This window comes from Streptomyces sp. NRRL F-5123 (assembly GCF_000721495.1).
GTDB lineage: Bacteria > Actinomycetota > Actinomycetes > Streptomycetales > Streptomycetaceae > Actinacidiphila.
Genome location: NZ_JOHY01000058.1, coordinates 1 through 57,671 on the forward strand (window position 1 = coordinate 1; position 57,671 = coordinate 57,671).

Genomic DNA, 57,671 nt, shown 5'->3' on the forward strand with positions numbered 1-57,671 from the left:
AGCGGGGGGCGGGGGAGGGCTGGGGGCGGTCGGCGACGTCGACGAAGGTCGTACGGTCGCGCAGCGCAGGGTGCTCCGCGGCCTCGCGCGGGTCGAGTACGGGGACTACGCAGGCGTCGTGCTCGGTGAACACCTTGGCCCAGTAGTCGCGGGGGCGGGTGCGGAAGGCCTCGGCGAGTCGCGTCCGCAGCGCCGGCCAGGCGGACCGGTCGTCGCGGTCGGGCAGGCCGGCGGGGTCCAGGCCCAGCTGGGTGACCAGGACCTCGTAGAAGCGGGGCTCGATCGCGGCCACCGCCACGCTCCGGCCGTCCTGGCAGGCGTAGGTGGTGTAGTACGGGGCGTCGGTCACGGTGACGTTGCCGGGGTTGTCCCGCCACTGCCGGACCATGACCTCAAGCAGCGCCGCCCCGTCCACCATGGCCGCGTCGACGACCTGGCCGCGCCCGCTGCGGGAGCGCTCGTGCAGCGCGGCGAGCACGCCGAGGACCTGGAGCAGACCGCCGCCCGCGAAGGTGGAGAGATACGTGGACGGCGGCCGCAGGCTCCCGGACGGGGCCGCGTCGGTGTCGAGCAGCCCGGCCATGGCGAGGAAGCTGATGTCGTGTCCCGGGCGCCGGGACCAGGGACCGGCCTGCCCCCAGCCGGAAACGCGGGCGTAGACGAGGCCGGGATTGGAATCGGCGAAGGATTCCGGTCCTATTCCGAGGCGTTCGGCGGCACCCGGCCGGAGGCCTTCGAGCAGCACGTCGGCGCGGTCGACGAGGTCGCGCAGCGCGCGTATTCCGTCCGGGCTCTTCAGGTCGGCCGCGACGGAGCGGCGGGAGCGGCCGAGCGGGTCGGCCGCTCCGAACGAGCCCGCGCCCGGGCGGTCGACGCGGACGACGTCGGCGCCGAGGTCGGCGAGGAGTGTGGCGGCGAAGGCGCAGGGGGCGCCGCTCGCCACCTCGACCACGCGTACGCCTTTCAGTGGGCCCATGGGTCCATCCCCTTTCCGGGAGTTCCAGCGAAAAGACGAAATCGGTTCGGAGGGCTGCTTCGGGGTCCGTCAGCGCCATGAGCGACGGCTTGGCGCACTGCGCGCTTCGGGCTTCCGTATGGCTTGCTCCGGAATTCCTTGCTTTCCTTCCGAGTGTTTTCCCCACCCCCTACGAAAGGGCAGGAATCGTGTCGGTTCTCTACACCGCCGAGGTCACGTCGTCCGGAGACGGCCGGCAGGGCTGGGTCCGGTCTTCCGACGGCCTTCTGGAGCTGGGCCTTGACGCGCCGAAGGAAGTGGGCGGCGCGGGCGAACGGACGAATCCGGAGCAGCTGTTCGCCGCCGGCTACGCCGCGTGCTTCCACAGCGCGCTGCGCCTGTCGGCCCGCGAGGCGCGGGTGGCCCTCGATCAGGAGCCCACCGTGACGGCCCGCGTGCATCTGGAGCGGGACGCGTCCGGCTTCGGCATCAGCGCGGACCTGACGGTGCGGTTACCGGGGATCGCCCCGCAGACGGCTCAGGAACTGGTCGACCGGGCCCACACCCGCTGCCCGTACTCCCGTGCCGTGCGCGGGAACATCCGGGTCGGGATCGTGCTGGAGTCCTGACCCGCCGCCCCGGAGCGTGCCGCCGGCATCCGGCCCGACCGGATGCCGGCGGCACGCGTGCGTCCGGCCGGATCAGGCGGCCGGCGGCAGGGCCGCTGCCGCCGCCTTCGCCGCCCGGGGCAGGGCCGCGACGACCCGGTCGATCGCGCGGTCGTCGTGCGCTGCGGACACGAACCAGGCCTCGAACGGGGACGGGGGCAGGTACACGCCCTGGTGCAGCATCTCGTGGAAGAAGGCCCGGTAGCGGAACGCCTCCGACGCCCTGACCTGGTCGTAGTCGATGACCGTCCGCTCGCTGAAGAACACCGAGAACATGGTCCCGGAGTACTGGAGGCTGTGGGCGACGCCCTCCGCGTACAGCGCCTTGGAGACCTCGGTGCCGATGGTCGCGGACACGGTGTCCAGCCGCTCGTACACCTCGTCGGTGCAGTGCCGCAGGGTGGCCAGGCCGGCGGCGGTGGCCACCGGGTTCCCGGCCAGGGTGCCGGCCTGGTAGACCGGCCCGGCCGGGGCGAGGTGACCCATGACGTCGGCGCGGCCGCCGAACGCCGCGGCCGGGAAGCCGCCGCCCATGACCTTGCCGAAGGTGAACAGGTCCGCCGCCACGCCGTCCCGGCCGTACCAGCCGGCCCGGCTCGCCCGGAAGCCGGTCATGACCTCGTCGGAGATGAACAGCGCGCCGTGGCGCCGGCACAGCTCCTTCAGGCCCGCGTTGAAGCCGGGCAGCGGTGGGACGGCGCCCATGTTGCCCGGAGCCGCCTCGGTGATGACGCAGGCGATCTCGGAGCCCTGCTCGGCGAAGGCCCGCTCCACCGCCGCCAGGTCGTTGTACGGCAGCACGACGGTGTCGGCGGCCTGGGCGCCGGTGACGCCGGGGCTGTCCGGCAGGGCGAAGGTGGCCAGGCCGGAGCCTGCGGCGGCCAGCAGGGCGTCCACGTGGCCGTGGTAGCAGCCCGCGAACTTGACGATCTTCGGGCGACCCGTGAAGCCGCGGGCGAGCCGGATCGCCGACATGGTCGCCTCCGTCCCGGAGGTGACGAGGCGGACCCTCTCCACCGGGGCGACCCGGGCGGTGATCTCCTCGGCGAGGTCGACCTCGCCCTCGGTCGCGGTGCCGAAGGAGGTCCCGGAGCCGAGCGCGGCGGTGACCGCTTCCAGGACCGCCGGGTGGCGGTGGCCGAGGATCATCGGGCCCCAGGAGCAGATGAGATCGACGTATTCGCGGCCGTCGACGTCCACGAGCCAGGGGCCGTGCGCCGAGGACATGAACACGGGGGTGCCACCGACGGAACCGAAGGCGCGCACCGGCGAGTTGACCCCGCCGGGGATGACGCCGGCGGACCGCTCGAAGAGCGCCCCCGAGAGGGGGCCGCCGCCGGTGGCGGGGGTGGTCGGAGCATCGGGTGAGGACATCGGTCGGTGCCTTTCGCGGTCGCTGAGCGGTCTGGGTGGGGATCTTCGGGCCGGGTTTCCGGGTGCCGCCACGGGACCCGGGCCCACGGGCCCCGCCGGGCGCGGGCCGGACCCGCGCCCGGGGAGCCGGGAGGGGAGCCGTGTGGGGGGATGTGCCGGCTCCCCTCCCCGGAAGGGGGGTTCAGGTGGCGTCGGGCGAGCCCGTGAACGCCGCGTCGAGGACGACGGCGCCGCTCGGCAGCACCCGCACCGGGTTGAGGTCCAGTTCGAAGTCGCCGGGCCAGTCGGCGACCGCGTCGGAGAGCCGGTACAGCAGCTCCGCCAGCGCGCCGGTGTCGAGCTCCCGGGTGCCTCGCGCGCCCCGCAGGAGGGCGGCGCCGCGCAGCTCGCCGATCATGGTCTCGGCGTCGCCCTCGGCGAGCGGCGCGGTCCGGTGCGCCACGTCGTCGAGGAGTTCGGTGAAGATGCCGCCGAGCCCGACGGTCAGGACGTTGCCGAGCGGGCTGGTGCGGACGCCGACGAGCACCTCCACGCCGTCCCCGGCCAGCTCCTCCACGAGGACGTCGCCGCCCAGCGCCGCCAGTTCGCGGAAGGCCGCGCGGGCGTCCTGCTCGCGCACGCCGACGCGTACACCGCCCGCCTCCGACTTGTGCAGCAGTCCGGGTACGACGGCCTTGAGCACGGCCGTGCCGTCCAGCTCCCGCACCAGCGCCGCGGCGTCGTCGGCGTCCCGGGCGACACGCCCCCGGGGCACGGCTATGCCGGCGGTGGCCAGGAGCTCCTTCAGCCGGGGTTCCGTGGCGTCGGCCCCGGGCGCGGGGAGCGGCGCTGCCGTGGCGGCCCGTGTGCCCTGCGGTCGCGGCCGGCTGACCTGCCACAGGGCTGCGGCGGCCTTCAGCGCCCGCTCCGGGGTGGGGTAGTCCGGGAGCTGGGCCGCGCGGAGCATGGCGGGGGCGTCGGGAGCCAGGAAGTCGGCGCCGGTGCGGGCCACCAGGATCGGTTTGCCGCCCTTGCGGGCCGCCTTCGACAGCGCGGTGACGGCCTTCTCCACGTCCGGCCCCGCCATGACGCAGAAGCAGGCGATGATGACGTCGACGGAGTCGTCCGCGATCAGCACGTCCAGCGACCGGTCGAAGAGCGAGGGGTCGCTGAGCACCGTGGCGGTGATGTCCACCGGGTTCTGCACGGCGCCGAACGGCGGGACGATCTCGGTGAGTGCGGCGATGCTGTCCTCGGACAGCTCGCTCAGCTCAAGTCCCGCTTTCTCGACGGCGTCGGCGGCGAGGATGCCGGAGCCGCCGGAGGTGGTGACGACGGCGACCCGCGGCCCCTTCGGCCGCAACGGGGACTCGAACGCAGCAGCCGCGTCGAGCAGTTCGTCGATGTCGTCGACGCGGGCGATGCCGAGCTGGCGCAACGCCGCGTCGAGCACCCGGTCGTCGGTGGTGAGGGCGCCGGTGTGGGAGGCGGCGGCCCGCCCGCCCGCCTCGGTGCGCCCGGACTTCAGGAGGGCGACCGGCTTGCCGGAAGCACCGAGCGCGCGCAGCGTCTCCAGGTCGGGCGCGTCCTCCAGGTAGCCCAGCAGGCCGTGGCACCCGGGCTCCTCGGCCAGCTCGCGCAGCACCTCCAGCGCGGTGACGTCGGCGTCGTTGCCGGTGCTCACCACCCATCCGGGGCGCAGGCCGCGCTGCAGGCCGAGGCTCGCGGCGCCGAATCCCAGGGCGCCGCTCTGGCTGACGAAGCCGAGGGTGCCGGGCTCGAAGGGGACGCTCTCGGCGCCGAACAGGGGGCTGAACGTGGCGAGGACGCGGTTGTTGAAGCTGACGGCCCCGATGCAGTTCGGCCCGATCAGGCGCAGCCCCCCGGCCCGGGCGCGGGCGACGACGTCCTCCTGGAGGGCGGCCCCCTCGGGCCCGGTCTCCGCGAAACCGGAGGAGGCGATGATGGCGAGGGGCACCCCGGCGGCCACGCAGTCGTCGACGGCCCCGGCCACCCGGCCGGCGCCCACCATGATGAGCGCCAGGTCGACCGGGCCGGGCGCCTCCTTGACGGAGGTGTACGCCGGGACGCCGAGGATGTCGCCGCCGCGCGGGTTGATCGGCAGGACGCGGCCCTTGTAACCGTGCCGCAGCAGGAAGTCCATCGGCTTGCGGCCGAGCGCGCCGGGGCGCTCGGTGGCGCCGATGACGGCGATGGAGTCGGCGTTCCACAGGGCGGAGATCGCGCTCATGCCATGGCCTCCTGGGCGACTGCGGGCTGTGGGGTGAACAGGGCGTGCAGGGCGTCGACGTAGACCTCGCCGTCGGGGCGCCCGGCCAGTTCGCGGGCGCGGACCGTGGGCTGGTGGAGCATCTTGTCGACGATGCGCTGCACGGTGCGGGAGACCTCCTGCAGCGCGTCGCTGTCCATGCCGTCCAGCCGCTTGCTGAGCCGGTCGAGCTCGGCGTCCGCGGCCTCGGTGGCGCTGGCCCGCATCGCCGCGAGGATCGGGGTGGCCCGGGCGGCGCGGCGGGCGGCCTTGAGGCTCTCGACCTCGGCGTCGATGATGCGGTGGGCGGCCTCCACACTGGCCACGGACAGTTCGTCGTCGCCGCCTTCCGCCGCGATGCGCTGGAGGTCGACGAGGGTGGCGCCGGGTATCCGGCCGGCCTCCGGTTCGATGTTGCGGGGAAGTGACAGGTCGAGCAGGTACAGGTCGCGCCCGCCGCGCCGGGCCATCGCGCCTGCGACGGAGTCGGCCCGCAGCAGCGGTTCGGTGGCGGCGGTGCAGCTGACGACGACGTCCACCTCGGTGAGCAGCTCGGGAACGGCCTCCAGCGGGTAGCCGCGGCCGGCGGCGGTCTCGGCGAGGCGCTGGGCCTTCTCGGGGGTGCGGTTGGCCATGTGCACGGTGCTCAGGCCGGAGCGGCGCAGCGCCGCGAGGACGACGCCGCCGAACGAGCCGGCGCCGATGACCAGGGCGGTCTTGCCGTCCAGGGAGCCGACCAGCCGCTCGAAGAAGGAGATCCCGGCGGTGGCGAGGGAGCGGCCGGCCTCGTTCAGGCCGGTCTCGTTGCGGGCCCGCTTGCCGGCCCGGATCGCGGCCTGAACGGCCTGGTTGAGGGTCTTGCTGGTGGACCCGGTGCGCTGCGCGCGGTCCAGGGCCTCCTTCACCTGGCCGAGGATCTGGTCCTCGCCGAGGACGACCGAGTCGAGGCCGGAGGCGACCTGGAAGAGGTGGCGCAGCGCGTCGTCGGCCCGGCGCACGTACCGGTAAGGAGCCAGCTCCTGGGGGCCGACCCGGGTGTGGTCGGCGAGCAGGTCGTCGAGGAGGGGCACGGGGTCGGTGTCCGGGGCGGACTCGACGTACACCTCCATGCGGTTGCAGGTGGACAGGATCAGGGAGGAGGCCAGACCCTCGGTGTCGGCGATGCGCCGGGCCAGGTCGTCGAGCGGTCCGGAGTTCTCGTAGATCTGTTCCAGCAGGTCGAGCGGGGCGGTGGCATGGCTGATGCCCACCGCCAGGAACCGGTTGGCGTCCGGTGTCGTTCGTCGCACAGTCCTCAACACCTCAGTGATAGGCGGGTGGAAGGGTGATGGCGCCCGGTGACCGTCACCGGGGTGCGGGGCTCAGCGGCCCAGACGCGGGGCGAACTCGGTGGCCCAGTAGGTGATGATCTGGGAGGCGCCCGCCCGGTGGATGGAGGTGAGGCTCTCCACGATCGACTCGTCGCGGTCCAGCCAGCCGCGCGCGGCGGCGGCCTCGATCATCGAGTACTCGCCCGACACCTGGTACGCGGAGACGGGCACGTCGACGCGCTCGGCGATGAGGCGGACGATGTCGAGGTAGGCGAGGGCCGGCTTGACCATCACCATGTCCGCGCCCTCGGCGAGGTCGAGAGCGACCTCGCGCAGCGACTCCCGGATGTTGCCGGGGTCCTGCTGGTAGGAGCGGCGGTTGCCCTGGAGGGAGGACTCGACGGCGTCGCGGAACGGCCCGTAGAAGTGCGAGGCGTACTTGGCCGAGTAGCCGAGGATCGCCACGGTGTGGTGGCCCGCCTCGTCCAGTGCGGCGCGGATGTGCCGTACCTGGCCGTCCATCATGCCGCTGGGCGCGACGATCTGGGCGCCGGCCTCGGCCTGCAGGACGGCGGCCCGCGCGTACAGCAGCACGCTGGCGTCGTTGTCCACGTCGCCGTCGGGGCCGAGGACACCGGTGTGGCCGTGGGTGGTGTACTCGTCGAGGTTGATGTCGCCGATGACGACGGTGGAGTCGCCGACCTCGGCGGCGACGTCGCGCAGCGCCACCTGGAGGATGCCGTCGGGATCGACCGCGCCCGACCCCTGCGGGTCCTTGCTCTCCGGGATGCCGAACAGCATCAGCCCGCCCACGCCGACGGCGACGGCCTCGGCGGCGGCCTTGCGCAGCGAGTCCCGGGTGTGCTGGAACACACCGGGCATGGAGGGGATCTCCCGGGCCTCGGTCAGGCCCTCGCGCAGGAACAGAGGCTGGATCAGGTTGGCGGCGTTGACCTGCGTCTCGGAGGTGAGCCGGCGCAGCTGCGGGGTGCGGCGCAGGCGGCGCGGGCGGTGCAGCGGGGCGGCGGCGGGGGTGCTGAAGGGGGCGGCGCCGATGGAGGACTGGATGGTCATGGGGATCACGCTCCTTGGAGGGTCGAACCGAGGAAGACCTTTTCGAGGTGGCGGGAGATCTCGGCGGGCGGACGCTGGAACCAGTAGCCGGCGGCGGAGCGCGAGAAGATGCCCAGTTCGCCCAGGTTCACGCTGAGCTCGGCGAACTTCACGGCCAGGCCTGCCGGGTCGACCACGGGCATGCCGGCCAGTTCCCGGATGCCCAGGTGCCAGAAGATCTCGTTGGGGATGCCCTCGGCCGGGACGATGATCTCGGCCCCGGCCTTGCGGGCGCGTTCGGCGGCTTCGGTGTAGACGGTGACGAACTGGTCGTAGTCGTCGGCGAGGGCGCGGTGGACGCCGTCCCAGCCGCCGGGGACGATCTCGTACGCGGACAGCCACCGCTCCAGGCCGTAGCGGCAGATGTTCGCCCGGATGGGCTCTTCGAGGGCCGGCATGAAGCCGAGCAGGCCGAAGCGGTGCCCGGCCAGGGCCGACAGGAAGAAGGCGGTCTCGCCGTATCCGAGGGTGGGGATCGCGGCGAGGTGCCGGGCGTCGCGCAGGCCGGGGTCCTGGCCGGCGGCGGTGATCCAGGCGTCGTAGCCCTGGCGCTCGGCGGCCAGCGCCGCGTGGGCGAAGTGCTCGCTGAAGAGCACCTGGGCCGCGTGGTGGCCGACGAGCCCGAAGGGGGTGTTGTCGGGGTACGTGTCGGCCGGGAGCGTCTTGATGTCGATGTCGGTGCCGGGCGCGGTGATCGCGTCCAGGTGCTCGCGATACCACTGGTCGAGCAGCGGCAGCCGACCTTCCACGGTGTGTTTGTGGAACCAGAGGCGCATGGCGCTTTCCGTCCTCTCAGCGGGAAGGGGCAGAGTGGTGCGGACGAGCGGTGTGCGGGTGGGGCGGAGTGGTGCGGACGGCCCGTGTCCGGGACGGCGGGCCGCCGGGCGGGCGCGCGGGCCCGCGGGCGGTGCTCAGCGGGCCTGTTGCCGGGGGAGCGGGGCGCAGTCCAGCAGCGAGGCCGCGTGGAGGTAGTCCGTGACGCGGCCGGGATCTGCGGCGATCCGGCCGATGCCGTCCAGGGCGCGGTGCAGCCCGTCCGCGTCGTCGATGCCCGCGGTGCGGGCCTCGCTGCGCGGGATCACCTTGTGCTTCACCACGGCCCGCCGTTCGGCGGCCACGCGGTCGAGGAGCCCCGGGTCGGCCTCGCCGTGGTGGACCTGCGTCAGAGCCCGTCCCCAGGCGACCGCGTCGTGCAGCCCGCAGTTCATGTTCATGCCGCCCGCGGTCGAGGTCAGGTGGGCGGCGTCGCCGGCGAAGAGGACCCGGCCCACCTGGTAGTCCGGCAGGACGTACGACGCCAGCCGGTACGTGTGGGCGTCCGTGACGTCCAGCTGCCCGGCACAGGACGGCAGGGCGCGCTCCAGCAGGGCGCCCACGGCGCGCCGCTCGGTGACCTGGCCACGCGGGACGTCCGCCGGGAGCCGGAAGATGAGCCGCCAGTGGTCGGGCATGCCCAGGACGCTGAAGGACTGCCGCGGGTCGCGGACGTACGCCAGCGGTCCCAGATCGGGCAGAAGGCCGTCCAGGGCCGTCGCCGTCACCACCCGCAGGGCGTACCAGGGGTATTCGGTGGCCCGGGACGGCAGCCGTAACGCGGTCCTGACGGTGCTCCGGCTGCCGTCGGCGGCCACCACGTATCCGGCGTCCAGCGGGGCGCGCAGCCCGGCCGGTCCGTCGATCCACAGGCGCACCGCGTCGTTGCCCCAGGGGCGGACGTCGAAGACGGTGCTGGAGAAGCACACCTCGGCGTGCGGGTGCGCCTCCAGCGCCGCCAGCAGCAGCGGGGTGAGGCGGGACTGCTCGACGTGCACCCGGTAGGGGTGGGCGGTGCGTCCGGTCAGCGCGTCGTAGCTCATACGGTGCAGCAGCCGCTGCTCCAGGTCGCGCCACTGGATCTCGTGCACCGTCCGCCCCTCGGCGCGCAGTGCGGCCGCCACGCCGAGTTCGTCCAGCAGGTCCAGGGTGGCGGGGTGGAAGGTGGAGGCGCGGGAGGCGGTGGACAGCGCCGGGTCGGACTCCAGCACCGTCACCGGCACCCCGCCCTGGGCCAGCACCAGGGCTGCGGTGAGACCGACAGGACCGGCTCCCACCACGACCACCGGGCGGCGGGGAACGCTCACTTCGGCCCGCCCGCGCGCCGGGCGAGCCGGCGCAGCAGCCCGGTCTCCTCCGCGGGGTCGGCCGGCAGCCCGGTCCGGCGCAGCGCCCACCGGGCCGAGCAGATGTTGGAGGTGAGCAGGGCCCGGTCGTTGCCCTCGCCGATCCGGGCCAGGGCGTCGAAGGTGAACATACCGGTGCCGGTGAGCAGGAGGGCGTCGTCGTCGCCGAGGCCGGCGTCCGCGACCTGGCGGACGAGGTCGTCGGTGGTGACGTCGTAGGGCGAGAAGCGGTCGCCGGCCCGGATGGGGACGACCTTCGAGACCGTCAGGCCGGCGTCCTCCCAGAACGCGCGGGACAGGTCGGTCAGCCAGGGCTCGTACGGCGAGACCAGGACCACGTCCTGGATGCCCAGGTCCGCGCAGGTGTCCAGGGTGGCCAGGGTGGAGGAGGCCACCGGCTGGCCGCCGGCCTCGGCGAGCTTGTCGCACAGGGCCCGGTCGCCGTCGGGGCCGAGAAGGTAGTGCGAGCCGCTGCACGCCACCACCACCGCGCCGAGGCGCAGGCCGCCGAACCCGGCGACCACCTCGCCGAGGCGGTCGTTGTAGACGTCCAGCCGCTCGCGCAGGCTCAGTCCCGGCAGGACCGGGAAGCGGGAGGTGTGCACGTTCATGGCGGGCCGGACGAGAGCGCCGATCTCCGGCTCGGCGGCGGCGTTCCCGGAAGGAACGACCACCCCGATACGTTCCGCCGATTGCAAGGACATCTGAATTCCCCTCTTCCGGGACGTTTCCCGGAATGTGCCAGGACGACTTCTTGACGGCCGGGACCGGACGGCGACCAGGTGGCGGGCGTGTGGGAACACGGCCCGCACTCGAATACCCGAGTCCTCGAATATCCGCATGCGTGGTGCGTCGCTTTCCGGGTGGGTTCTTCCGAGCCGAAGGAGTGCAATGCCGCGTGCCGGGGGTCCGCTGCCCGGCGACGCAGGAAACGCTAGAACCCGGCATGGGGAGGGGCACTACGGAATCACGCAGTGAGTCGCGCCTTCTGCGGAATTCCGTACCGGGGGGCGGGGGTGCCCAGCGCGGTGGCGAGCTGCGCCCTGCGGTGGATCGACAGCTTCCGGTACATCCGCGTGAGGTGCTGTTCGACGGCACGGCACGAGACGTTCAGCTGTTCGGCGATCTTCTGGTTGGTCATCCCGGAGACCACCAGGCGGGCGATGCGCGACTCGTGCGGGGTGAGCGCCGCGGCGGGCCCCGCCGCGGGGGCCTCCGGCTCCCGTCCGGTGAGTGCGTTGTGCCCGTACTCGACCGTCCAGGTGTGGATCCTGGTCCGGGCGACGAGTCCCTGCCGGGCCAGCGGATCGCCACGCAGGACGCGGTGCAGGGACACGTCGTCGGAGACGGCGAGCACGAGGATGTCCCCGTTGCCCGTGCCGGCGGGGCCGCCGCCCAGCAGGATGCCGCGGGCGGCCAGTGTGCGCAGGTGGGCGAGGTAGTCGGACCAGGCCTGGTGCAGGCGGGACTCGGCGGGATGGAATGCGCGTTCGACGACGTACGGCATGGGTGTTCACCTCAGCAGGTCGGGGGCCGTGGGCGGGGAGGGGGCTGTTTCAACGGCGGGGCCCGGCGGGCCGTGGTGGTACCGGCCTGCCGGGCCCCGTCCGCGTGTCGTGTCCGGGCCTCACTTGGCGCCGGCGACCGGCCTCGCCGCGCCGGCCGCCGGGGGGACCTGCGCAGATGCCCCGGTGCGGGATTCCGCGGCGGGCTCGCCGGCTGCCGCCTCGGCCGCCGGCGCGGGGGCCGGCTTGCGGCGCAGCAGTGCGATCGCGACGAGCACCGCGGCGGTGCCGAGCAGCACCGTCCAGCCCAGCGACTCGTCGAGGAAGACGGCGCCGAGGACCACGGACACGACGGTCATCAGGTAGATGACGGTGGCGGCCGCCGCGGGGCCGTCCTTGGTGATGATGACCGTGTTGAGCAGCACCGCGAAGCCGGTGCACACCACGCCGAGGATGATCAGGGAGACGGTGGAGTCGGTGCGCCACTCCACCGCGTCCAGGCCGAGGAACGGCACGGCCAGCAGGGTGAGCACGGCGGCGATGGTCAGCTGCCCGCCGGCCAGCATGAGGACCGGGATGCCGCGCCCGGCCAGGAAGCGGCCGACGTAGGCGAAGCTGCTGCCGAAGCTGATGGCGCCGAGGACGAAGCAGACGATGCTGCCCGTGGAGGCGTGGGTGTCCGTGCCCCACGGCGCGGCCACCAGCACCACGCCGAGCAGGCCGACGACCATGCCCCAGGCGCGGGCGGCGCCCAGGCGCTTCTCGCTGCCGAGCACCACGGCCGCGCCGAGCGTCCACACCGGGCCGGTGCCGCTGACGACGCCGGCGATGTTGCTGGACCCGTGGACCTCGCCCTGGGCGAAGAGCAGCCAGGGGACGGCATTGCCCAGTAGTGCGGCCATGGCCATGTGACCCAGCAGGGCCTTGTCCCGTGGCGGCCGCAAGCCCTTGGCCAGGCCGATGGCCATCAGGACCGCCGCCCCGAGGACGAGCCGTACGAAGACCATTTCGACCGGCGAGAAACCGTAACCGGAGATCTTGATCCACAGGAAGACCGAGCCCCACAGCAGACTCAGTCCGGACAACCGCAGAAGCGCACCCGTTTTCATTTGCCGACCCTCGCATTCGACGCAGGCGGAGAAACACACGACAGGAGTGGGAGAGGGACGGAATTCGTCCGTCGCCCCGCACTCACGAGCGTCGCCTCGCGCACTGCCCCGCGTCCAGCAAGTAATCTTTCCGATGAACGTGAAGGCCGACTGAAACATTCGATCAATCGGAAACAGTGGGGCCTGTTCCTTGGTTCCGCTGCGGCGCGGCGTCGTTCAGCTCCGATTCCACGGTCTGGGCAGCCTCGCGCAGGGCGTCCAGGACGGCTTCGATCTGCGGCACACCGCCGCTGCCGGACCGCACGGCCGCGAACACCCGGCGGCAGGGCGCGTCGTCGATCCGGCGGATCACGACACCGGGCCGGGAACTGCGGCGGGCGAGCCGCGGCACGAGGCAGATGCCCAGGCCCTCGCGGACCGCCGCCAGCGTGGCGTCCCACTCGCCGATGACATGGGTGGCCTGCGGGACGAACCCGGCCGCCGCGCAGGCCGCGAGCGGGATCTCCTGGCACATGCCGACCGTGGCGAAGATCCACGCGTCCGCGGCCAGGTCCGCGAGCGTCAGCGCCGGCGCCTGAGACAGCGGGTGCTCGGCGGGCAGGGCGACGTCGAACACCTCCGTCATCAGCGGGTGCTTGTCGAACCGCGTGTCGAAGGCCGGGACCGAGGGCGACTCCACCGCGATGACCACATCGGTGCGGCCCTGCTCCAGCATCTCGAAGCTGGCCGGCGGATCGACCTCGGCGAGCGTCGTACGGAGCCCCGGGCGGCGCCGCTTGACGATGCCGGCGGCCGGCAGGATGAGCGGCGCGAGCGTGGTCCCGAAGCCGGACACCGACACCTCGCCCCGCTCGCCGTCGCCGTACTCGGCCAGCGAGCGGTACAGCCGGTCGATGCACGTGAAGATCTCCTCGGCGCTGCGGATCGCCGTCTTCGCCGCCCCGGTCAGCCGCAGCCGCCGACCGACCGGTTCGGTCAGCGGGACGCCCAGCTCCTTGGCGAGCGCGGCGAGTTGCTGGGAGACCGCCGAGGGCGTCAGGTGCAGCGCGGCCGCCACCGCGCTGACCGTGCCCCGCCGGTCCAGCTCCATCAGCACCCGCAGCTTGCGCAGATCCAGTTCACTGCCGTACGGCCTGGCCGCGGCAGCCCCCTTGCCCATGTCCGGCGCCGGTGTCGGTGTGTTCATGACTGACGCAACATCAGCGCAGGCGGCCGTGTTCCAGGTCGATGACTTCGGCGGCCAGCCGCTCCAGCGCGGAGAGGTCGGCCTCCGCGCGGGCGGCGGTGCGTACCTGCGCGGGAAACGTGGGGTCGAGGATGACGGCTTCCGCCTCCAGCCGCTCCAGCAGGCCGAGGTCCTCGTGGATCTGCTCCAGGGTGCCTTCGCCGAGCACCCGCCCGGCGGGCAGGGGGCGTTCGGTCAGCCGCAGCTTGATCCGCGGGGCGAGCGCGGGGACGGGCCGGTTCAGCCGTTTGGCGATGTCGCGCAGGGCGGGCACCCCGGCGTGGACCAGCCAGTCGGCGGTGACCGAGGTGGGGTGCCAGGCGTCGCCGTAGCGCACGGCCCGCTGCAGAGCCCCGGCGCTGTGCCCGCCGATCCAGATCTCGGGACCGCCCGGCCGCACCGGCCGGGGCCCGGTGCGGACGGGGCCGAAGGAGACGAACTCCCCGTCGTGCTCGATGACGTCCTGGGTCCAGAACGCCTTCATCACCCGCAGGTACTCGTTGCTGCGGGCGCCCCGGCGGGCGTAGGGCACCCCGAGGGCGGCGAACTCGCCCGGCGCCCAGCCGGCGGCGGCCCCGAAGACGAACCGCCCCTCGCTGAGCCGGTCGATGTTGGCCACCTGGCGGGCCACGAGCAGCGGATGGCGGTACGGCAGGATCGTCACGGTCGTCCCGAGCCGGACCCGGCTCGTCGCTCCCGCGAGCCAGGCCAGGACGGTGAACGGGTCGTAGAACGGGGCGGGGAACAGGGTCTCCACCTCCGACGTGCTCGCCACGTGGTCGGAGACCATCAGCTGGTGGTATCCGAGATCCTCCAACCGCCGCGCCCACTCCAGCATGCTCGCGGGCGTGGTCGCCGGGCCGTAGTTGGGCAGATTAACTCCGAACCGCACAGGACTCTCCGTTCTGTTCTGGCCCCCGCTGCGACGCCGGGGCGGGGAGGGGATCGGCCGACAGGCGCCAGCGGGTGAGCAGGTGCAGTACGCAGGCGGCCGCCGCCGCGGCGGCCGCGGCCGCCGGCAGGTGGCGGGGGCCGAGCCCGGCGGACAGCGCCGCCCCGCCCAGCGCGGCGCCCGCCGATCCGCCGAGGTAGGTGGCGGAGCTGTTGAGCGCCAGGACGGCGGCGCCGCCACGCGGGCGCATGCCGAGCAGCCGGTGCTGCTGCGGCACCACGAACGCCCAGCCGACCGCGCCCCACAGCACCAGCAGGGGCAGGACGGCGGCCCCGCCGAGCAGCGGTAGCGCGGCCAGGCCGAGGGACAGCGCGGCGAGCAGCACCGCCACATGGGCGCCGGGCCGCCCGGTGCGGTCGAGCAGCGGCCCGACGAGGAAGCTGCCCGCCACCCCGCCGGCTCCCCACAGCCACAGCGCCGTCTGGTGTCCGGTGGCGCCGGACGCGTCGAGGACCGGCACGAGGTAGGTGTACAGGCCCAGGCTGGCGACGGTCTGCAGGAACGTGGTGAGGACCGCCGTGACCACCCGGACGTCGGCGAGCTGGGCGCCGCGTTCGCGCAGGGACGGCATCGCGGCTCCGGTGACCTCCGGCAGCAGGGCCGCGCACCCGGTGAGCGCCACCGCGCCGATCGCGGTCACCAGCCACAGGGCCGAGCGCCATCCGGAGTGCGCGGCGAGGAACAGCCCGGCGGGGACGCCGAGCACCGTGCCCGAGCTGAGGCCGCCGAGCACGACGGCCAGCGCCCGTCCGCGCCGCTCGGGGCCGACCAGCGCCGCGGCCGCGATCGCCGCCACGGGCATGAACACCCCCGCGGCCACCCCGGCGAGCGCGCGCGCCGCCATCAGCCATGGCAGGGCGGTCGCGGCCGCCGTGGCGGCGTTGGCCAGGCAGAACAGGGCCAGCGCGGCGAGCAGGATCTGCCGGATCCCCCACCGGGCGAGAGCCGCCCCCACCAGGGGGGCGAGCAGCGCGTAGGAGAGCATGAAGACCGTGACGAGCTGCCCGGTCACCGAGGCCGGCTCGTGCAGGTCCCGCCCGATCGCGGGCAGCAGACCGGCCGTCACATAGGAGTCGGTCCCCACCGCCAGCGCTCCGAACCCGAGCAGCAGCACGCGCAGCACGCCCCGCCTCCTCTCTCACCGAGGTCACCTCGAGGTCACCTTCGGGATCAAGCTTCGCGCGGCGCGGGGCGTCCGGGGGTGTCCGGCGGCGCCGCCGGTACGGTATCCCACACTCCCCGCCCGTCGCGTCGGCCGCACCGCGGCCGCGGAGTCCTAACGTCGGCGTCCCGACGCGGCCGTGGCCCCATCCGGCCGCCGCAGCCGAGCCAACGCGACGGAAGGACGAGCCATGCAGGACCGTGACATCGTCGACTCCTGGTTCCCCGCCGACCTGCTCCCGCCTGCCCACTGGGAGCAGCACTACGGACCGCGGGAGCTGCCCGCGCAGGCCCGCGTGACCCGGTTCGCGCCCAGCCCGACGGGGTCGATGCACCTGGGCGGGCTGTACGTGGCGACCCTGGCGCGCGATCTCGCGCACCGCTCGGGCGGCGTGTACCTGGTCCGTATCGAGGACACCGACAAGGAACGCGAAGTGGCCGGCGCGGCCGAGGAGTTCACGCGCGTCTTCGGCTACTTCGGACTCGAACCCGACGAGGGCGAACATGGCGGCCCGTGGGGGCCGTACCGGCAGTCCGACCGCGCCGCCGTCTACCTGTCGTACGTGCGCGAGCTGGTCCGCGACGAGCGGGCCTACCCGTGCTTCTGCACACCCGAGGACCTGGAGCGCCACGCCGCCGAGCAGCGCCGCACCCGCTCCCCGCTCGGCTACTACGGCAGGTGGGCCCGGTGCCGCTCGCTGTCGGTCCGGGAGGCGGACGCCCGGATCGCGGCCGGGGAACCGTACACGGTACGGCTGCGCTGCCCCGTCGGGCTGCCGGGCCGGGTGCGCTTCCGCGACCTCGTCCGCGGGGCGCTGACCATGCTGGACAACGGCAACGACGTGGTGCTGCTGAAGTCCGCGGACGCCACGGGGCCGCGGCTGCCCACCTACCACCTCGCGCACGTGGTGGACGACCACTTGATGCGGGTGAACACCGTCGTGCGCGGCGACGAGTGGATCTCCTCGCTGCCGCTGCACCACCAGCTGCACCGGGAACTCGGCTTCCGGCCGCCCGAGTACGCCCACATCGCGCCGCTGATGAAGCTGGACGGCGGCAGCCGGCGCAAGCTCAGCAAGCGCAAGGACCCCGAGTCGGCCGCGGGGTTCTACGTGGCGGCCGGCTATCCGGCGGCCGCCGTCGAGCACTACCTGCGCGGGCTGGCCAACAGCCGGCTGACGGACGTGCCCGCCGAACGGGCCCTGGCCGAGGAGCTGCGGCTGTCGGAGATGGGGACGGCGGGCCCCATGGTGGACCTGGCAAGACTCCGCGCCCTGAGCCGCGACCACATCGCCTCGCTGACGCCCCGGGAGGCGCTGGCCCAGCTGGGCGCGTGGGCCGCCGCGCACGACCGGGAGGTGCACGCCGCGCTCGGTGCGCACCCGGACCTCGCGCTGGCGGCCTTCGAGATGATGCGGCGCGGCACCGGGACGCCGCGCAAGGACCTGGCGTGCTGGTCGGAGTTCCGGGCGGCGTACGGCTTCTGCTTCCCCGAACTGCACGAGCTGGTCAGCCGTCCGGACGACGCAAGACTCGGCGGCCTGCCCGAGCCGGTCGTGGTCACCCTGGCCGCGGACATGGTGGCCGGCTACCGCCACGCCGGGCCGCCCGAGAGCTGGTTCTCCGTCGTCCGCGCGATCGCCGTCCGGCACGGTTTCGCGCCGGACGGCCACGCGCACCGGTCGGCGCCCGGGGCTTACCGCGGCTCGGTCCGCGAGGTGGCCAACGTACTGCGGGTGTGCCTGACGGGCAGCCGCCGCAGCCCCGACCTCTTCCAGGTCGCCCAGTGCCTCGGGGAGCGTGAGGTGCTGCGCCGGCTGCGGCCGCTGGCCGAGGCGGCGGTGGTCTGCGCCGCGACCTGACGGCGGCGCCCCGGGCGTGCGCGGACGGCGGCCTGCCGGCAGGCCGCCGTCCGCGTAGGCGGGTCAGGCCACCGGCTCGCGCTCCGCGCGCAGGGCGACGGCCAGCTGGGCGCGGCGGCTGATCGACAGCTTGCGGTAGATGCGGGTGATGTGCTGCTCCACGGCCCGCGGCGACACCGTGAGCCGCTCGGCGATCTGCCGGTTGGTCAGCCCTTCGAGCATCATGCGGGAGACCCGCCACTCGTGGGCGCTCAGCCGGCCGAGCATGTCCGCGCCGTCCACGGCGCGCGCACCGCGGGGCCGCGCGGGCCGTTCCCGCGCCTCGGTGCCGAGCAGGTCGTCCATGCTCTGCACGGTGACGCTCAGGGTCAGGCGCTCCTGGGTGTACGGGTCGGCGGCGAGCACCTGGTGGACCGTCTCCCGGTCCGCGGCATCGATGACCAGGACCTCGCGGCACCCCTCCTCCAGGATGCCTCCGTCGAGCAGAACCCCCTGGTGGAACAGTCTTCGCCAGTAACCCTGGTGTGCCGACCGGAGCCCGTGTAAGCGGCCGTCCTCCAGGAACACGCGGCTGACAAGGAATCGCACCGTTTCCGCCTTCCGACGAGTTGTCGATGTCCGCACGGCGGTCTGCCCGCCGAGGAGTGTGGTGTCGTCTTACATTGCGATGCAAGTTTGCCCTGCGGTTCAATATTATGCGACCCCCGTCACGTGTGGTAACGGACCGGATGCGTAACCGGCTCCCAGGGGGGTCATGTCGGGACGAAAAGGGCGCAGCGGGAGAGCGGGAAGTCACCCTGAAGGGCAATCTTGACCTCAGGTGCACTTTTGCATCAGAATCACCGACGCGAGGCCTGAGTTCCCCTGTTTCCCTTCTCCTCAGATGGGTTCTGCCGCATGAACACTCTTGCCCGTAAGTCATCGATCGCCGTGGTGGGCATGGGATGCCGCTTCCCGCAGGCAGCGACGGTCGACCAGTACTGGCGGAACCTCGCCTCGAACACCGACTGCGTCAGCCCGATCCCGCCGGACAGGTTCGACATCGACACCTGCTACTCCGCCGTGCCGCGTACGCCCGGCCGCACGGTCTCCCGCTTCGGCGGCTTCCTGGACGACCCCTTCGCCTTCGACCCGGCCTTCTTCGGCGTCGCCCCCTCCGAGGCGGCCATGCTCGACCCGCAGCACCGGCTGCTGCTCACGGTGGTGTGGGAGGCGCTCGAGGACGCAGGTATCGTCCCGGACTCCCTGGCGGGCAGCCGTACCGGCGTCTTCGTCGGGCAGGCGACCGCCGAGTACTCCCGACGGGACACCCCCGAGACGTACAGCCTGCGGGACGTGGCCGGGAGCCACCTGCGCTCCATGGCCACCGGGCGCGTCTCCTACGCCCTCGACCTGCGGGGCCCGAACCTCCTCGTGGACACGGCGTGCTCCTCGTCCCTGGTGGCCGTGCACACCGCGTGCCAGAGCCTGCGGACGGGCGAGTCGGACCTCGCCGTCGCCGGCGGGGTCAACGTCGTCCTCTCGCCGTTGGACGCCATCGCGTACTCGCAGGCCTGCATGCTCTCCCCGGACGGGCGCTGCAAGTTCGGGGCCGACGACGCCGACGGTTTCGTACGCAGCGAGGGCGTCGGCGTCGTCCTGCTCAAGCGGCTCGCCGACGCAGAGCGCGACGGCGACCGCGTCCTTGCCGTGCTCCTCGGCAGCTCCGTGGTCAACGACGGCCGAGGCAGCGGGCTGCTGCTCAAGCCCGCCGTCTCCGGCCAGGTGGACATGGTGCGCACCGCCTGCCGGCAGGCGGGCATCGAACCGGCCGACCTGGACTACGTCGAGGCGCACGGGACCGGCACCACCGCCGGCGACAGCGTCGAGCTGACCGCCCTCGCCGAGGCTGTGCGGGACCGGCGCACCGCTGGACGGCCGCTGCGTACCGGCTCGGTGAAGAGCAACATCGGCCACACCGAGGCGGCCGCCGGCATGGCGGGCCTGATCAAGGCGATCCTGGTCGTCCGGCACGGACTGATCCCGGCATCCCTGCACGCCGCCCGACCGCACCCGCTGCTCACCCGGGGCGACATGCCCGTCGAGGTCGTCACCGCCAACACCCCGCTGGCGCCGGCCGGCGACCGCGCTCTGGTGGGGGTCAGCTCGTTCGGCCTCTCCGGCACGAACGCCCATGTCGTCGTCAGCGCCCACGCCCCCGTCACCGCCCCCGTCACCGCCCCGGCCACCCCGTTCACCGGGGACGGCACCCACCTGCTGGTCCTCAGCGCCCGCTCACGGCGCTCCCTGGCCGCGCTGGCCGCGGCCTATGCCGACTTCCTCGGCCCCGACGGCGCCGGCCGCGCCCACCCGCCCGCCGACGTCTGTGCCGCCGCCGCCCTGCGGCGCGGTCACCACCCGTACCGGCTCTGGGTCACCGGAGACGGCCACGACGACCTCGCCGCGGGCCTGCGGGCGGTGGCCGAGTGCCGGGAGGCGGACAACGCCGGGACCGGGGAGGCCGGCTTCGGCTCGGCGCCCCGTACGGTCTTCGTCTTCCCCGGCCAGGGATCGCAGTGGGCGGGCATGGGCCGCACCCTGCTGGAGTCCTCGCCCGCCTTCCGCAGGACGCTGCGCGCGTGCGACGCGGCGGTGCGCGGTGAGACGGGCCGGTCGGTCATCGATGTACTGACCGGGCCGGACGAGGACTTCCCCACGGACGTCGCGTCTGTGCAGCCCGTCCTGTGGGCGGTGCAGACGGCGCTGGCGGAGCACTGGCAGGCCATGGGCGTCCGGCCCGACGCCTGTGTCGGCCACAGCATGGGAGAGGTCGCCGCCGCCGCTGCCTCCGGGGCGCTGGCGCTGTCCGACGCGGCCGCCGTGATCTGCCGGCGCAGCCGCCTCATGGCGCGGACGGCCGGTCACGGCGGCATGCTCGTCACAGAGCTGGCCCCGGACGCCGCCGCCGAACTCGTACGCGCCGAGGGCGCTGCCGTGTGCGTCGCCGCGGAGAACGCCCCCGACTCCACCGTGCTGGCCGGCGACCGGGCGGCCCTGGAGCGGATCGCCGGACACCTGGAGGAGCGCGGCCTCTTCCACCAGGCGGTGCCGGTGGACGTCGCCTCGCACTCGCCCGCGATGGACCGGCTGCGCACCCCCCTGCTGGAGGCGCTGGCGGACCTGCGGCCCCGTGACCCCGACGTCCCGATGCACTCCTCGGTCCGCTGCGGGGCGGTCGGCGGCACGCCGCTGGACGCCGCGTACTGGATGGACAACCTGCGTCGGCCCGTCCGCTTCCGGGAGAGCGTGCAGCAGCTGGCCGAGGAAGCGGACTCGGTCTTCGTCGAGATCAGCCCCCACCCCGTGCTCACCGCCGCCGTACGGGCGACGCTCCACGACGCGGACGCCACGGTCGCGGTGACGGGCTCCACGCGGCGGGGCCACGACGAGCGGTCCGCCCTGACCCGCGCGCTCGGGCGGCACTTCGCCCACGGCGGCGCCGTCGACTGGGAGCGCTGGTACGGCGGCGCCGCCCCGCACGTACCGCTGCCCTTCTACCAGTGGGACGAACTGCACCTGCGGAACGACCCGGCGGGCGCGGCCGGGTCCGCCTCCGCAGACGCCGGGCACACCGAGGACTTCCCGCTCGACTCCCGCGTCACCGGCGTCGGTTCGCACGGCTTCGCCCCCGTGCCGCCGGTCGTCCACATCGCCGTCCTGCACGCCGCGGCCCGCACGGCCCGCGGCGGGGAGGAGGTCGTCGTCGCGGACGCCCGGGTCGGCGACACCTGGCCGGAGATACCCCCCGGGGGCGAGCTGACGCTGCGTGCGGAGATCGCCGGCGGTACGGCCACGGTGCGGGCGCTGTCCGGGAAGGCCCACGAGCCGTCCGGCGCACCGTGCCTGACCGCTTCGGTGCGGCCGGCGTCAGGGGCGCCGGCCGACGCGGACGTCGAGAAGGCGCTGGGCCGCTGCCGCTCCTACTGGTCGGGTGCGATGTTCCTGCGGTACGTCCGGGAGCGCGGGTACGAGATCGCGCCCGCCTACCGAACGGTGCAGGCGCTGTGGCGGCGCGACGGCGAGGCCGTCGCCCTGCTGCACCGGCCGGAGACACCCCGGCACGCGGGGTGGGAGGCCTGCCTGCTGCCCGTCCTGGCGGCGCTGCCCGGCGGGGCCGGCTCCCATGTCACCTACCGGCCAGAGGTGTTCGGCTACTCCCGCTTCCTGGCCGAGCTGCCGGAGACGTTCTGGGTGCACGTCCTCTTGAAGGAGTCGGCCTCGGGCGCGACGACGACCGCCGACGTGGTGGTGGCGGCGCCCGACGGGCGGCGGACCCTGGCCGAATTCCGCGGCGTCACCCTGCGGCGGGTGCAGGACCGCGCGGGCGCGCCGGACCTGTTACCCGCCCTGGCGGCCCGGCTGCTGCCGGACGCCGCCGCCCGCCTGGCCAGAACGGTGGACACCGGCCGGCGCACCGTCGCCACCTGGCTGGCGGCCCGGCTGGCGCCGGACGGCCGCGTCCCGGTACCGCCCGGCGAGCGGTTCCGCCGCGCGCGGGTCGCGCCGCCCCGCCGGCCGCCGGCCGCGCCGCCCCGGCGTACGCCCGCGGTGGCGGTGCCGGCCGTGCGCAGGGCCCCGATCGTCCCCGCGCCGCCCGCTCGCCGTCCCCAGGACGCGGCGCCCGGTGACACGGGGGTGCTCATCCGGAGCGCGGCACGGCTGCTGGGCGTGCCCCCCGAGCACATCGACGAACGCCGCCCCCTGCGTGACTACGGCCTGGACTCCCTGATGGCACTTCAGCTCCGGGCCGAACTGCGCGGACACGGGATCGAGATCACGCCGAGCCGGCTGGTGGGCGCGGAAAGCCCCGCACAGCTGACCAGGTGACCCGCCGTTGAGCGACCCGGCCGGCCGACGGGGCCGCCTTCCCGCGGCCGGCCGGGCCAACGGCCGTACACGTACGGCGTCCGGACATCGTCGATCATGAACTCGCAGGCATTCATGCACTGTGGTACAACTATTTATCACAGGTAACCGACGATGGGTCTGGCGAAGGCTGGCTTCACCGGGCGCGGCAGGCGCGAAGGCGACAGGCGGCCCCCGCCGGAGCAGGAGCAGACATGACCGACCCCTTCGACGCGCCATCACCACCTGTTGGGCGTCGCGAGCGGAACAAGCTGAGGGTCAAGAACCGGCTGTACGACGCTGCGTTGAGGCTGTTCGTGGAGAAGGGGTACGAGCAGACCTCCGTCGACGAGATCGCGGAGGAGGCCGACGTGGCCCGCCGCACCTTCTTCAACTACTACCAGCGCAAGGAAGACCTGATCGACGCCTGGGGCGAGCGCCGCAGGTCGCACCTGGAAGCCCGCCTCCAGGAGCCGGACGGCGCCTCCCCGCGCTCCGTCCAGCTGTCACTGGAACGCTGTATGAACGTCCTGGCCGACGTCAACGAGAGCGAGCGCGGACTGACGCGGGTGATGCTCTCGGCGTGGGTCAAGGCAGGCCGCCCCATGGACGAGGAGCCCTTCGCGGCCCACATATTCAGCGACATCCTGGAAGAGGCCAAGCGGCGCGGCGAGATCCCGGAGAAGGTGAACACCCGGGGCGCCGGCTACCTCCTCCGCGACGGCTACCTCGGCGTCCTCTACCGCTGGTCCCGCCCCGGCGACAAGCCGCTCGACCTGCAGGCGGAACTCCTCCTCGTGTGCGACCTGGTGCTGCACGGCATGACCGCACGCCAGGGCTGAGATCCGGAGCGCGGGTACGGCTCTCCGTACGGCGCTCCGGCCTGCCCGTCCCTACGGTGACGGAACCGGCAGCCGGACCCCCGGCTGCGCCCTCACACGACACGGGACGGCACCATGCTGAACACGAACGCGGCCTTCTCCCGGCCACAGAGCGGGATCGGGGCCCACATCGCGGAGGACCTCATCTCCCCCCGGGACATCGCGCGGCTGGAGGAGGAATTCCCCGCCGCGGAGCTCTTCCAGCACGTCGTCGTGGACACCCCCCTCAAGCATTTCCAGCTGAGCTCGCTGTGGCTGCACCGCGACGGCGCACACCTGACCACGGCCGAGCACCTGACACCCCTGTGGGCCGGACTGCTCGACGAGCTGACAGGGCCGGACCTGCTCAAACGCCTCGGCGAGGTCACCGACATGGACCTCACGTGCTACCCGCGCGACATCGGGCTGTTCACCCACGCCCCCGGTGAACTCATCTCCCCGCACCACGACGAGCCGGAGAAGGCCCTCACCGTGGTCCTCTACTTCAACGCGAAGTGGCCGGCCGGCGGCGGCGGGCACTTCGAGGTGCGTGCCTCGCACCACCCCACGCACCCGCCGGCGCGCTCCCTGCCCCCGGCGGCCGGCACGATCATCGCCTTCGACTCCTCCGTCTGGCACGCCACCTCCCCGGTGACCGCCGACCGGACCCTGCGCGCCGCGGTCCTCGAATTCTGGCGCACCCGCCCCCAGCGGTGACCTCCGAGCCCCGCTGACCCCGTCCGGTCAGGCGCCGCCGACGGCGCCGGCTCGGACGGGGCCGGACTCCTCGAAACCGCGGCAGTGCCCAGCTGGTTCAACCGGCTTGCTCGACGCGCGGCGGCATCGACCCACGCCGTCGCCGATTCGCGGGTGTGACTCCACCGGGTCGACTGCACCCTGCCTACGCCGGACGCCGCACCACGGAAGGATTTCACTGCCCGTGGACGTCGAGAGGCCCGGCTGTGGCGTCCCTCCGGGTGCGGAGGGACGCCACGGCCGGGCGGGGGCCCGGGTGTCACCTCAGGTGTGCGGCGATCGCCTCCGGCGAGGGGCTGCCCAGCCGGGCGGCCCGGCCGAGGAGCGGCCGCAGCCGTGCCCCGAGGCTCCAGGACGCGCCACCGTATGCGGACAGCAGGGCGCACGAGGCGAAGACGTAGCCGGCCGTCACCCCGGTGTCGGTGATGCCGGACTCCGTCCAGGGCAGTCCGAACGCCTCGGCCGACGACCGGACGCCGAGCGCGTACAGGGCGCTGCCGACGAAGCACGGATTGCTCGGCACTCCGAAGACCGGGCCGAAGGCGATGCATGTCCCCACCACGGCGGTGCCGACCGCGAACGCCCCCGGGCGGGAGGTCCCCACCGAGTGCCACATGCCGATCCGCTGGTGAAGGACCGGAGTGTGCACCGTTTCGGCCGCGCCCAATTCGTCGTCGAGCGTTTTGCCGTGGATGAAACCCGGCAGTCATTTGAACGAGGCGTCGATGGCCCGGAAGCCGAAGCCGCCACGCACCTGGGGGACCGCGGCCGGGAACGGATCGCCGTAGACCCCGACCGCGCAGCCGTCGTTGGAGGCGGAGAACGAGGCCCTGCGTCGCAAGGTCCGCGAGCTGGAGGAGGAGCGCGACGTCCTGCGCCCGGCGGCCAAGTATTCCGCGGGCGGGACGCGCTGGTGAGGAGCCTTAATGCAACTACTGCCTGTCGGGGCACTCGTCAGGACGAGCGACGGCTGAACCCGCACGTTCCGCAGCGCCGGAGCGCCCTCGCGCGAAGAGGGCCTGTTCCCCCGGCGGCTGCACCGCGAACAGCTTCGCCGAAGGCACCGAGGTGCTGATGGCGGACGGTACCCGCAAGGCGATCGAGGACGTGCGGGTCGGCGACCGGGGGGCCGCCACCGATCCGGTCGACGGGCGGACCGTCGCGGAACCGGTCACCGCGCTGGTCAGGGGCGACGGCGACAAGGACGTCACCGACGTCACTGTCGCCGGCCAGACCGTCACCGCGACCGACGGCCATCCTTTCCGGGTGCCGGACACCGGGGCGTGAACCGACGCGGGAAGCCTGGAGTCCGGTGACTGGCTGCGGACCAGCTCCGGCACATGGGTGCGGGTCACGGCGTACGGCACTGCAACAAGCCCCAGACCGTTTACAACCTCACGGTCGACGGTACGCACACGTACTACGTGCTCGCGGGGCCGACGTCGCTGCTCGTCCACAACTGCCCGCCGTACGACTACGGGAAGTACCCGGAGTACCACTGGTGGCAGTACGGGCGGCGCAAGTGGCCGGAGCCGAACGGCACACTGCGCGACCTGAAGGGGCTCGCGACGGACGATGTGAACAATTCGCTCGAGAGCAAGGAGAAGCAGGCCCTGATGAAGAAGCTCCGCAAGAAACCGTACCGGGTCGTGAAGGCGCTCAACCGGCCGCGGAACGGCGTCCACGCGAGGGTCAAGGAGTACAAGCCGGCGACGGACGAGGGCAATCACAGGGTCTGGATGCTGCAGCAGTTGATGGAGGAAGGTCTGCTACCCGAGGACACGCCGATCTACGTCCACCAGATCCAGCGGTGGCAGGGGAGGCGGTGATGCCGGACACCGAGCCGCCGCCCGACTGGAGCAGGTGCGTCGGGGTGGCGATGAAGTGGGCCCCGCTGGCCGTCCGCGGCAAGGTGCGGCACGGCATCGGCCCGGAGGAGGCGGAGGCGCTGGGCTGCGAACCCGGCTTCCCCGAGGCCGTGCGGTACGCGGTCGAGGTGGCGCGGGCCGGGCACTTCCTCCGGTACGCCCAGTGGCGCACCCGGTGGCCGACCCGCGTCGGCCGCGACATCAGTGACCAGGAGCTCTACGCCTGGGCCTGGCACACGTCCGGCAGCTGGGGCAGGCACTGGCTGGAGGAGTGCGCCGCGGGTGCCGGGGTACGCGACGCGGCCGGGTGCCTCCAGCAGTGCGTGCGCGATCTGCGCGGCGGCCCGCGGGAGCCGGTCCTCGCCGCTCTCGCACGCCGCAGCACCGCCGCGATGGCCACGGACACCGATGACCTGCCCCGGTACTTCCCGGGGACGGCGTCCCTCAACGAGGCGCTGTGGCTGCTCGCCATGCGCCACGCGGCCCGCCTCGCCCCCGACGCGGACGAGCGGACCAGGGCCCTCGCGTACGCCACCGCCGACTTCGCCGACAACCTGGCCTACCTCCACCACGCCCCGCCCCTGGCCGCGGGCGTCCTGGTCCGCTGGCCGATGCGGTACGCGTGGCGGGTGGCCGGGCCGGACGGCCGCGGCTGGGCCCTCGCCCACGCCGAGAGGCTCGGCCGCCGCGGCACGCTCCAACGGGTGATCCTGCACCGGCTCGTCCCAACGGACCTGGGGGACGGGGAGCCCGCGGAGGGGACGCGGTGAGCGCGCCGACGGATGAGGGTACGGAGCTGCGCCCGCCGGGCGGCGCGGGGCAGACCGGAGGAGGCGCAGGCGGCGACGGCGTCGTCCGTACGGGGTGGCGGGTCGGGCGGCGCGGGGTTGTCGGGGCGCCGAACTCCGCAGTCCTGGTGGGCGCCCGGGCACTGGGCGGCATCGCGGTAGGCGGCTTCTGGGCTGCCGCCGGCGGTCCGGCCGTGCGGCTCGCCGCCCCCGTCGGACGTACCGCGTGCCACTGCGGTCATTTTCGGCGGCGTGGGAGCCGCGAACGTGTTGGGTGTCCCGCTCGGCACCCTGGCCGGCAACCTCACCGGCCGGCGCATCGCCTTCTCCTCGCTGAGCGCCCTGGCGCTCGTCGTGCTCGTCGCCCTGCCGGCGGTGCTGCCGGGGCTGACCGCCTCGCGGGCCATCCGGCCGAAGCTGCTGATGGAGCAGTTCCGCAACCCGGGTGTGCGCATCGGCATCATCGCGACGGCGCTCCTCGTGTTCGGGCACTTCGCCGCCTGCACGTTCGTGAGACCGGCGCTGCAGAGGCTGTGGGGGATCGACGAGCGCTACGTCGGTCCGCTGCTGTTCGGGTTCGGTGTGGCCGGCGTGATCGGCAACTTCGCCGCCGGTGCGGCGCTCTCCCGCCGGGTGCACCGGACCGTGCTGATCATCTCCGTGGCCCTCGCGGTCGAGATGCCTCTCTTCCTGCTGCCGGGCCGGACCGTGGTCGGCGCCGCCATACTGACCACCGTCCGGGGTCTGTCCTACGGCGGTGTGTCCGTGGGCCTCAAGACCTGGATGATCAAGGCTGCCCCGCGGGCGGTGGAAGCGGCTTCCTCGCTGTGGGTGGCGGTGTTCAACCTGGCCATCGGCCTCGGCGCGCTGGTCGGCGGCGTCGTCGTCGGCATGCCCACCTTCCAGGGCGTGCTGTGGCTCGGCGGCGCCTGCGCCCTGCTCACCGCCCTTGGCGATATGCGCTGCCCGCAGAGGCGCCTTGGACTGACCGAGTCAGGGCCCAGTGGGGCACGTAGCCACAGGGCGTAGGCCGGCGTGCAGCCGCCGTACCGCCGGCGGCACGCCGGCCAGCGTCGCAGTGTGTCGGGCTCCAGCAGATTCGCGCCGCCGCGAACCCCGGGATCGCACAGAGGCATTGGACGTCCGTTGCCCCTGTCGTCGCACGTTCGTGTGACGACCGGCCGGAGGTACTAGGGCCTGTTTCGAAAGTCCCGTCTGCCCGGAGGGGTCTGGCACGCACGCTTGCTGCGTTGTCGGTCGTCAGCGCAGCCCGCTGCGCTTTCCTCCCAGGGTCCAAGCGGCGAGCCAGAGCGCTATCAGCAGCGCGTGGGCGGTGGCCAGTATCAGGATCTGGCCGCCGAAGGGCTGGTGGGGTGCGATGAACTGGGGGACGAGGGTCAGGTAGATGGCGGCCGCTTTCGGGTTGAGGACGTTGGCGAGCAAGGCCTGGGCGTAGACGGAGTCAACGCGCTTCGGGAAGCGTTGCCGGTGGGGGGCGGGTGTCGCGTTCGGTGTGGCTGACCGCCATGTCCATATGCCCAGGCCGATGAGGTAGACGGCACCGATGACCTTGACGGCGGTGAAGGCCAGGCTGCAGTGCATGACCAGGGCTGACAGGCCGGCTGTGGCGAGAGTGGCGTGGATGTACAGGCCGGTGACTGTGCCGAGGATGACGGGAGGAGCCTGACGGCGGCCGCTGTCGGTGACGTGTTGGATCAGCAGGGCCAAGCTGGCTCCGGGCGTGGCGATCAGGGGAAGGACCGCCGCCAGGAACCCGGCGACGGCGTAGGGGTGGACCATGATGCCTCCGGATCGTGCGAGCGGGGGATCACAGGACGACGCGGTAGTGGGTCGTCAGGCGCCGGTCGTCGGACAGGATGTGGAACGCGAGGCCGGGCGGCTGGTCGCGGTCTGCGGCCTTGTCGCCCTCCCAGGGCATGCGCAGGGTCCAGGTGATGGCCGGTCCGACGATCAGCGGACGCGCGGAGAAGGTCGAGGCGGCCGCGGTGTGGGCGTGGCCCGTGAGGACGGCGGCGACCTGCGGGTGCGCGTCGAGCAGGTCGGCCAGTCGTCCGGGCTCTTCGAGCATGCCGGAGTCGGGCAGGGGGTGATGGAGCTCGACCGGCGGCTGGTGGAAGGCGATCAGTGCGGCGGCGTCCTGTGGCAGCGCGGTGAGGGTGGTGTCGATCCAGGCGAGCGTTTGGGCGTCGAGGCGTCCCTCGTCGCGGCCCGGGATGGTGGAGTCGCACATCAGGATGGTGGTGCCGGCGATGTCGTGGGCCCGATTGACGGGGCCGTGGTCGGGCGCCTCTCCGAGCAGGGCCTTGCGGTAGGCCGGTCGCGCGTCGTGGTTTCCGGGGCACGTGAGCACGGGGAAGGGGGCGGTCAGGATCTGAGCCGCTTCCTCGTACTCGGCCTCCTCGCCGTGATCGGCGATGTCCCCGGTGACCAGGAGCGCGTCGACCGGGCGGGGCAGGGCTCGCAAGTAGTCCATGACGCGGGTGGCGCGTCGGGTTGCCCTCTCGCTGCCGTCCAGGTGCAGGTCGCTGATCTGTGCAAGCAGCGTCATTTCGCAGTCGCCTCCGATGGCGGGCCCAGCCGCCGTCCTGTGTCAGGGCAGGTGTCCCCACCCGCTCTGTCTAACGGAAGTTTCCATTTTTCCGTTAGGGACCTTACGGTGTGCCCAGGGATGTGATCAAGTGGTTGGCGACCGGGCACCGAGATGGAAGGGGATGCCCTGTGGAGCGCTGGCTGGCACTGGAACTGGCGAGCACGATTCGCCACGACGGAGACGGTGGCGTCGCCGACGACCTCGCCACGGTCAAGGGGACAACGCACTGGATCCACGAGCAGGAGGATCTGCTGGCCGACCACGTTCCGGCTGGAGAACTCGCAGCGGATGAAAGCCTCAGGCTCGGGATCATCGAGCTCCGGCAGGCTGTCCGGGCCCTGTTCGCCCGGGCGGTCAGTCCCGCTCCTCCCAGCCCGGCGGACGCCCATCGCCTGATGACTGCCGACCAGGCAATGGCCCGCCTCAACACGGCTGCCGCGCGGGAACTGGTCGCCCCGCAGATCGACTGGCCGGCCGGAGGAGTCCCTACCGCCCGACTGCTGTCCGCGGAAAACGATCCGCACGTTCGGCTTGTCGCGACCCTGGCCCGAGCCGCCATCGACTTTCTCGGCGGCCCGCAGCGCACGCAGTTGCGATCCTGCACCGCGCCCCGCTGCGTCCGCTACTTCGTCAAGAGCCACGGGCGGCAGGAGTGGTGCAAGCCGTCGTGCGGAAACCGCGCCCGGGCAGCACGCCACTACAGGCGTCAGCGCACGGCAACCGATGGCGGTTCCGTCCCGTCATAACGGACCTTGGGTCCGGACCACGGGTGAAGAGAGAAATCCGCCATTCCGCCGCGACGGCGCGGTTGCCCAGGGGAAAGTCAAAGAACGGCATCGAGAGGTAAAAACCCTCGCGGGGCGTACCGCGGCAAACCTTCGACAATGGTGCGCCTTTCTTCGGCAGTCAGTGAATAAACCTGGCCCGCAGGTGATGATGCCCATACCCCGCCGCCCGGCCGCCCCGCCGCGCGCGGCGGTCTGCCGCCCGCGCCGCTCTGCGCCGGTCTGCGGCGGTCTTCCGTGGTGACAGCCACGGCGTGGCGGGTCCGGCCGCGCTGTGCCGGTCGCGGAAGTGCGGCGAAGGAATTTGTTGACATGTGTTCCGGTGGCCTGTTGAATTTGGTTGCCATAGGTTTTGGCGCGTCCCGGTCCCCGTTGTACGTGTGCAAGGAAAGAACACTTTGCTTTCCGTCAACCAATGGTTCGCGGAAGCGTGCGTCGGCACCGGGTGCACCTTCACCGAATGCCCGTGGCCGGCTCTCCGCTCTCCTGCTCCGTTGGTCTGGCCCGCTATGCACGTACCGTTCGGAATGTCCCGACAAAGAGAGATTCAGTGAGAAGACTGCGCAGAACCGGCAGAAAACCGTTCCAGTGGTTCACCCGCACGCTGCTCATGGTGACGGCCCTGGTCGCGGCCACCGCGCTGACCGCCGCCGCCTTGCCGGCGCAGGCCGCGACGCCGTCCCCGTTACCGGCCCGATCCGTCCCGTCAGGGATCGGCACCTCGGTGAGCACCGCGGCCGACGGGGACCTCACGTTCACCCTCGACACGGGTGTCGCGTACGACGCGGCGACCATGCAGCGAAACCTCGACAAGGCCCAGGCGGAGAACAGCCGCCTCAGCGACACCATCGACCGGCAGCTCGAGGAGTTCTCGCTCGTCGAGGACACCTCGGGTCCGGCGCACTTCGACGGCACGCTGGGCATGACGCCCGACCACACCGGCCTGTTCCTCACCATCCCGGTCTGGGACGTACAGACCTCGGAATCCTGGCTGCAGTGGGCCTTCGCCAAGGCGATGGCCTATCTGGCCAGCTGGCTGGTCTTCGACGCCTGCATCCTGGTCGTACCGGAAGCCTTCATCGCCTGCACCACCGTCAGCGGGTTCACCGCCGGCCTGCTCAGGGGCATGCTCACGCAGTACTTCGACGGCACGCTCGGGGACGGGAAGGCGTGGGCCAAGACGTTCCTGGGGGCCCTGCAGGGGGCTCTGTGGGGATACGCGACGGCCAGCGTCAAACAGTGGCTCGAGACACAGCTTCCCGGAGTCCTGAACGCGATCAGCTCCGGCATCAAGGAACAGGCGTGGTCCTGGGCCAAGTCCGCAGCTTCCTGGGTCGCCGACCTGCTCGCTGACGTCGCCGAACTTCTTCCCGACGGATTCGCGGAGTGGGGGCCGCCGGCGACAACGGCGAGCAGCCTGCCGTGCGACATCTACGACACCTACGGCACCCCCTGCGTGGCGGCGCACAGCACGGTGCGTGCGCTCTACGCGTCCTACCGCGGGCCGCTCTACCAGCTCCAGCGTGCCTCGGACGAGGCGGGGATCGACATCCTGCCGCTGACGGCGGGCGGTTACGCCGACGCGGCGGCGCAGGACTCGTTCTGCGCCGGCACCAGCTGCGGCATCACCAAGATCTACGACCAGTCGCCCGAGTGGAACGACCTGACGATCGAGGGCTCGGGCGGCGCGGCCGGCCCGGATCACGCCGCCGACGCCTCCGCATTGCCCATCACGGTGAACGGCCACCACGTGTACGGCGTCGACATCGTCGGGCAGACGGGCTACCGGGACAACGACACGCAGGGTGTCGCGGTCAACGGCCAGGCCGAGGGCATGTACATGGTGGCCAGCGGCACCCACGTCAACTCCGGCTGCTGCTTCGACTACGGCAACGCCGAGACCAACACCCGGGACACCGGCAACGGGCACATGGACGCCGTCAACCTCGGCACGGAGTGCTACTTCCCGCCGTGCACGGGAAGCGGTCCCTGGGTCGAGGCCGACCTGGAGAACGGCCTGTTCAGCGGCGGCAACGGCTCGGACACCGACAACGCGGGGAACAAGAGCAACTTCGTCACCGCGATGCTGAAGAACAACGGGCAGACGACCTACGCCCTCAAGGGCGGCGACGCGCAGAACGGCTCGTTGACCACCTGGTACAACGGCCCCCTGCCGACCCGCGGCGGCGACGCGCCGATGCAGCAGGAGGGCGCGATCGTGATGGGGACGGGAGGGGACAACAGCAACTGGTCGGTCGGCTCGTTCTTCGAGGGCGTGATGACGCATGGCTACCCCACCGACGCCGCCGACAACGCGGTGCAGGCGAACATCGTCGCGGCCGGTTACGACGGCAGCTCCGGCGGCACTCCGCCGGTGACGGTCGCGCCCGCCGGGCCGTCGGTGGTCCATGACGGGTACGCCAGCGTCTACACGGTGAACTCCGCGAACGGCCACCTGCAGGAGTCGTACCTGCCGAAGATGGGCGACCCGTGGTCCACCCAGGACCTGTCCGCCAAGTACGGCACCCCGCCCGTGCAGCCGGGCACGACCCCGGTGGCGCTGACCCACGACGGCTACACCAGCGTGTACACCGTCGACGCGGCGAACGGCCATGTGCAGGAGACGTATCTGCCGAAGATGGGCGACCCGTGGTCCACCCAGGATCTGTCCGCCAAGTACGGCACCCCGGCAACGAAGTGGACGCCGACCGCCGTGGTCCATGACGGGTACACCAGCGTCTACACGGTCGACGCCGCGAGCGGCCATGTGCAGGAGTCGTACCTGCCGAAGATGGGCGACCCGTGGTCCACCCAGGACCTGTCCGCCAAGTACGGCACCCCGCAGGTCCAGGCCGGCACCTCCCCGGTCGCCCTCCTGCACGACGGGTACACCAGCGTCTACACCGTCGACGCCGACCACCACCTGCAGGAGACCTACCTGCCGAAGATGGGCGACCCCTGGTCCACCCAGGACCTGTCCGCCAAGTACGGCACCCCGACCACCACCGTGACGCCGACCGCCGTGGTCCACGACGGCTACACCAGCGTCTACACCGTGGACGAGGCCGGCAGCGCCAACCACCTGCAGGAGACGTACCTGCCGAAGATGGGCGACCCCTGGTCCACCCAGGACCTGTCGGCCAAGTACGGGACGCCGCCGGTGGCGGCGGGCACCCAGCCCGTGGCACTCGACCACAGCGGGTACACCAGCCTCTACACGGTGGACCAGGCGAGCGACCACCTGCAGGAGACGTACCTGCCGAAGATGGGCGACCCCTGGAGCACCCAGGACCTGTCCGCGAAGTACGGCACCGCGCCCACCACCGAGACACCGGTCCCGCTGCTCCACTCCGACGAGAGCGGCGCACTCACCTGGACCAGCGTGTACACCGTCGACCAGTCCGACAGCCATCTGCGGGAGACGTACCTGCCGAAGATGGGCGACCCGTGGTCCACCCAGGACCTGTCCGCGAAGTACGGCACCCCGCCCGTCGCGCCGGCGACGCAGTTCCCCACAGCGGGCTGGTCGGTGATCCATGACGGGTACACCAGCGTGTACACGGTCGACACCCCGGACGGCCACCTGCAGGAGACCTATCTGACGGCCATGGGCCAGCCGTGGGCCACCCAGGACCTGTCCGCGAAGTACGGAACGCCGCCGGTGATGAAGAACACGGCACCGGTGACGGTGACCCACGACGGGTACACCAGCGTCTACACGATCGACGCCTCCAACGGCCATCTGCAGGAGACGTACCTGCCGAAGATGGGTGATCCGTGGAGCACCCAGGACCTGTCCGCGAAGTACGGCACGGCTCCGGCGAGCACCACTCCCGCCGCCGTCGTGCACGAGGGGTACACCAGCGTCTACACCGTGGACACCGCCGGCGGCCACCTGCGGGAGACGTACCTGCCGAAGATGGGCGATCCGTGGTCCACGCAGGACCTGTCGGCGAAGTACGGCACCCCGCCGGTCAGCCCCGGCACGTCCCCGTCCGCCGCCGTCCACTCCGGCTGGACCAGCGTCTACACCGTCGACGCCAACCACGACGTGCAGGAGACCTACCTGCCCGCCATCGGCGACCCGTGGACCACCCAGGACCTGTCCGCGAAGTACGGCACCCCGGCCACCACCGTGTCCCCGGCCGCCGCGGTGCACGACGGGTACACCAGCGTCTACACCGTCGACGCCAACCACGACCTGCAGGAGACCTACTTGCCGGCGATGGGCGATGCGTGGTCCACGCAGGACCTGTCGGCGAAGTACGGCACTCCGCAGGTGGCGGCGGACATCCCTCCGGTGGCGCTGTACCACTCCGGGTACACCAGCGTGTACACGGTCGACCTGTCCGGCAACCACCTTCAGGAGACGTACCTGCCGGCCATGAGCGATCCGTGGTCCACGCAGGACCTGTCCGCGAAGTACGGTACGCCGGCGGCCAACCAGGCCCCGTCCGCGCTGCTGCACTACGACACCGGCGGCGGTCTGACCTGGCCCAGCCTCTTCACCGTCAACGTCTCCGACAGGCATCTGCAGGAGACGTACCTGCCGGCGATGGGCGATCCGTGGTCCACGCAGGACCTGTCGGCGAAGTACGGCACCCCGCCGGTGTAGGACCGTTCGCGACCCGGCGGCCGCCCCGCGGTGTGCGTCACACCGCGGGGCGGTTCCGTACCCGCGGGCAGGGGCCGTAAGGCCGGGCCGTGTTTCTGGGCCGGCGGTGAGATCGGGGACGGCGATCGGGCGGGGCCGTCGTCCCCGATGCGCTGGACCACCCGCCTGGAACCCGGCAGCAACGCCACCCGTGGCTACGAGCGGTGGTACGGCTGGGGCAGGTACGGCTGGGCGCCGAGTTCTTCCGCGGCGCGGCGTGCCCAGTACGGGTCGCGCAGGAGTTGCCGGGCGAGCAGCACCGCGTCCGCACGGCCGGAGGCCACGATCTCCTCGGCCTGGGCAGGCTCGGTGATCAGGCCGACCGCGGTGACGGGCATACCCGCTTCGTTGCGCACGCGCTCGGCGAACGGGACCTGGAAACCGGGAGCCGCCGGAATACGGGCGTCGGGGACGTTGCCGCCGGTGGAGACGTCCAGGAGGTCCACCCCGCGGGCGTGCAACTCCTTGGCGAAGGCCACGGTGTCCGCAGCCGTCCAGCCCTCGCGGTCGTCCTCCGCGTTCTCGGTGAGCCAGTCCGTGGCCGAGACCCGGAAGAGGACCGGCAGGTCCTGCGGCCACACGGCACGCACCGCCTCGACGACCTCCAGCGGGAAGCGGACCCGGTTCTCGAAGGAACCGCCGTAGGAGTCGGTGCGACGGTTGCTGTACGGCGAGAGGAACTGGTGGAGCAGGTAACCGTGGGCGCCGTGGATCTCCACGACCTCGAAGCCGGCCGTGCGCGCCCTGCGGGCCGCGTCGGCGAACTGTCCGACGATGCGGCGGAGGCCGTCCTCGGTCAGTTCCTCCGGCACGGTCGACGCCGGCCCGAAGGCGAGGGCACTCGGGCCGACCGGCGTCCATCCGAGCGGCGCGTCAGCCGGTATCGGGGCGCCGCGGTCCACCCAGGGCCGCTCGGTGGAGGCCTTGCGGCCGGCATGGGCGAGCTGGATGCCGGCCGCGGTGCCCTGCTCCTTGAGGAACGCGGTCACCCGCCTGAAGGCGTCGACCTGCGTGTCGTTCCAGATGCCGAGGTCGTAAGGAGTGATCCGGCCCTCCGGGCTGACCGCCGTGGCCTCGGTGAGGATCAGGCCCGTGCCGCCGGCCGCCCGCGCGGCGAGGTGGGTGAAGTGCCAGTCGTTCGCGGTGCCGGTGTCCGCTCCTGTGGACGCGGCGCTGTACTGGCACATGGAGGCCATCCAGACGCGGTTGCGCACGGTCAGCGACCGCAGGGTGTACGGCTCGAACAGCTTGGGCATGGGGAGTCTCCGGAGTTGTGGCGGTGCCGGACGGTACACGGGCAGGTCGCCTCACCGGCGGGGCGGGCGGCGCCTGAGGACAATAATACTTGCATGAGCGGGTATTTGTTTACGCATGGATATGGTGTCCGTCACGGCGACGTCCGGCGGGCCGCGCCCGTGCCCGGTCGGCATGGGTGCGGCCGGTGCCCCCCGAGCCGGGCTCCGTGGACGTGTTCCCGCGAGGGCGGCCCCGCGCGTGCGTCAGAACGCGCCGGCGCCGCCGTCGACGTGGATCTCCGCCCCGGTCGTGAAGCTGCCGCGGTCGGAGGCGAGCACTTTCCCGATGCCGAGAGCGTCGGGTGCCGGTCAGGTCGGGAAGACGTGCTGGCCGGGGGCCAGAAGCCCGCAGGGGTCGTAGCGGCGTTTGGCGGCTGCGAACTCCGCCCAGGCGCCGCCGTATTGACTGCGCCAGTCTGCGGCGCCCATGGGAATGGTGCCCACCGGGTACTGTGTGCCGCCGGCCGCACGGACCGTCTCGTAGGCCGCGCGGTTGGCGGCCGCGCGTGCGGCGACCGCGGCGGGGTCGGCCGGATCCAGCGTCCACAGGACCGCGAACAGGTACGGCACCGGGTCGTCCGGCATCCGCAGCAACGGGGTGTGCAGCCGGGTGGCGGAGAGCGGGTAGAGCAGGACGACGCCGCCCGGGCCGGTGTCCTGCCCGGCCATCCGGTCCAGCAGGGTGCCGGCGAGTGCGGCGGCGCGGTCGCCGGGCAGCAGCAGGTTCAACCAGGGGTGCGCCCATGCCCAGACGCCGGCGGCTTCCAGTGCGGCAACGCCCGGGGCCAGCCGGTTGAGGAAGTCGAAATAGCCCAGGGTCTCGGCGGTGACCGCACCGGATCGGTCGTGGCGCAGGCCGCGGAGCAGTGCGGTGTCGTCCGGGTCGGGTCCCGCGGGCGGGCCGTAGGCGGTTGCCTCGATGACGTACCGGGTGAAGGCCCCGGTCGCGTCGGGGGCGATCGAGCCCTCCACGTAGGCGAACCGCCTGTCGCTCACCAGTCGTCGTTGGTCGTCGAGGTAGGTGGCCAGGTCGGTGTACGGGAGCAGGAAGTGGCGTACGGATGTGGGCGCGGTGACCAGTTGCAGGGTTGCGGAGACGATGACGGCGCACTGGCCGAGTCCGGCGAGGACCGCCCGGAAGAGGTCGGGGCGGCGGCTCGGGGAGCAGTCGACCAGTTCTCCTGCGCCGGTGACGACCTGGAGTGCGGTGACGGTGTCGACCTGGCCGCCGTGCCGGTGCGACTGGCCGCCGAGTCCGCCGACCGACAGGGTGCCGCCGACCGACAGTTCGAGGTAGTCGGTGAAGACCGGCGGGGTCAGGCCGTGCACGAGGGTGGTCTGCACGACCGCGCTCCACACGGCGCCGGCGCCGACCGACACGGTTCCGGTGCCGTCCGCACCGGTGCGTACCGGTCCGATCGTGTTCAGCGGCGCGGTCTCGATGACCAGCCCGTCGGTCACCTGTGCCTGGCCGTTGGTGCCGTGGCCCTGGCCGCGGGCGGCGACCTGGATGTGGTGGGTGTTGCAGAATCGGACCATCGCCACGATGTCGGCGACCGAGCCGGGCCGCAGGACGGCGGCCGGGAGGTGGTGCACGGAGTGGCCGAAGTCGTCCGCGTCGGCGGCGAGTGACACGGGGTCGGTCAGCAGCGTGCCGTCCAGCTTCGGCACGCCTGCCAGGCTGTTGCCTGCAGTGTCCGCGGGGTGCGGGTGGGCCGGGCCCGCGATCCAGGAGCGGGCCGACGGGTCGAAGGCGATCACCCCGACGCCCGCGGCCATGCTGTGCAGAACGGTCCGTCGGGTGGGCTGGTGCGGCATGCTCCGCCTCCTCGGCAGGTCGCAACGTCTCTCGTACGGTGCGGCGGCGCCGGTCAGGCACAGGCCGGCGACCAGCGTGATGCTATCCAGGGCGGTGTCCACCCGCGACGTCTTCGACGGGAACGCGTCTCCGGGTGGCGATACGACCAGCGGTCGGGCCGCACTCCCGAAGCTCCCGCGGGACTTCGGCCCGACGGTGTGCGGTGCGCTCGGGCGACCCGGTGCGCCGCGGCGCGGCGGCGGAGGGCACAGGGTTGGTGGTGACAGCGGGCGGATCAAGCCCGGGCCCACCCCGTTCGCGCACGTGCCGGTGGAGAACTGCGCGAACTCGCGCAGCGCGTGCAGCAGATGCCGGTGGTTCAGGACGAGGGTGCGGTCCAGTAGTTCGCGGCGGCAGGTACGGACCGGCGTTCCCTGATCGCGTTCATGCGCGGTACGCGTGCGCCGCTCAGGACGGTCCCGGTCCCGGGGTCGGCGAGGACGGCGTCGTAGAGGGCGTGCAGGAAGTCTGCCTTCCGGAAGTCCGCGCGCTCCCGCAGGGGGAGTCGAACAGTCAGCAGAACCAGCCGTTCTGGACCCAGCCGTGCCGGTTGATGTCGCCGTAGGCGAAGCCGTAGACCCAGGAGCCGTCGACCTGTTCGACCAGGAAGGTCTGCCCGGTGTACAGCGTGCCCATCCAGGCGCCGACGGGTGCGGTCCTGACGTAGAGGTCCTGGGCGCAGACGGTCTCGCGGACGCCGACCGTGCCGTTCGCGGCGCCGGCGGGGACGGCGGCGGCCAGCAGTGCGGCGGCGGCCAGGGTGGTGGCCGCCACGCCGGTCGTCAGGGTTCGCAGCATGGTGAGCTCCCGCTGGTGGAAGGTATGTCAGGGGGTGGACAGCGGAGCGGCCGCCGGTCGGTGGCCGTCGTGTCACCAGGAGTCGTAGCCGCCGATGCACTCGATCCGCAGATATCCCCAGTCGTTGGGGCCGTAGTCGAAGGTGGCGGCCCAGCCGTTGTAGACGGGGTGGGAACCCGGGGTGTGGCCGATCTTGTCGCCGTAGCCCAGCGTGCGCACCAGGCCGGAGGGGCCGCTCGAGCTGTTGTAGTTGGCGTAGAAGCTGGCGCTCTGGCACACCACGACGGCGTGTTCGGGCGGCACGGCAGCCTCGGCGGAGGGCAGCAGGGCGCTTGCGGCGGGGACGCCCAGCAGGCAGGCGGCGATGAGCGTACGACGGCGTCGCGTCATGTCACGTCCAGAGGTGAGGGTGTGCCGGACGATGCGGAAGTGCCGGATGCTCCGGCGACGACTCTAGAAGATTGACCGAGCCCTGACAATGTCCGTGGGGTGCCGAACTTGGAATGCAACCCCTGATCAGGCATTTTCCAGCTCTGCAGCTAGACGGGCGGGACGCCGTCCGCTCCTGACGCCGGACGGTGCCGTCCCTGCGGAGGTCCACCCCCGCACCGTGACGGACCGCACGTCGTCACCGGACGGCCCAGCCGCATCCGACAGCGGACAACAGCGGTGGCCGGCGGCCGCGCGGGGCGGGCCGCCGGCGAGGGCGTGCGGCGTCCTAAGGTCTTTCGTAACACCGCATCCCGGTGACGAAAGGCAGGAGGCGCCCGTGGCCGGACGGAAGTGTCAGGTCTGCGCCGCCGTGCTGCCGGAGCGCGGGCGCGGGCGGAGGTCCGTCTACTGCTCGGCTGCCTGCCGCCAACGCGCCTACCGCGACAGGCACACCGCGGTCGAGCAGCCGGCGGCCGCCGTCCTCGCGGACATCGAGCGGCAGGTGCAGACACTGGCCCTGCGGCCTCCGGAGGCCTTCCGCTCGGACGCCGAGGCCCTCGGCGCGGCGGTCCGCAGGCTGCGGCGGCTGGCCCATGACGTCACGCGGGTCGACGTGACGAAAACCCGGGAGCGACCGCCCGGTGACGAGGCCGGTTTCGCCGCGCTCGTCGAACCGCACCGCAAATGGCTGCACCTGCACTGCTACCGCATGGTCGGCTCCTACGACGACGCCGAGGACCTGGTGCAGGAGACGCTGCTCAAGGCCTGGCGGGACCGATCCGGGTTCGAGGGCCGGGCGGCGGTGCGGACCTGGCTCTACCGGATCGCCACCAACGTCTGCATCGACCACCTGCGCCGCACCGGCCGCCGCCCCCGGCGGTACGAGCCGGTCCCCGGCATCGAGTCCGGCAGCGGCGGGCCGCCGGACCGCCTGCCCTGGTTGCAGCCCTATCCGGACCGGCTGCTCGACGAGTTGCCGTCCGGCGACGAGCAGCCGGAGGCCGCCGCCGAGTCGCGGGAGACCGTGGAACTGGTCTTCCTCGCCGCGCTCCAGCACCTCCCGCCCCGGCAGCGCGCGGTGCTGATCTTCCGGGACGTGCTGGGCCGCCCCGTGGAGGAGGTGGCGGCGCTGACGGACATGAGCGCCGCGGCCACCAACAGCGCCCTGCAGCGCGCCCGGCGGACGCTGCGCGAGCGGCTGCCCCGGCAGCGGGCGGACTGGGCGGTCGGGCAGCGCAGCCAGGAGGAGCAGGACGTCGTGCGCCGCTACACGGCCGCGGCCGAACGCGCGGACGTGTCGATGATGGCCGACCTGCTCGGCGTCGACGTGGTGGTGACCATGCCGCCCAATCCGGTGTGGTTCGCGGGCCGGGACGCGCTGCTCCGGCAGCTCGGCCGCGTCTTCGACCCGGCCTCGCCGGGGTACTTCGGCCGCTGGCGGCACCTGCCGGTCCGGGCCAACCGGCAGCCGGCCGTCGCCGGTTACGTGCAGCGACCGGGGACCTCGGTGTACCGGGCGCAGATGGTCGACGTGCTGCGCGTCGAGGCCGGTCGCATCGTGGAGATCACCACGTTCGAGGCCCACCTGGTCGCCGCCTTCGGCCTGCCGCTCAGACTGCCGGCCGAAGGCGGCGACGGCGGGCACCGATGACGGAACGCCCCCGCCGGCGTCCAACTCTTCACAGGCGTGCCCGTTTCGGGAAACCAGGAGAGAGCATGACCACGCAGCAGATCCGGCTCGAGCGCACCTGCAACGCCGCACCGGAGAGGATCTGGGAGCTGTGGACCACCGGGGCCGGCATCGAGGCCTGGTGGGCGCCGGAGGGCTTCACCGTGCGGGTGGACGCCCTGGACCTGCGCGTCGGCGGCACGCTGACCTACACGATGACCGCGACCGGCCCCGAGCAGATCGCGTTCATGGAGAGTGCGGGCCTGCCGCTGGGCTCCACCTCGCACAAGACGTTCACCGAGGTCCAGCCAGCCCGGCGGCTGGCCTACGCCACGCTCGCCGACTTCGTCCCCGGCGTCGAGCCGTACGAGTTCCTCACCGAGGTCGAACTGCGTGCGACCGCCGACGGCGGAACGCGGGTGACCATGACGGCCGACAGCATGCACGACGAGGAATGGACCGCCCGGCTGGCCGCCGGGCGGGCCGCCGAGCTGGACAACCTCGTCAAGGTGGCCGGGACCCGCGACCAGCGGAGGACCCGACCTGGCCGGCCTGTGCCGCCGCTTGGGCGGAACCCCGGCCACGGCGAGCGGTGAGTCGACGCTGCGCGGTGTTCCCACGTCGTCCGGTCGCGCCCCCACGTACCAGGCGGATGAAGGCGTGCGCTCCCGCCCGTGCCGCTTGCTCCCGGTGGGGGTGCCCCCGGCCGCGTTCGGCCCCCGGGCGGGGGCGCAGGCTCGGGCGGCGCCGTTTCCCCCGCCGGACGCGGCTCCCTGTGACCGGCCGGGGGCCCGTACCGCCCCGCTGAGGTGAGCGGTCCCAGCGTGCCGTTGGTGCGTGAGGTGCTCAAGGGACCGGAGGGCGGACCTCGGCCATCGGGAGGATGGCGTCGCCGCCCGCCCGGCCCGCGAGGCGGCGCCGGTGCGCCCGCTGGCGGCAGGCCGCGCCGCAGAAGCGGACGGGACGGCCGGTGGGCCGGGGCGCGAGCGCGTCCCCGCACTCCTCGCAGCGCGCGGCGGCGTCCCGGCCGCGGCCGCGGGCGGCGTTGTCACGAAAAGAGGTGGGTTCCGTGACGGCGGCGGTCCGCAGGCCGTCGAGGGTCAGCCGGACGAGCCGGAGGCCGTCCGCGCGGTCGCGGCGGGCGGCCAGCGTCGCCGCGCACCCGACGGTGAGGGCGACGACGTCCTCGGGGCCGATGTCAGGGCGGACGCCCCCGGCGCGCTGCGCGGCGTGCAGCAGGGCGGTCAGGACCTGGTGGAAGCGCAGCAGGGAGGCGGTCAGCGCCGGGCGCGGCCAGCCGGCCTCGGCGGCGACGACCTCGCACACGGGGCCGCCGCGGTGCGACATCTCGACCACGTCCATGAGGAACCCGAAGAACGCCTCGGTGGGCCCGGACCCGGCCGAACGCCGCTCCCCGGAGGCGGCGAGGCCGTCCAGGTGCCGGGCGAACACCGCCTCCAGCAGGGCCTGCTTCGTCGGGAAGTGCCGGTACACGGTGCCCGCGCCGACGCCCGCGCGGCGGGCGATCTCGCCGAGCGAGACCTCCAGCCCCCCGGCGGCGAAGGCCTTGCCCGCGGCGGACAGTACCTTGGCCCGGTTGCGGCGGGCGTCGGCCCGGTCACCCCCGACGGTCGCTGCGGTCATGTCACGAAACCCCTTGAGGACGACGCTCAACCGGGCTGAAGTATTCCATCTGTCCCGGGGGCGCCGCGTGTGTTCCCTGCCAACCAGCCCCCGGGGAAAGGGAGTACGACATGACCGCCACCCGGCCCACCCGCACCGTCGCGCCTGCCCCGGAACCCGCCCCCCGCCCCGCTTCGGGCCCGGTCGACGGCCCCGTCGTCGTGACCGGCGCCACCGGCAACCAGGGCGGCGCGACCGCCCGGCGGCTGCTGGCCGGCGGGCGCGCGGTGCGGGTGCTCGTCCGCGACAAGGCCTCGCCCCGCGCCGCGGCGCTCGCCGACATCGGCGCCGAACTCGCCGTCGCGGACTTCGACGAGCCGTCGACCCTGGCCCCGGCCCTGGAGGGCGCCGCCGGGCTGTTCGCCGTACCGCCGGCCACGTGGGGGCCGGGAGGCAGCGACCAGGCCCTGGAGGTCGCCCGCGGCCGGGCCCTGGCCGACGCGGCGGTCGCTGCGGGGGTCCGCCACGTGGTCTTCACCGGCGTCGCCTCGACCTCCGGCGCCGCGTTCGCCGCCCCGGGCAAGCGGGACATCGAGGACTACCTGCGCGAGCGCGTCCCGCAGGTGACCGTGCTGCGCCCGGTGCGCTTCATGTCCAACTACCTCGGCTCGCCCGGCCTCGGTATCGACGGCTTCTCCGGTGGTGTCCACCGGCACCTCTTCCCGCCGGACGAGCCCGTGCAGATCATCGCCCTGGAAGACATCGCCGAGTTCGCCGCCCTCGCCTTCGACCAGCCGGAGCGCTTCGCCGGCCGCACGCTGGAACTCGCAGGCGACGCGCCGACCCCCGCCGAGGCCGTCGCGACGATCGGCGCGGCGACCGGGACCCGGCTGCGCTACGAGCAGCTGACCCACGAGGAGGGCGCCGCGCTGAGCCCGTCGATCGCCGAGGTCCGGCGGCGCTGGAGCTCCGGCGAGCGCTGGCACGCCGACATCGAGGCGCTGCGCGTCATCCACCCGGGCCTGCGGACCCTGTCCGACTGGCTCGCGCAGGGCGGCGCCGCCGCCCTGCGCGCCCTTCTGATCCCCTAGTGCTGTGACCGGGAGGGTTCACCGGCTTGCGACGCCCGGCACGGCACCTCGCTGCGTTGCCGCATCGACCGAGCAGGCCCACTACGAGGCCGAGGCGGCGCGGTCCGAGGCGGACCCGTCGGACGTGGACGGCCGGGCGCGGGACGGCTACGACGACGTGCGGAGCTTCCTGAACCTGTGGTGATGCCGCGTGTCGCGTTGCAGGTCAGGCTGCGTTGACCCTGCTCGACCCCGGACCGCTCCGCCCCCCCGTCCTACCCAGGGGCACGCGGGCAGGTGCCGTGAGCCGCGGCCGTCGTCACGAATCGCGGGTAGCGGCCGGGCGATGAACGATCGCACTCATGGACGCGAGCGGGCGGGGTAGCCGCATGGAGGCAGGGGACCGGCCCGGGACCGCCGGGCGGCCCCGGCCAGGAGAAGGGGAGTGGGTTCGATGCTCACCGCCATGGCGGACGTCCTGAAAGCCGTCGGCCACGCGATCGCGACCGTCGTCACGCTGCCGTTCCGCGCGGTGGCCCGCCTCTTCGGCGGCGCGGCCGACACCGCTCACGGCCACCACTGAGGTCGCCGCGCCCCTCACGCGGAGGGCGGCGGGTCGCGGAGCCACTGCGCGAACGCCGCGCGCATCAGCCGGTCCTCGGCGGCCCGGCCCGGGTGCTCCACATGCCCGGCGGCGAGGGCGAGCCGGGCCTTCGGGCCGGTGAGCGCGCGGAACACCGCGAACTGCCCGACCGGGGGCACGACGGGATCGGGGCGCGGCGGCGACCAGTACGGGACGGGTGACGCGGGCCGCCGCGGTGGCCGCGTCGAAGGAGGCGGCCGTCCCACGCACCGACGGATCGGCCCGTACGGCGAGCCGCACCGCCTCGCCGCCGCCCGCACAGGGCGTACGCAGCCGCTCCCGCGGACGGTCCGGTGGTGCCGCTGGACTTCTCCCGTGCCCAGCTGCTGCCGCTGCCTGCGGGCCGGGTGCCGCAGTTCACCTTGACGGTGGATGTGTCGGCGCCGACGACGTTGCGGGTGGAGGTCCGTACCGGCTGCGGCCCCGAGGACTACACCCCCGACACGGTGCTCGCCGCCCAGGACGTCGAACTCGCCCCGGGGCAGGACCAGGCGGTGAAGATCGATGCGGACGCGGTGCTGGACCGGCCCCGCTACGTCTTCGTGACCGTTCTGCGCAACGACCACGTGACGGTCCGCACCACGGAGGCCAGGGTGACGGGGCTGTTGGCGGTGCGGAACGCTTCCGCGCAGGACGCCGACCCCGCTGTCGGCCGGCCCCGTGTTCTGGACGCCCGAGCGCCGCCCGGACGGCCGCAATCTCGCCCTGACGATCGACCCGCCGCTGCGCGCCTGGCCCGTAGAGTCCTTGCGCACGGGCCACGCCCGCCCGACCGACCGCCCCAACGCCTGGGCCGCCGCCCCGCACGACCCCCGCCCCGCCCTGCACCTGCGCTGGCCCGAACCGCGGCGGATCTCCCGCGTCCACCTGGCCTTCGACACCGACCACGACCACGCGATGGAGTCGGTTCTGGGGGACCACACCGAACGCGCGGTCCCCTTCTGCGTCCGTGACTACACCCGGCGCGCCTCCGGCCACGTCATCGCCGAGCGCCGGGACAATCACCAGACCCGCAACGTGATCGTGCTGGACGAGCCGGTGACCACCGACGACCTGTCGCTGGAGATCCCCGCCCCCCACGGCGACGTCCCGGCATCGGTCTTCGAGGTCCGCTGCTACGGCTGACGGCACGCCGGCTGCACGTCGGAGGCGCGGCAGAGCAGCGCTGTACGAGACGAGGATCCGCAGCCACCAACGGCTGGACCTCGCAGGACAAGACGGAAGTGCCCGGACCCGAGGGGGCACTTCACGTTGGGCCTCCCCAACGTCGTCATCACCGTCCGTCACCGCTGGAGGGGACGGCGTCGCACCGGGCCGGCTGCCGGGCCGAGGAAGGGCATGAAGACGCTCTGCAGGACCCGGCAGGAGAAGCCGCTCTCGTTGCACTGCATCACCCGCGTGCATCACCCGCGTGCATCAGCCGGGTGGCTCCGCCGTCCGTACCGGATCAGCATGGGGTGTACGGCTCTTTCGCCCAGGATGCCCTGGAGGTCCGATGCCCGTGGCGGACGCCGAGGCGGAGGTGCTGGTCGTCGGGGGCGGGCCGGTCGGGCTCACCGCCCGTGCCCTGCTCGAACGCTGGGGCGTGCGGGTGGTGCTGGCCGAGAAGCACCGCGCGCTGTCGCCCTTCCCTCGGTCCCGGCTGGTCAACCTGCGGTCGATGGAGATCTACCGCCGGCTCGGCCTCGCCGCCGGCATCGCCGCTGCGGCGCTCGCGCCGGAGTACGGTCGCGTCCGCTTCCGTGACACCTTCCGGGACCCCGACTACGCCACCGATGCGATGGTGGGGATCGACGCGCCGGTGCCCGAGAGCCCGGTGACCGGAGTGGTCACCTCGCAGGACCGGCTGGAACCTGTCCTCATCGGTGCGGCCGGGGGCCCGGTGCACTTCGGCGCCGAACTGGTGGGGCTGACACAGGAGGCGGACGGCGTCGTGGCGCTGCTCGCAGGCGGCGGCGGGCCGTCGCGCGTGCGGGCCCGCTACGTGGTGGCCGCCGACGGGGCGAACTCCACCGTCCGGGATCTGCTGGGTATCGGCACCACCGGCCCCGGCGCGATGGGGGGCTTCACCACCGTCGTGTTCGACGCCGATCTCGGCCGCTGGTCGGACGGCCGCCCGGCGGGCGTCTACTTCACCGCGCAGGGCATGTTCGCCCCGCTCTACCCCGAGGGCGGCTGGGCGTGGTTCGTCCCCACGCCCGACGGCGCCGGGCAGGCCGACTGGCCCGGCCTCCTCACGCGTGCCCTCGGGACCGGCGACGAGGTGCGGGTCGAGGTGTCGAGGGTGGGGCACTGGGTGATGAACGCCTTCGTCGCCGACCGGCTGCGGCACGGCCGGATCCTGCTGGCCGGCGACGCCGCGCACGCGATCCCCATCGTCGGCGGCCTCGGCATGAACGCCGGCATCGCCGACGTGCACAACCTGTGCTGGAAGCTGGCAGGCGTGCTGCACGGCTGGGCGGGGCCGGACCTGCTGGACAGCTACCCGGCGGAGCGGCACCCCGTCGCCCACCGGACGCTCCGGCAGGCGGTGGCCAACACCCGGCTCCTGCTCCGGGTGCAGGACCGGCGGCGCGAGCAGCGCAGCACCGGCCGGGCGCCGGACCGCCTGGAACTGCCCTGGTCCGAGCAGTACTTCGCACAGCTCGGCCTCGTCCTCGGCCCCACCTACCGCTCCGGCGCCGTCCTCGGCGACTGCGGTTCCGCGCCCGGACCGCCGCCCGGCGCGTCCGACGGGTCCGGCAGGTCCGAGGAAGGGGCCACCCGCTACGTCCCCACCGCGGACCCCGGCCGCCGGATGCCGCACCTGTGGCTGGCGCCCGGCCGCTCCTCGCTCGACGCCGTGGGGGAGTGGTTCACACTGCTGACCCCCGATCCCGGCCGGTGGGCGGACCTGGCAGCCGCCCCGTGGCCGATCCGTGTCGAGGCCCTCCCCGGCCGGCACGCGGAGTTCTGCGGCCTGCGCCCGCACGGAGCACTCCTCGTCCGGCCCGACGACCACGTGGGTGCCCGCTGGCGCGACGGTCCGCCGACCGCCGCCGGCTTCCGCCGCGCGCTCGCCGGGATGAACGGCGCACACCCCTGAGGCGCCCATCACGCCGGACACGCCTTTTACACGACAGGAGCGCTCCGGGAGGGACAGTTCGCGGGATGACCACTCGATCACGTGAATTGCGCGAACGCACGGCCGTGGCGTCCCTCGCCGATAAGTAACGTGCGAGCGCGAGCGACCCGGCAGCGCCGGTCCGGCGCAGGGGAGGGGTGGCGGGGATGGCGGACGATCCTTCGGACCAGGGTGGGGCCCTGTCGCGGCGCAGGCTGCTCGCGTCGTCGGCCGCCGCGGGCGGTGCGGTCTGGCTGCTGCGGGGGCTGGTCCGGCCGGGCAGTGCCCACGCGGCCGCGGGACCGCCGCCCGGTCTGCCGGCCGGGCTCGACGTCTACCAGCGCGCCTACGAGAACTGGGCCGGCGAGATCCGCACCGACGAGTTGTGGACGTGCGCACCGCGCACTCCCCAGGAGGTCCTCGACGTCGTCAACTGGGCGTACGGCGCCGGGTGGACCGCCCGCGCGCAGGGCCGGCGGCACGGCTGGGCCCCGCTCACGGTGGCCGACGGCACACTCGCCGCGACCCGCGTCATCCTGCTGGACACCACCGCGCACCTGACCGCGATGACAGTGGATGAGCAGGCGGCGGACGGCTCCGCCACCGTCCGCGTCCAGGCCGGCGCCTCGCTGGAGGCGCTGCTCGCGTTCGCCGGCACCGGCGGATACGGGGTCACCGCCGCGCCGGCGCCCGGCGACCTCTCGGTCGGCGGCGCACTCGCCGTCGGCGCGCACGGCACCGCCGTCCCCGCGGCCGGCGAGACCCCGTCACCGGGCCACGGCTACGGCTCGCTGAGCAACCTGGTCACCGAGCTGACCGCGGTCGTGTGGGACGGCGGCGCCGGCCGCTACGTCCTGCGGACTGTCGGCCGGGCCGAACCCGACTGCGACGCGCTCCTCACCCACCTCGGCCGCTCGCTCGTCACCGAGGCCGTCCTGCGGGTGGGCGCCGACAGCAACCTGCGCTGCCGGTCCTACCTGGACATCCCCGCCACCGAACTGTTCGCCGCCCCCGGCGCTCCGGCCGGCACCCGGACCCTGGCCGGGTTCGTGGACGCCGCCGGCCGGGCGGAGGCGATCTGGTTCGCCTTCACCGACAAGCCCTGGCTGAAGACCTGGACCGTCACCCCGGACAGGCCCCTCGCCGCCCGTGCCGTCTCCGAACCGTACAACTACCCCTTCTCCGACTCGATCCCCGAGCCGGTGGCCCGGCTCGCCGGGGACCTGGTCTCCGGGGCCTGGGCGAGCGCGCCGCTCTTCGGGCAGGTCCAGTACCTGCTGGCCAAGGTCGCGCTGACCGGCGACATCACCGACGTCCTACTCTCGGGGACGCTCGTACAGGACGTGCTGACCGGGGACGTGCTCACCCACCTGCTGGCGGACGGGCTGCGCTCGGACCTGTGGGGTGCCTCCCGCAACCTGCTGGAGTACGTGCGGCCCACCACCCTGCGCGAGACCGCCAACGGCTACGCCGTCCTCGTCCGCCGCGCCGATCTGCAGTGGGTGGTCAGCCGGTTCGCCGATTTCTACCGCACGCTCCTCGCGCAGTACGCGGCCCGCGGCGAATACCCGGTCAACGGCCAGGTGGAGATACGGGTGACGGGTCTGGAGGACCCTTCCGCGTGCGGCGTCCCCGGTGCGCGACCCCCGCTGCTGTCCGCCCTGCGGCCGCGTCCCGACCGGCCGGACGCCGACACCGCCGTGTGGATCGACATCCTCTCCCTGCCGGCGACACCCGCCCTGCCCCGCTTCTACCGTGAGGTCGAGCAGTTCCTGCTGGCCCTGGACGGGGACCGGGCGACCGTCCGCGTGGAGTGGTCCAAGGGCTGGGCCTACACCGAGACCGCCGCCTGGTCGGACCAGGACGTCCTCACCGGCGCCATCCCCGCCTCGCACCGCGCGGGCGGCGGCCCGGGGTGGGACGAGGCGGTCGCGGTCCTCGGCCGGCTCGACCCGCACCACGTGCTGTCCACCCCGTTCCTCGACGCGCTGCTGGGCTGACTGCCGGGCCGGGTGGTCGGCCAAACGACGGAACCGGGACAGCCGCAGAACAGATCGGGCCACCCGGCCCCGCGCCCCGTGGTCAGGACGCTGTGGCGCCGGATGCGTTGTCCCGGGCAGGGGACGATCGTGCGGGCGCCGGCGGCGACTCCACGCCGAGCACGGCCCTGCTCGCAGGCCGGCTGCGGACGTCCGTAGTCACCGCCGAGGCCTCCCGGGCCGTAGCGGATCCGGAACCTCACGCGTAACAGCCCGGCCTCCGCGGTGAACCGGGGATGTCCGGCGGCCAAGGGCCGGCCGAAGCCTGGACCCGCATTCGGCGAACAGCTGGGATCACACCGAACTTCGCGCGTACGTAGGCCAGTTATGTGCTTGCATGCAGCACGTTGCGGCCCCTGTGCCGCGGCCCCTCACGTGGTCGGCGAGGCACTTCGTGGCGGGATGGCGTGGGGGATCTCAGGGATTCATGGGGACTCAGGAGGGGGATTCCTTGGCAACGTCCAGGGGGGAATCCGGCGCCACCCGTGGCGCGCGCAGACGCACGTGGCGGCGCCGCACGGCGCTCGCCGTCACATCCGCGGTGGCCGCGGGCCTGATGGGCTTCGGCGGCGTTCCGCAGTCAGCTCAGGCGAGTGAGACGACCGGCTCGCAGGACGACCTGCGGACCGGCTGGGACCAGGTCGAGCCGGACCTCGGCCCGAGTGACGTGCGGTCCTCGTCCTTCGGGCAGCTCTGGAAGGCTCCGGCGCAGCTCGACGGGCAGATCTACGCGCAGCCGCTCGTCGTGGGCGGCACGGTGGTCGTGGTCACCGAGAACAACGTCGCCTACGGCCTCGACCGCACCACCGGCGCCGTGCAGTGGAAGCGCACGTTCGGGCCCGCGTGGCCGGCGTCCACGCTCAACTGCGGCGACCTCGCGCCGACCGTCGGCAGCACCGCCGCACCGGTGTACGACGAGGCCGGCGGCGCGGTCTACCTCACCACCAAGGTGAACGACGGGTCCAGCACGCTGAACCCGCACTGGTACATGCACGCGATCGACCCGGTCACGGGCGCGGAGAAGCCGGGCTTCCCCGTGACGATCCAGGGTGCGCCCTCGAACGACCCCAAGCAGCCCTTCCTGCCGGCGTACGAGATGCAGCGGCCCGGCCTGCTGCTGCTCGGCGGCGTCGTGTACGCCGCGTTCGGCGGACACTGCGACGCCCAGCCGTACCGCGGCTACGTCGTGGGCGTGAGCACGGCCAATCCGTCGGTGACCTCGATGTGGGCGACGGAGACCGGCGCGAGCAACAGCGGCGCCGGCATCTGGCAGTCCGGCGGGGGCATCGTCTCGGACGGCCCCGACCGGATCTTCGTGGCCACCGGCAACGGCGTGAGCCCGGCGCCCGGCGTGGGCACCTCGCCGCCCGGCACGCTCGCGGAGTCCGTCGTACGGCTCCAGGTGCAGGCCGACAAGAGCCTGAAGGCTGCCGACTTCTTCAGCCCGTCCAACGCGCCGACCCTGGACCAGCAGGACACCGACCTGGCCTCCGGCGGCCCCGTCGGCCTCCCGGACAGCTTCGGCACCGCCTCGCACCCGCATCTGATGGTGCAGCAGGGCAAGGACGGCCGCGTCTTCCTGCTGGACCGCGACCACCTCGGCGGCCGCTCGCAGGGCGCGGGCGGCACCGACGCCGTGGTGGGGACCACCGGACCGCTCAAGGGCCAGTGGGGCCACCCCGGCGTCTGGGGCGGCGACGGCGGCTACGTCTACCTCGTCGGCAACAACGGCTCACTGACCGCGCTGCACCGCGGCGTGACCAGCGCCGGCAATCCCGCGCTGAGCGTGGCCGGGTCCAGCCAGGACACCTTCCCGTACACCAGCGGATCGCCCGTGGTGACCTCGGACGGCACGAGCTCGGGCAGCGCCCTGGTGTGGGTGGTCCGGTCGGGCGGCCCGACCGGCGTCAACGCAGAGCTGCGCGCGTACGGCGCGGTCCCGGACGGGAACGGCGTGCTCCCGCTGGTGTGGTCCGCGCCGATCGGCACCGCGCCGAAGTTCGCCACCCCGGCCACCGACGGCGGGCAGGTCTTCATCGGCACGCGGGACGGCAAGGTCTACGCCTTCGGCAACCCGGCGGCCAGCCCGCTCAAGGGAGGCCCGGCGGAGTTCGGACTCGTGCCGGTGGGCGGCTCGGCGGCCGGCGACGTCGTGCTGACGGAGAACCAGAACCCGTCCCACGACCTGACGATCAGCAGCGCCACCGTCGACGGCCCGTTCACCGCCGACACTTCGTCGCTGCCGCTCAAGGTCCCGGCCGGCGGGCAGGTTTCGCTGCCCGTGACCTTCAAGCCCACCGCGGTCCTGGGCGCGAGCGGCACGCTCACCCTGGCCACGGACGCGGGCAGCTTCGCCCTGAGCCTGCACGGCGTCGGTACGAAGCCGGGCCTGGCGGCGTTCCCCGGCACGGTGTCCTTCGACAGCCAGCCGACCGGCGCCGCGGCGACTGCGAACGTCCAGGTGACGAACACCGGCACCGAGCCCGAGACCATCACCGGCGTGACCCCGCCGACGGGGCCGTTCACGGCCGACAACCTGCCGAGCGCCGACCCCGCGAACCCGACCGTGATCCCGGCGCAGGGCTCGATCGTCGTCCAGGTCGGCTACGCCCCGACGGCGACCGGTGACCACGCCTCTTCGATCACCCTGACCAGCACCAGCGGCCCGCTCACGATCCCGATCGACGGCACCGCGATCACCGGCCAGGGCCACCTGACGCTCACCCCGTCGACCCTGTCCTTCGGAGGCGTGGTCCACGACACGTCGAGCACCAAGTACTTCACGATCACCAACACCGGGAACATCCCGGTGACGATCACCAAGGCGAAGGCGCCGGCCGGTGTGTTCACCAGCTCCGACCCGCTGCCCGAGGGCCTGGTCATCGGCCCCGAGCAGAGCGTCCGGCAGACGGTGACGTTCTCGCCGACCGCGATCGGCACGCAGACGTCCACGTACGAACTGACGGGCGACGCCGGGCAGGGCGCGCAGCTGGAGCAGCTCACCGGTGTCGGCGTGCCGCCGCCGTCCGAGCTCGGCACACTGCTGGCACGGGACAACTCCGGCGCGCTGTGGCAGTACCACGGCACGGGTGTGGCGGCGGCTCCGCTGGCCACGCGTTCCTTGATAGGCCAGGACTGGGACCTGTACGACACCTTCACCAGCGTCAGCCGTGAGATGTCGGACGGTACGGGTACGGTCGTCGGCCGCGACGCGTCGGGCACGCTGTGGTTCTACCAGGGCACCGGCAATCCGAACGCGCCTTTTGCCCCTCGTACGCAGGTGGGTCCCGGCTGGAGCGGCTACAGCTCCCTGGTCGGCACGGGTGACCTGAACGGGGACGGCAAGGCCGACCTCATCGCGCGGGACTCGTCCGGGACGCTCTGGCTCTACCAGGGCACCGGCAACGCCGCGTCGCCTTTCCAGGCCCGCACGTCGATCGGTCCCGGCTGGAGCGGCTACAGCTCCCTGGTCGGCACGGGTGACCTGAACGGGGACGGCAAGGCGGACATCGTGGCGCGGGACTCGTCCGGGACGCTCTGGCTCTACCAGGGCACCGGCAACGCCGCGTCGCCTTTCCAGGCCCGCACGTCGATCGGGTCGGGATGGAACACCTACAACGCCATCGCTGCATCCGGCGACGTGACCGGTGACGGCAGGCCCGACATGGTCGGCCGCGACGCCGCGGGCACGCTCTGGCTCTACCAGGCGACCGGCAACGCCGCGTCCCCCTTCCTGACCCGTACGGTCATCGGCTCGGACTGGGAGATCTACAACGCGCTGATCTGAGCGCTCTTCCTGCAGCGGTGGGCGGTGCCGTTTCCGGCGCCGCCCACCGCTGCGTGCGCGCCCTCCGGCCCCGGAAAGTGGCCTGGCGGACCCTGTGCCATGACGTGTCAGCAGGCGTCGTCCGGAGCGGATGAGACAGGCCCTGACCTGGAGTTGGGGGGAATCGGCGGTTCGGCAGGGAGCGGGATCAGCTCGCCTTCCGGTAGCGGGCGACGATCGCGGCGCGCAACGCCGGGGCGGAGGCGTCGAGTGCCGACAGTACGGAACGCACCGGCCCGCCGTTCACGGACAGGAGGCCGAGAGCGAGGTGCTCGATGCCGATGTGGTTGTCGTGCCTGGCCTGCGCCTCGCGGACGGCGTTCGCCAGACTCTCCTTGGCACGAGGGGTGAACGGGATGTGGCCGGTGGGGCGAGCACCGGGGGTCTGCCGGCGACCGGTGGGGGTGGGGGCCGGTGCCGTGAGGACGGCGCGTCCCGCGCGGCGGCGTCGGCGCCAGTGGGGTACGAGGCCGGGGGGCACCGCGCGGCGGGGGTTCAGCCGGGACGGGGAGGACTCCCTGTGGACGGCTCGGTCGGCCCGGGCGAGGGCTTCGGGTCCGAAGGACTCCTCGATTTTGGCGCGCACGGTGTCGAGATCGATCCCGATGGAAGCCAGCGCGTCCCGGTTGAGGGTGCCGAACAGGCGGGAGCCGACCCCCGGTCCGACCTGACGGGCGATCTCGTCCTCGACGTGCTGCGGGGTGACGCCGTGCTCACGCAGAACGGCGCTCGCCGGCTGGTCGGTGGAAACGATGGCGAGCAGCAGGTGCTCGCAGCCCACGAAGTTGTGTCCGAGCCGGCGCGCGTGCTCCTGGACCTGGACCACGACGGTGCGGGCGTCCGGGGCGAAGCGTTCGAACATCATCGCCTCCCGATGAGCCGGCCGTACTTGCGGTGCACGGTCTGCTTGGTGACGCCGAGGCGTTCGGCGATGTCCTGCCAGGACCATCCCAGCTTCCGCGCGTTCTCGACTTGGAGGATCTCCAGCCGTTCGGTGAGTTCCCGTAGGGCGGCCACTGCGCGGAGCCCGACATCTGGGTCGTTGCTGGCGGCACCCTCGGCGATTGCGAGTGTGCTTTCCATGCTCGTCAGCATATGCTGACGAACGAGAGTGTGTCAACATATGCTGACGAAGTGCGCCGGTCGAACGACAGCGAAGTTCTCCTGCCGGTCGGCGTCGGTAGAACCCTTCACCGGTGCCGCCACCGGAGACCGACCGGTGGTCGTCACGCAGGATGCAGCCATGGAAAACGAAGTGCCGTTGTCCGGAGGACGCATCACCCCGGGCGTGGTCAGGGTCGGCAACACCGTCCGGAGGCCGGCCACCGTGTCGTCCTCGTTCGTCGCCGAACTGCTCGGTGACCTCCGGCGGAAGGGCTTCACCGGCGCTCCGCGTCACCTCGGGTTCGACGGGGCCGGTCGGGAGATCCTCACCTACCTTCCCGGCCAGGTGCCCGCCCGGTTCAGGCGCTGGACCGATCCCCAGGTGGCTGCCGCCGGCTCCCTGCTCCGCGCCTTCCACGACGCGACCCGCGGCAGCGGCCTGGCCGGCCGGCACCCCGTGGTGTGCCACCACGACCCGGGACCGAACAACACGGTCTTCGCGGACGACGTGCCCGTCGCCTTCATCGACTTCGACACCGCTGCCCCCGGCGATCCCCTCGAGGACCTCGGCTACATGGCGTGGACCTGGTGCATCTCCTCCAAGCCCGACGCTCCGCCCGCTGTCGTCCAGGCCGCACAGGTACGCGTCCTCGCTGACGCGTACGGGCTCGACGCCACCTCCCGCTCCTGCCTCGTCGATGCCGCCCTCGACCGCCAGACCCGAAACGCCCGGTGGTGGCGCAGCCACCTTGCGGGCCCTTCGCCGCACGTCGCCGACGACCACGAGATCGCCGGGCGAGTCCGGTGGTCGGAGCGGGAGTACGCCTACACCTCGGCCAACCGCACGACCTTCGACACAGCGCTGGACTGAGAATCCGGCGCTCTGGCGAGCCTCCGACCTGTGCGATCACATGTCGACGACATGAACCCGCGCTCGTCGACGTTCGATGGCACGCGGTCAAGGTCCGGTGACGCGGGACACCAGCTCGCCCGAGACGGGGACCAGGTCATCGGCGATGGGGCAGGCGCGTGCTGACCGGCGGCGCCGCGCGGGCGGGCGGTGCCGGCCGGGGGTCGGGCACTCGGGCGGGCGGGCGGTTCAGGTGAAGGTGCGCACTGCGGTCAGGCCGCCGTCGACGGGCAGCGTCACACCGGTCACGTACGAGGCGCGGTCGCTGAGCAGCCAGGCTGCCGCCTCGGCGAACTCCGCCGGCTCCGCCACCCGGCCGAGCGGGGTGGCGCGCGCGACGGCGGCCGCGAACTGCGGGCCCGTGGCGAAGAACGCCTCGGTGGCGGAGGTGCGCGCGACACCCGGCGCGATGGCGTTGACCCGGATGCCCTGCGCCGCGTAGTCGGCGGTGGCCGCCTTCACCAGCCCGGTCATGCCGTGCTTGGCGGCCTGCTGCGTGCCGTCACCGAAGCCGCCGACCAGCGCGCCGACGCCGGTGTTGAGGACGACGGAACCGCCCCCGCCGGCCGCGGCCATTGCCCGCAGCTGCGCGCGCAGGCACAACCAGGTGCCGCGCAGGTTGAGCGCGTGGACCTCGTCCCAGGTGTCCTCGTCCCGGTCGGCGAGCGGGGCGGGCACGGGCCCGGCGCCGGCGTTGTCGAAGGCCGCGTCCAGCCGCCCGTACGTCTCGATCGCCGCCGTCACCGGGCGCTGCGCCCCCTCCGCGGTCGTCACGTCCGCCGTCACGGCCACCGCCTCGGCCCCGGCCGCGACGAGTTCGGCGGCGAGCGCGCCGACCTCCGCCCCGGTCCTGGCGGCCAGCACCAGCCGCGCGCCCTCCGCCGCGAACAGCCGGGCCGCCGCGGCCCCTATCCCGCGCCCCGCGCCGGTGACCACGGTGACCTTGCCCTGAAGAATTCCCATGCCCGCACCCTGCCTGCGCCGAGCACCGCCCACCATCGGCCAGGCCGGCCCAGGACCGCCCGGCCCCCGCACGGGCGGCCGTTACCGTAGGGCCATGGCCTACACGGTGCTGGGAGCGTTCCTGCGGGCCCGACGCGCCCGACTCACCCCCGCCGACGTCGGGCTGGAGGCGGGCGGACGGCGCAGGGCCCCGGGGCTGCGCCGCGAGGAGGTGGCGGCCAGAGCGGGCATCTCGCCCGACTACTACACGCGGCTGGAGCAGGGCCGCCCCCGCGTCCCGACCCCGGCGGTGCTGGATGCCCTCGCGCACGCCCTGCTGCTGGGTGATGCCGAGCGTGCGTACCTGCACACGATCGCGGTCCCCCGCCGGCCTCGCCCGGCCGGGGCACCCGGACCCGTCACCCCGGCTTCCCGGGCGATGCTCGACGCGCTGACCGGCACTCCCGCCTTCGTCACCGGCCCGCGGTTCGACCTGCTGGCCTGGAACCGGCTGGGCGGCGCGCTCATGGCGGGCCTGGCCGAACGCCCGCCGCACCAGCGCAATCTGCTGTGGCAGGTCTTCTGCTGCCCGCACGGCGCCGCCGCACCGGCCAACCGCGAGCCCGGCGGCTCGATCGGCGCGCAACTGGTGGCGGCCTTGCGCACCGAGTACGCCGGCCGGCCCGCGGACCCCGGCCTGGCGCGCCTGGTGGCCCGGTTGTCGGCGGAGAGCCCGGAGTTCGCCGCGCTGTGGGACATGCACCGCGCGGGCGTGCCGGGCGAGGGCGAGCTGCGGGTGGCGCATCCCCACCTCGCCGCGGACACCCTCCCGTACACCCTGCTGACGCTCCCGACGCCGGGCCACCGGCTCTTCGTCTGTCTGCCACCGCCGGGCGCCCCCGCCCCCTTCGACGCGCTGGCCGCGTCCGCGGCCTGACCGCCGTCAGCCCCCGGCCGCGGCGGCCGGGGGCTGACCCGCCCGGGAGCGCAACCGCGAGGCACGCCCGGTGGCCGAGCGCGGCGACGACGGCGAGGTTGCTCCGGGGGCGTGAGGGCCGCCGGGTCACCGGTCCGCCTGCTGTTCGTCGGTGACGTCGCGGACGGCGCCGGTCGCCCGCCGCCCGCGGCCGGTGATCTCCTCGGCCGCGTGGTGGACGGCGCGCCGTGGTCGAGGCGTTCGGCCCGCCGCACGGCGCGGTGGTGCCGGGGGAGCGCCGGCCTGGCCGATGTCAGCGTGGAGTACTACGCCAAGCTGGAACGCGGCAGCCTCGGCGGCGTCTCCCCGGCCGTCCTCGAAGCCGTCGCCCGCGCCCTCCAGTTCGACGACGCCGAACGCGCCCACCTGCTCCATCTGGCCCAGGCCGCGCACGGCTCCGACGTCCTCACCCGGCCCCGCTGCCGCACCAGCCGCACCTGGACGCCGCACCGCAGCCTGCAGTGGGTGCTGGACGCCGTCACCGCCGGGCCCGCCTTCGTCCGCAACGGGCGCATGGACATCCTCGCCGCCAACCA

General features: G+C 73.1%; 48 protein-coding genes and 1 pseudogene (1 of these 49 running past the window's edge). 23 read left to right on the forward strand and 26 right to left on the reverse strand.

What is annotated here, in order from left to right; all coding sequences use genetic code 11:
- Positions 1–976, reverse strand: a 976-nt coding sequence (locus tag IH54_RS0131885; RefSeq protein WP_031523624.1) for a CaiB/BaiF CoA transferase family protein, incomplete at its 3' end; no start/stop codon positions are given.
- Between the two features lie 188 nt (positions 977–1,164).
- Between IH54_RS0131885 and IH54_RS0131890 the strand changes: the two genes are divergently transcribed.
- The gene (locus IH54_RS0131890; RefSeq protein WP_031523626.1) at positions 1,165–1,584 is read left to right on the forward strand and encodes an organic hydroperoxide resistance protein; all 420 of its coding nucleotides are present in this window, start codon (positions 1,165–1,167) and stop codon (positions 1,582–1,584) included.
- Positions 1,585–1,656: 72 nt separating this feature from the next.
- Here the strand turns inward: IH54_RS0131890 and hemL are convergent, their stop codons facing one another.
- The 12 genes from hemL to IH54_RS0131950 form a co-directional block, all read right to left on the reverse strand.
- Positions 1,657–2,997 (reverse strand): glutamate-1-semialdehyde 2,1-aminomutase, encoded by a 1,341-nt coding sequence (gene hemL / locus IH54_RS0131895; protein WP_043182882.1) that lies wholly within the window; start codon positions 2,995–2,997, stop codon positions 1,657–1,659.
- Positions 2,998–3,178: 181 nt separating this feature from the next.
- Entirely contained in the window at positions 3,179–5,227 is a 2,049-nt protein-coding gene (locus IH54_RS0131900) for an acetate--CoA ligase family protein (RefSeq protein WP_031523630.1), read from the reverse strand.
- Positions 5,224–6,534, reverse strand: coding sequence for a glutamyl-tRNA reductase (gene hemA, locus IH54_RS0131905; RefSeq protein ID WP_107060316.1), 1,311 nt, complete (start codon positions 6,532–6,534; stop codon positions 5,224–5,226). The genes IH54_RS0131900 and hemA overlap by 4 nt, the downstream gene beginning before the upstream one ends.
- A gap of 72 nt (positions 6,535–6,606) precedes the next feature.
- Positions 6,607–7,629: a porphobilinogen synthase gene (hemB, locus tag IH54_RS0131910; RefSeq protein WP_052398103.1), complete on the reverse strand. Its 1,023-nt coding sequence runs from the start codon at positions 7,627–7,629 to the stop codon at positions 6,607–6,609.
- A 5-nt stretch (positions 7,630–7,634) separates the two neighbouring features.
- Positions 7,635–8,417: an aspartate/glutamate racemase family protein gene (locus tag IH54_RS0131915; RefSeq protein WP_234344109.1), complete on the reverse strand. Its 783-nt coding sequence runs from the start codon at positions 8,415–8,417 to the stop codon at positions 7,635–7,637.
- 162 nt (positions 8,418–8,579) lie between these two features.
- Positions 8,580–9,788 carry an FAD-dependent oxidoreductase gene (locus IH54_RS47250; protein WP_031523639.1) on the reverse strand — a complete coding sequence of 403 codons (1,209 nt, stop codon included), beginning with the start codon at positions 9,786–9,788 and terminating at the stop codon, positions 8,580–8,582.
- A complete protein-coding gene (locus IH54_RS47255; protein ID WP_031523642.1) occupies positions 9,785–10,531 on the reverse strand; it encodes an arylmalonate decarboxylase in 747 nt (248 codons plus the stop codon). Before IH54_RS47255 ends, IH54_RS47250 begins: the two co-directional genes overlap by 4 nt.
- 263 nt (positions 10,532–10,794) lie before the next feature.
- Entirely contained in the window at positions 10,795–11,334 is a 540-nt protein-coding gene (locus tag IH54_RS0131930; RefSeq protein ID WP_052398104.1) for a helix-turn-helix transcriptional regulator, read from the reverse strand.
- 120 nt (positions 11,335–11,454) lie between these two features.
- Positions 11,455–12,417 (reverse strand): DMT family transporter, encoded by a 963-nt coding sequence (locus tag IH54_RS0131935; protein ID WP_063762417.1) that lies wholly within the window; start codon positions 12,415–12,417, stop codon positions 11,455–11,457.
- 187 nt (positions 12,418–12,604) lie between these two features.
- A complete protein-coding gene (locus IH54_RS0131940; RefSeq protein ID WP_234344111.1) occupies positions 12,605–13,627 on the reverse strand; it encodes a LysR family transcriptional regulator in 1,023 nt (340 codons plus the stop codon).
- Positions 13,628–13,640: 13 nt separating this feature from the next.
- Complete coding sequence (locus IH54_RS0131945) at positions 13,641–14,558, reverse strand: TIGR03619 family F420-dependent LLM class oxidoreductase (RefSeq protein ID WP_031523651.1); 918 nt, start codon at positions 14,556–14,558, stop codon at positions 13,641–13,643.
- Positions 14,542–15,741, reverse strand: coding sequence for an MFS transporter (locus IH54_RS0131950; protein WP_052398105.1), 1,200 nt, complete (start codon positions 15,739–15,741; stop codon positions 14,542–14,544). The genes IH54_RS0131945 and IH54_RS0131950 overlap by 17 nt, the downstream gene beginning before the upstream one ends.
- 229 nt (positions 15,742–15,970) lie before the next feature.
- On the opposite strand from IH54_RS0131950, the gene IH54_RS0131955 reads away from it, so the two are divergent.
- Positions 15,971–17,641: a glutamate--tRNA ligase gene (locus IH54_RS0131955; protein ID WP_031523655.1), complete on the forward strand. Its 1,671-nt coding sequence runs from the start codon at positions 15,971–15,973 to the stop codon at positions 17,639–17,641.
- 63 nt (positions 17,642–17,704) lie between these two features.
- On the opposite strand, the gene IH54_RS0131960 is transcribed toward IH54_RS0131955, so the two are convergent.
- Positions 17,705–18,229, reverse strand: a complete 525-nt coding sequence (locus IH54_RS0131960; protein ID WP_043182883.1) for a helix-turn-helix domain-containing protein — start codon at positions 18,227–18,229, stop codon at positions 17,705–17,707.
- Between the two features lie 309 nt (positions 18,230–18,538).
- Between IH54_RS0131960 and IH54_RS0131965 the strand changes: the two genes are divergently transcribed.
- The 3 genes from IH54_RS0131965 (at position 18,539) to IH54_RS0131975 (ending at position 24,102) form a co-directional block, all read left to right on the forward strand.
- Entirely contained in the window at positions 18,539–22,507 is a 3,969-nt protein-coding gene (locus tag IH54_RS0131965; protein WP_078862679.1) for a type I polyketide synthase, read from the forward strand.
- A gap of 233 nt (positions 22,508–22,740) precedes the next feature.
- Positions 22,741–23,367, forward strand: coding sequence for a TetR/AcrR family transcriptional regulator (locus IH54_RS0131970; protein WP_043182885.1), 627 nt, complete (start codon positions 22,741–22,743; stop codon positions 23,365–23,367).
- A 114-nt stretch (positions 23,368–23,481) separates the two neighbouring features.
- The gene (locus IH54_RS0131975) at positions 23,482–24,102 is read left to right on the forward strand and encodes a 2OG-Fe(II) oxygenase (RefSeq protein ID WP_031523659.1); all 621 of its coding nucleotides are present in this window, start codon (positions 23,482–23,484) and stop codon (positions 24,100–24,102) included.
- 298 nt (positions 24,103–24,400) lie between these two features.
- On the opposite strand, the gene IH54_RS0131980 is transcribed toward IH54_RS0131975, so the two are convergent.
- Positions 24,401–24,745, reverse strand: a complete 345-nt coding sequence (locus IH54_RS0131980; protein ID WP_159012200.1) for a hypothetical protein — start codon at positions 24,743–24,745, stop codon at positions 24,401–24,403.
- 470 nt (positions 24,746–25,215) lie between these two features.
- On the opposite strand from IH54_RS0131980, the gene IH54_RS0131990 reads away from it, so the two are divergent.
- The 4 genes from IH54_RS0131990 (at position 25,216) to IH54_RS47265 (ending at position 27,826) form a co-directional block, all read left to right on the forward strand.
- Positions 25,216–25,428 carry a hypothetical protein gene (locus IH54_RS0131990; protein WP_159012202.1) on the forward strand — a complete coding sequence of 71 codons (213 nt, stop codon included), beginning with the start codon at positions 25,216–25,218 and terminating at the stop codon, positions 25,426–25,428.
- A 53-nt stretch (positions 25,429–25,481) separates the two neighbouring features.
- Entirely contained in the window at positions 25,482–25,970 is a 489-nt protein-coding gene (locus IH54_RS0131995; protein WP_031523663.1) for a hypothetical protein, read from the forward strand.
- On the forward strand, positions 25,970–26,779 hold the full coding sequence (locus tag IH54_RS47260) for a hypothetical protein (RefSeq protein ID WP_234344113.1): 810 nt from the start codon (positions 25,970–25,972) through the stop codon (positions 26,777–26,779). The genes IH54_RS0131995 and IH54_RS47260 overlap by 1 nt, the downstream gene beginning before the upstream one ends.
- Positions 26,780–27,049: 270 nt before the next feature.
- Positions 27,050–27,826: a hypothetical protein gene (locus IH54_RS47265; RefSeq protein WP_234344114.1), complete on the forward strand. Its 777-nt coding sequence runs from the start codon at positions 27,050–27,052 to the stop codon at positions 27,824–27,826.
- 231 nt (positions 27,827–28,057) lie between these two features.
- Here IH54_RS47265 and IH54_RS0132010 read toward each other — a convergent pair whose 3' ends face one another.
- Positions 28,058–28,597, reverse strand: a complete 540-nt coding sequence (locus IH54_RS0132010) for a LysE family translocator (RefSeq protein WP_031523668.1) — start codon at positions 28,595–28,597, stop codon at positions 28,058–28,060.
- Positions 28,598–28,625: 28 nt separating this feature from the next.
- Complete coding sequence (locus tag IH54_RS0132015) at positions 28,626–29,366, reverse strand: metallophosphoesterase (protein ID WP_031523670.1); 741 nt, start codon at positions 29,364–29,366, stop codon at positions 28,626–28,628.
- A 170-nt stretch (positions 29,367–29,536) separates the two neighbouring features.
- Between IH54_RS0132015 and IH54_RS0132020 the strand changes: the two genes are divergently transcribed.
- Both IH54_RS0132020 and IH54_RS47270 read left to right on the forward strand, forming a co-directional pair.
- A complete protein-coding gene (locus tag IH54_RS0132020; protein ID WP_031523673.1) occupies positions 29,537–30,154 on the forward strand; it encodes a CGNR zinc finger domain-containing protein in 618 nt (205 codons plus the stop codon).
- 589 nt (positions 30,155–30,743) lie between these two features.
- Positions 30,744–34,808 carry an arabinofuranosidase catalytic domain-containing protein gene (locus tag IH54_RS47270; protein WP_234344116.1) on the forward strand — a complete coding sequence of 1,355 codons (4,065 nt, stop codon included), beginning with the start codon at positions 30,744–30,746 and terminating at the stop codon, positions 34,806–34,808.
- A gap of 194 nt (positions 34,809–35,002) precedes the next feature.
- Here IH54_RS47270 and IH54_RS0132030 read toward each other — a convergent pair whose 3' ends face one another.
- The 4 genes from IH54_RS0132030 to IH54_RS0132045 form a co-directional block, all read right to left on the reverse strand.
- Positions 35,003–36,103: an NADH:flavin oxidoreductase/NADH oxidase gene (locus IH54_RS0132030; RefSeq protein ID WP_031523678.1), complete on the reverse strand. Its 1,101-nt coding sequence runs from the start codon at positions 36,101–36,103 to the stop codon at positions 35,003–35,005.
- Between the two features lie 348 nt (positions 36,104–36,451).
- A complete protein-coding gene (locus IH54_RS0132035; RefSeq protein ID WP_031523680.1) occupies positions 36,452–37,960 on the reverse strand; it encodes an FAD-binding protein in 1,509 nt (502 codons plus the stop codon).
- Between the two features lie 553 nt (positions 37,961–38,513).
- Positions 38,514–38,798: a hypothetical protein gene (locus IH54_RS0132040; protein WP_052398109.1), complete on the reverse strand. Its 285-nt coding sequence runs from the start codon at positions 38,796–38,798 to the stop codon at positions 38,514–38,516.
- A 72-nt stretch (positions 38,799–38,870) separates the two neighbouring features.
- Entirely contained in the window at positions 38,871–39,188 is a 318-nt protein-coding gene (locus tag IH54_RS0132045; RefSeq protein ID WP_031523685.1) for a hypothetical protein, read from the reverse strand.
- A 379-nt stretch (positions 39,189–39,567) separates the two neighbouring features.
- Here IH54_RS0132045 and IH54_RS0132050 point away from each other — a divergent pair, with 379 nt between their 5' ends.
- Both IH54_RS0132050 and IH54_RS0132055 read left to right on the forward strand, forming a co-directional pair.
- Positions 39,568–40,881 (forward strand): RNA polymerase subunit sigma-70, encoded by a 1,314-nt coding sequence (locus IH54_RS0132050; protein WP_031523692.1) that lies wholly within the window; start codon positions 39,568–39,570, stop codon positions 40,879–40,881.
- Positions 40,882–40,946: 65 nt separating this feature from the next.
- The gene (locus tag IH54_RS0132055) at positions 40,947–41,495 is read left to right on the forward strand and encodes an SRPBCC family protein (RefSeq protein WP_078862681.1); all 549 of its coding nucleotides are present in this window, start codon (positions 40,947–40,949) and stop codon (positions 41,493–41,495) included.
- Positions 41,496–41,745: 250 nt separating this feature from the next.
- Here IH54_RS0132055 and IH54_RS0132060 read toward each other — a convergent pair whose 3' ends face one another.
- Positions 41,746–42,543 carry a TetR/AcrR family transcriptional regulator gene (locus IH54_RS0132060; protein WP_052398110.1) on the reverse strand — a complete coding sequence of 266 codons (798 nt, stop codon included), beginning with the start codon at positions 42,541–42,543 and terminating at the stop codon, positions 41,746–41,748.
- Positions 42,544–42,653: 110 nt separating this feature from the next.
- Here IH54_RS0132060 and IH54_RS0132065 point away from each other — a divergent pair, with 110 nt between their 5' ends.
- The 3 genes from IH54_RS0132065 (at position 42,654) to IH54_RS46340 (ending at position 44,175) form a co-directional block, all read left to right on the forward strand.
- A complete protein-coding gene (locus IH54_RS0132065) occupies positions 42,654–43,613 on the forward strand; it encodes an NmrA/HSCARG family protein (RefSeq protein ID WP_078862682.1) in 960 nt (319 codons plus the stop codon).
- 4 nt (positions 43,614–43,617) lie between these two features.
- Positions 43,618–43,797 (forward strand): hypothetical protein, encoded by a 180-nt coding sequence (locus IH54_RS0132070; protein WP_031523700.1) that lies wholly within the window; start codon positions 43,618–43,620, stop codon positions 43,795–43,797.
- Positions 43,798–44,046: 249 nt separating this feature from the next.
- The gene (locus IH54_RS46340; RefSeq protein WP_267965250.1) at positions 44,047–44,175 is read left to right on the forward strand and encodes an LPFR motif small protein; all 129 of its coding nucleotides are present in this window, start codon (positions 44,047–44,049) and stop codon (positions 44,173–44,175) included.
- Positions 44,176–44,189: 14 nt separating this feature from the next.
- Here the strand turns inward: IH54_RS46340 and IH54_RS45865 are convergent, their stop codons facing one another.
- The gene (locus IH54_RS45865; RefSeq protein WP_159012204.1) at positions 44,190–44,354 is read right to left on the reverse strand and encodes a hypothetical protein; all 165 of its coding nucleotides are present in this window, start codon (positions 44,352–44,354) and stop codon (positions 44,190–44,192) included.
- Positions 44,355–44,895: 541 nt separating this feature from the next.
- Here IH54_RS45865 and IH54_RS42080 point away from each other — a divergent pair.
- From IH54_RS42080 to IH54_RS0132100, 4 genes are all read left to right on the forward strand, one after another.
- A complete protein-coding gene (locus IH54_RS42080) occupies positions 44,896–45,360 on the forward strand; it encodes a hypothetical protein (protein WP_031523703.1) in 465 nt (154 codons plus the stop codon).
- Positions 45,361–45,730: 370 nt separating this feature from the next.
- Positions 45,731–47,320, forward strand: a complete 1,590-nt coding sequence (locus tag IH54_RS0132090; protein WP_031523705.1) for an FAD-dependent monooxygenase — start codon at positions 45,731–45,733, stop codon at positions 47,318–47,320.
- 185 nt (positions 47,321–47,505) lie between these two features.
- Entirely contained in the window at positions 47,506–49,338 is a 1,833-nt protein-coding gene (locus tag IH54_RS0132095) for a cholesterol oxidase substrate-binding domain-containing protein (protein WP_031523707.1), read from the forward strand.
- Positions 49,339–49,828: 490 nt separating this feature from the next.
- Complete coding sequence (locus tag IH54_RS0132100) at positions 49,829–53,164, forward strand: choice-of-anchor D domain-containing protein (RefSeq protein ID WP_159012206.1); 3,336 nt, start codon at positions 49,829–49,831, stop codon at positions 53,162–53,164.
- 187 nt (positions 53,165–53,351) lie between these two features.
- Here IH54_RS0132100 and IH54_RS40520 read toward each other — a convergent pair whose 3' ends face one another.
- Positions 53,352–54,065, reverse strand: a complete 714-nt coding sequence (locus IH54_RS40520; RefSeq protein ID WP_043182891.1) for a Clp protease N-terminal domain-containing protein — start codon at positions 54,063–54,065, stop codon at positions 53,352–53,354.
- A complete protein-coding gene (locus tag IH54_RS0132110; RefSeq protein WP_031523713.1) occupies positions 54,065–54,286 on the reverse strand; it encodes a helix-turn-helix domain-containing protein in 222 nt (73 codons plus the stop codon). Before IH54_RS0132110 ends, IH54_RS40520 begins: the two co-directional genes overlap by 1 nt.
- Before the next feature lie 160 nt (positions 54,287–54,446).
- Between IH54_RS0132110 and IH54_RS0132115 the strand changes: the two genes are divergently transcribed.
- Positions 54,447–55,178: a phosphotransferase family protein gene (locus IH54_RS0132115; protein WP_031523715.1), complete on the forward strand. Its 732-nt coding sequence runs from the start codon at positions 54,447–54,449 to the stop codon at positions 55,176–55,178.
- Positions 55,179–55,406: 228 nt separating this feature from the next.
- Here the strand turns inward: IH54_RS0132115 and IH54_RS0132120 are convergent, their stop codons facing one another.
- Positions 55,407–56,180 carry an SDR family NAD(P)-dependent oxidoreductase gene (locus tag IH54_RS0132120; protein ID WP_031523717.1) on the reverse strand — a complete coding sequence of 258 codons (774 nt, stop codon included), beginning with the start codon at positions 56,178–56,180 and terminating at the stop codon, positions 55,407–55,409.
- Positions 56,181–56,274: 94 nt separating this feature from the next.
- Here IH54_RS0132120 and IH54_RS0132125 point away from each other — a divergent pair, with 94 nt between their 5' ends.
- Both IH54_RS0132125 and IH54_RS48175 read left to right on the forward strand, forming a co-directional pair.
- On the forward strand, positions 56,275–57,096 hold the full coding sequence (locus IH54_RS0132125) for a helix-turn-helix domain-containing protein (RefSeq protein ID WP_043182894.1): 822 nt from the start codon (positions 56,275–56,277) through the stop codon (positions 57,094–57,096).
- A 276-nt stretch (positions 57,097–57,372) separates the two neighbouring features.
- Positions 57,373–57,671 (forward strand): annotated as a pseudogene (locus IH54_RS48175) (helix-turn-helix domain-containing protein); its annotated part runs 52 nt beyond the window's last position; the annotation flags it as partial.

Bases quoted from the DNA above. Each gene is read 5' to 3' on its own strand.
- hemL (WP_043182882.1), bottom strand. From the start codon at position 2,997: ATGTCCTCACCCGATGCTCCGACCACCCCCGCCACCGGCGGCGGCCCC.
- IH54_RS0131900 (WP_031523630.1), bottom strand. From the start codon at position 5,227: ATGAGCGCGATCTCCGCCCTGTGGAACGCCGACTCCATCGCCGTCATC.
- hemB (WP_052398103.1), bottom strand. From the start codon at position 7,629: ATGACCATCCAGTCCTCCATCGGCGCCGCCCCCTTCAGCACCCCCGCC.
- IH54_RS47255 (WP_031523642.1), bottom strand. From the start codon at position 10,531: ATGTCCTTGCAATCGGCGGAACGTATCGGGGTGGTCGTTCCTTCCGGG.
- IH54_RS0131930 (WP_052398104.1), bottom strand. From the start codon at position 11,334: ATGCCGTACGTCGTCGAACGCGCATTCCATCCCGCCGAGTCCCGCCTG.
- IH54_RS0131940 (WP_234344111.1), bottom strand. From the start codon at position 13,627: ATGAACACACCGACACCGGCGCCGGACATGGGCAAGGGGGCTGCCGCG.
- IH54_RS0131955 (WP_031523655.1), top strand. From the start codon at position 15,971: ATGCAGGACCGTGACATCGTCGACTCCTGGTTCCCCGCCGACCTGCTC.
- IH54_RS0131965 (WP_078862679.1), top strand. From the start codon at position 18,539: ATGAACACTCTTGCCCGTAAGTCATCGATCGCCGTGGTGGGCATGGGA.
- IH54_RS0131970 (WP_043182885.1), top strand. From the start codon at position 22,741: ATGACCGACCCCTTCGACGCGCCATCACCACCTGTTGGGCGTCGCGAG.
- IH54_RS0131975 (WP_031523659.1), top strand. From the start codon at position 23,482: ATGCTGAACACGAACGCGGCCTTCTCCCGGCCACAGAGCGGGATCGGG.
- IH54_RS0131990 (WP_159012202.1), top strand. From the start codon at position 25,216: ATGGCGGACGGTACCCGCAAGGCGATCGAGGACGTGCGGGTCGGCGAC.
- IH54_RS0131995 (WP_031523663.1), top strand. From the start codon at position 25,482: ATGGGTGCGGGTCACGGCGTACGGCACTGCAACAAGCCCCAGACCGTT.
- IH54_RS47260 (WP_234344113.1), top strand. From the start codon at position 25,970: ATGCCGGACACCGAGCCGCCGCCCGACTGGAGCAGGTGCGTCGGGGTG.
- IH54_RS0132010 (WP_031523668.1), bottom strand. From the start codon at position 28,597: ATGGTCCACCCCTACGCCGTCGCCGGGTTCCTGGCGGCGGTCCTTCCC.
- IH54_RS0132015 (WP_031523670.1), bottom strand. From the start codon at position 29,366: ATGACGCTGCTTGCACAGATCAGCGACCTGCACCTGGACGGCAGCGAG.
- IH54_RS0132030 (WP_031523678.1), bottom strand. From the start codon at position 36,103: ATGCCCAAGCTGTTCGAGCCGTACACCCTGCGGTCGCTGACCGTGCGC.
- IH54_RS0132035 (WP_031523680.1), bottom strand. From the start codon at position 37,960: ATGCCGCACCAGCCCACCCGACGGACCGTTCTGCACAGCATGGCCGCG.
- IH54_RS0132040 (WP_052398109.1), bottom strand. From the start codon at position 38,798: ATGCTGCGAACCCTGACGACCGGCGTGGCGGCCACCACCCTGGCCGCC.
- IH54_RS0132045 (WP_031523685.1), bottom strand. From the start codon at position 39,188: ATGACGCGACGCCGTCGTACGCTCATCGCCGCCTGCCTGCTGGGCGTC.
- IH54_RS0132055 (WP_078862681.1), top strand. From the start codon at position 40,947: ATGACCACGCAGCAGATCCGGCTCGAGCGCACCTGCAACGCCGCACCG.
- IH54_RS0132060 (WP_052398110.1), bottom strand. From the start codon at position 42,543: ATGACCGCAGCGACCGTCGGGGGTGACCGGGCCGACGCCCGCCGCAAC.
- IH54_RS0132065 (WP_078862682.1), top strand. From the start codon at position 42,654: ATGACCGCCACCCGGCCCACCCGCACCGTCGCGCCTGCCCCGGAACCC.
- IH54_RS46340 (WP_267965250.1), top strand. From the start codon at position 44,047: ATGCTCACCGCCATGGCGGACGTCCTGAAAGCCGTCGGCCACGCGATC.
- IH54_RS0132090 (WP_031523705.1), top strand. From the start codon at position 45,731: ATGCCCGTGGCGGACGCCGAGGCGGAGGTGCTGGTCGTCGGGGGCGGG.
- IH54_RS0132095 (WP_031523707.1), top strand. From the start codon at position 47,506: ATGGCGGACGATCCTTCGGACCAGGGTGGGGCCCTGTCGCGGCGCAGG.
- IH54_RS40520 (WP_043182891.1), bottom strand. From the start codon at position 54,065: ATGTTCGAACGCTTCGCCCCGGACGCCCGCACCGTCGTGGTCCAGGTC.
- IH54_RS0132110 (WP_031523713.1), bottom strand. From the start codon at position 54,286: ATGGAAAGCACACTCGCAATCGCCGAGGGTGCCGCCAGCAACGACCCA.
- IH54_RS0132115 (WP_031523715.1), top strand. From the start codon at position 54,447: ATGGAAAACGAAGTGCCGTTGTCCGGAGGACGCATCACCCCGGGCGTG.
- IH54_RS0132120 (WP_031523717.1), bottom strand. From the start codon at position 56,180: ATGGGAATTCTTCAGGGCAAGGTCACCGTGGTCACCGGCGCGGGGCGC.
- IH54_RS0132125 (WP_043182894.1), top strand. From the start codon at position 56,275: ATGGCCTACACGGTGCTGGGAGCGTTCCTGCGGGCCCGACGCGCCCGA.